The following is a 57,671-nucleotide window of genomic DNA, read 5'->3' as shown; positions in this document are numbered from 1 at the left end:
GCTCAAACCGCCGATCATTCTTATGATCGCTCCCAGGAGCAGCCCGTACACAATGATGCCCAACGCTCCCAACTCGTACCACAAATCGAATACGATATTGTGTGCGCTTGGGAGATCCATCTGCGCATAATATGTTGGACTCACGACTACCCCGACCGCGTTTCTCATCGTATTGGCGCCATGGCCGAGAAACGGCTGCTCCGCAATGTGGGGCGAGATCATCTGCCAAAGATCAAGGCGCGCGGCGAACGTTCCTGGATAGAAAGTCAGCAATCCCGTCGTTTTGAGGTAGGCGAACAGCGGCGAGACGACGAAGGGGGCGATCAGGGCAAGAGACAGGTAGACGGCGAAGAATCCGACCAAGGCGTGTTGGCGGTATTTCGCGGGCATGACAAACATCGCCGCCACGAAGACAATCGCCAGATTGACGCCGGTCGATTGACCGTAGAACAATGTCAGCACGGCAAAGAGAGCCGCGAGCCCCTTCCAGACCAGCCTCGGCTGGGTAAGAAATATGACGGCAAAAAAAGCTCCGTAGACCGTGATCTTGTGGAGGGTGAAAACATTTCCCACAAATCGTGGATCTTCGGTCAAAAACGCAAAATACAGTTCCCAACCCATCACCGACACCAGGCCGATCAGCATGCCGACCAATGAGACCCGCGCGAGCCGGTCGCGTTGAGCGCTCGGAAGCGCCAGAATGCACTCGAACAGCAGGATGGCGGCGACCGAGTAGCCAAAGACGTCCTTCGCCGCCATGAGAGAGCGGCTCGGGTTGACCGACCACAGGGCGCTCGACAGGACAAAGCCGGACAACAGGGCCAGAGTGACGGCAAGGCCTGTCGTTGCCCGGCCAAAGCGTGCACCCTTCGTCAAAAGGGCAAGAGCGCCCATGACACCCGCGACAAGTGCCAGGGCCGTCGGAGACATTTCGATGAAGACGAAAAGGGCGGGAGAGAGGGCGTAGAGGCCCAGCAACATCCTAAGGACTATTTCGTCACGACTGCTGGTCCATACCGGAAACCCGCCCAAAATGACGGTATGGCATTTCTGAAAAAAGGACATTCAACTACCGACTCAGGGAACGCCGATACAGGATAGGTCATCGACGGAGGCACCTCAACGTTCGATACGTCCTCCGGTTGCAATCCTGCCGCTGGCGATGAAATGCGGATTGGCGAAGTCCTCGTCATCGCCCTGGTTACGCTTGCCATAGGCCAAGGGCTTGCCGTCCAGCGTGCGTGTCGTGCCGCCGGCGGCACGCAGCACCGCGTCACCCGCCGCCGTGTCCCATTCCATGGTGCGGCCGAAGCGCGGATAGACATCCGCCTCGCCATTGGCGAGGAGGCAGAATTTCAGCGACGAACCGACCGAGACGATTTCGGCGGCACCAAGGTCGCGAATATAGGCTTCGGTTTCCGGGGTATTGTGCGAGCGGCTGGCAACCACGGCCAGCGGCGTCGCGGCCGTTCTCACGGAAATCGGCCGGCGAGAAACGATCTGATAGTCGCCATCGACTTCGAGGGCTTCCGCCCTGCCCGGCAGACCGGAAAAGAAGCGGCCGCTGCATGGCGCGAAGACGACGCCGACTTCCGGCACGCCATGGCGGACAAGCGCGATGTTGACGGTGAAGTCGGTGCGCCGGTTGACGAATTCCTTGGTGCCGTCAAGCGGATCAACGAGGAAGAAGGCCTCGCCAAGTTCGCCCGCCATGACACCGGCCGCCGCTTCCTCCTCGGCCACGCAGGGAATGTCGGGGAATTCCGCGCGCAGGCCGGCGAGAATGATCTTCTCGCTCTCGCGGTCCGCCTCGGTCACCGGCGAGGAATCCGATTTGCTGTCGACCGCGCAGCCGGCGTGAAACACACGCATGACCTCGCGCCCGGCGGCTAGCGCCAGCCGCTCGAAGATTTCAAGCATCGACGTGTCGTCAGATGCCGCCGCCATTGTCATATTGGTCTTCGGCAATGTCACGCTCGTTCAGCCAGTGTTCCAGGGCATCTACCATCTCTTCAGCCGACTTGCCGAGCGTCTTCAGATGGATCTCCGGTTTCTCCGGTGCCTCGTAAGGAGAATCGACACCGGTGAAATTCTTGATCTCGCCATTCAGCGCGCGGGCGTAGAGGCCCTTCGGATCACGCCTGGCGCATTCCTCGAACGGCGTGTCGACAAACACCTCGATGAACTCGCCATCTGCCATCAATTCCCTGGCCATGCGCCGCTCGGCGCTGAACGGCGAAATGAAGGAGACAATGACGATCAGCCCGGCGTCGGCCATCAGCCTGGCCACTTCGGCGACGCGGCGAATGTTCTCGACGCGATCGGCGTCGGTGAATCCGAGGTCGCGGTTGAGACCGTGACGGACATTGTCGCCATCGAGAATATAGGTATGGCGGCCAGTGGCGAACAGCTTCCTCTCGAACAGGTTGGCGATGGTCGACTTACCGGAGCCCGAAAGCCCGGTGAACCAGAACACGGCGGGCCGCTGGTTCTTCATGTCGGCGCGCACGCGCTTGCCGACATCGAGCGATTGCCAATGGATGTTTTCGGCGCGACGCAGCGAGTGCACGATCATGCCTGCGCCAACCGTGGCGTTGCTGATGCGATCGATCAGGATAAAGGCGCCAGTGGTACGGTTCTCGCCAAACGGATCGAAGGCGATCGGCGCCCGCGTCGAAATGTTGCAGATACCGACCTCATTCATCTCAAGCGACTTGGCCGCCTCATGGGCAAAGTCGTTGACGTTGATGCGGTATTTCAAGTCGGTGACGGTGGCGCTGGTCTGATCGGTCTCGGTGCGCAGGATGTAAGACCGGCCCGGCAGAAGCGCGTGCTCGTCGAACCAGACGATGTTGGCGGCGAACTGATCGGCGACCTGCGGCCGTGCGGCCGGCGAAACCAGCATGTTGCCCCTGGAAACCTCGACCTCGTCGTCAAGGACGAGCGTTATGGCCTGGCCGGCCACCGCCTGTTTGAGATCGCCGCCGTAGGCGACGATGCGTTTGACACGCGAGGACTTGCCCGATTTGGCGACGACGACCTCGTCGCCCTGCGCAATGGTACCGGACGCAATGGTGCCGGCAAAACCGCGAAAATCGAGATTGGGGCGGTTGACGTACTGAACCGGAAAGCGAAACGGCAACTCGGCCGTGGCTTCGTCGACCGAGACGGTTTCGAGATGCTCGATCAGCGTCGGGCCGGAATACCAATGCGTGTTTTGGGAGCGGGCGCTGACGTTATCGCCGTAGCGGGCCGACATCGGGATCGGCGCGATGGTCTGGAAACCGAGATCGCGCGAGAACTGTCCGTAGTCCTCGACAATCCCGTCGAAGACCGCCTGGTCGAAATCGACGAGATCGATCTTGTTGACCGCCAGCACGATGTGGCGGATGCCGAGCAGCGAGGCGATGATCGAATGGCGCCTTGTCTGGCGCAGCACCCCCTGCCGGGCATCGATCAGCACGATCGCCAGATCGGCGGTCGAGGCACCGGTCGCCATGTTGCGGGTGTATTGTTCGTGGCCGGGCGTGTCGGCGACGATGAACTTGCGCTTTGGCGTGGCGAAGAAGCGGTAGGCGACGTCGATGGTGATGCCCTGCTCGCGCTCAGCCTCTAGGCCGTCGACCAGCAGCGCGAAGTCGATGTCGTCGCCCGTCGTGCCGTGCTTGCGCGAATCGCGTTCGAGCGCGGCGAGCTGATCCTCGAAAATCTGCTTGGTGTCGGACAGCAGGCGTCCGATCAACGTCGACTTGCCATCATCCACCGAACCGCAGGTCAGGAAGCGCAGCAGCGATTTCTTCTCCTGCGCGGACAGATAATCGCGGACGCCGTCCGTGGGAGCGAGGCTTTTTGCCATGATGTGGCGCATGGTCAGAAATACCCCTCGCGCTTCTTCTTTTCCATCGAACCGGCTTCATCGCGGTCGATCAGGCGACCCTGCCGTTCGGATGTGCGTGCCGTCAGCATCTCGCCAACGATGGCTTCGAGCGTGTCGGCGTCGGATTCGATGGCGCCGGTCAGCGGATAGCAGCCAAGCGTGCGGAACCGCACCAACCGGTCCTCCACGACCTCGCCAGGCAGCAGCTTCATGCGATCATCGTCCTTGAGGATCAACATGCCATCGCGTTCGACAACCGGCCGCTGCTTGGCGAAATAGAGCGGTACGATCGGGATGTTTTCCTGCAGAATGTACTGCCAGATGTCGAGTTCGGTCCAGTTCGACAAGGGAAAGACGCGGATCGATTCTCCCTGCGCGATACGTGTGTTGAAAATCTTCCACATTTCGGGCCGCTGGTTCTTCGGATCCCATACATGTTGGGCATTGCGGAAAGAGAAGATGCGCTCCTTGGCGCGCGACTTCTCCTCGTCGCGACGGGCGCCGCCAAAGGCCGCATCGAAGCCGTATTTGTCGAGCGCCTGGCGCAACGCCACGGTCTTCATCACATGGGTATGGGTGTTCGAACCATGATCGAACGGATTGATGTTGTCGCGCACGCCGTCTTCGTTGACATGAACCAGAAGGTCGAAGCCCAACTTCTGCGCCATCTGATCGCGAAATGCGATCATCTCGCGGAATTTCCAGGTGGTGTCGACGTGAAGAAAGGGGAATGGCGGCTTGGCCGGATAGAACGCCTTCATCGCCAGATGCATCAGCACCGACGAATCCTTGCCGACGGAATAGAGCATGACCGGCTTGGCGAAGGCGGCCGCGACCTCGCGGAATATGTGAATGGATTCGGCTTCAAGCCGCTGCAGATGCGTAAGCGCTGATATCATGGACCGTGAGCGTTCTCTCATGCCTTGCAACAGAAGATCCTGCATCAAATCATCGAGCCTTTTGCGCCCGGTTCAAGCTTCGCTTCTGGACAAAGTGTTTCGTGCGGGCGTTCTAGCAGATCGTCGCGGCCCAGAACAATGCAAGACGAGCCCGGCAGCAGTCCGTTCGGGAATGAATTTTCCATGCTTGTGGCAAAACCCGGAAATTTCTGCTTGAAAGCCCTCCGGCCGGGAAAAGGCAGGGAAAATATTGCCTGTAAGGGACGCTGCAGCGACGCTGCAGGGGTCAGTTGGGCCCGACTGCGGGATTTCGGCGGCAATCGATCCTGGCGCACTATCGAAACAGCGACCCAGCCGCTATACGCTTTTCGAGAGCGGGCAAGTGCGTGATGAAGCATGGGGCAGTTTCGAGGCGAGCGCATTCGGTTTGACCAAACACGATGTGCCGCATAAAATTTCTCTGGATAGCAGGTCCGAAAATTGAACCGGCTTTCATCCATAAGGCAGCAATTCACGCCTTCGCGGATCAATATCTACTTCTCCATTCTCTGCTTCTTTTCCCCTCCGGTCCTGGGATCGGTGGTCAGCTTCGCGTTCAATGGTGGCGGCCTGTGGTCCGTCCTGTTGATTGCGTTGAAGAGAAGACGCTTCAATGTCGACCGGGCGATGATGGCGCTGACGATCGCGATCTATGCCTATTGCGCAAGCAATGTCCTGGCGTCCCTCGTCAACCACGCGATCGTCAAGGACGCGCGGCATCTTATCCCGCTGATCACCTTTCTGTTTTTTCCCATCTCCTATTCGACCTGGAGCATTTCGCAAAAGACAATGCTCGTCCGCATCATTGTGCTGGCCAGCATGGCGGCCTGTTTTGGCGCGTTGCTGCTGGCGGTCTACCAGCAGTATCGGCTTGGTATACGCGCCGAGGGCGGGGCCGGGAATGCTATCGTTTTCGCTGAGGTCCTCTGCCTTGCGGTGGTAACCTGCGTGGCCGCTGCACTATCCGGCATAGAGAGATACAGGATCGCCCTCATCTGCGCCGCACTCGGCGGAACGATCGCCATCGTCTACTCCGGTACGCGCATTGTCTGGCTGGCACTGCTGATTGCCGGTATCGCCGTTCTGCTGATCAACCAGCAGAGGCTGAGAGGTAGAAATGCCGTTCGCGTGCTTTTGCTGCTGGCCGCGATCGCCGTCACGATCGCGGTTTTCGGGTTCCAGACGATAGCGGGGCGTGTCGAATTTCTGCACTCCGACTGGGATGCGCTGGCGGCCCACGGTGACTACGCGACAGCTTTGGGATCGCGCGTCGCCCTTTGGGATATCGGGCTGAAGGCATTTCGTGAGATGCCATTTTTCGGACATGGAGTGGGTGCCACCCGGCTTCTGATCAAGCAGGGCTTTCAGGATCAGTTCGGGATGGATGAAGGTTTCAATCATTTCCACAACGGCTTCCTGACCGCCTTGGTGCAGGCCGGGATCCTGGGTGCGGTGACGCTGGCGGCGATCTTTGTGGTTGCCGCCAGAAATGCCGCCCGGGTCCTTCGCGACAGCACCGATCCGATCGAGCGGTTTGGCGCCACCATGATTGTCGCCGTCGTGATCACCTATCTGACCGCCGGAATGACGGGCATCCTGATCGGCCATGACATTCTGGACTCGGTCTTCATGGTCTTCCTGGTGTCGGGAACATATCTTGCCTGTGGGCGCCAAGCTGCGTTGGTGGAAATCCAGGCGATGTCACCTGCGAAAGGCCACGCCGCTCCAGCAGTGGAAGGCCTGGCATCTCCGCCAGTCGCCCAATAGCCGGTCCGGGCAAGACGATGAAAGTCCTGGTTACAGGCGCGACGGGCTTCATCGGCCGTCAGGTGGTCCATCGGCTTCGTGAGGCCGGTGTTGAGCTTCGCCTCGCCTCCCGCCAGCCGGAGAGACTAGATGCGGGGTCCGACGCCGTGCCGATGCCGGGGTTCGATGCACCGGCCGCGGCTTTCCTGGCGCTGACCAGGGACGTTACGGATATCGTCCATTGCGCGGGTCTGAACAATGACCAGGGCAATGCCACCGAAGCCGATTTTCTGGCAGCCAACGCGCAATTGAGCGCACGTTTGGCGCATGCCGCAGCCACGCAGGCAAGCGGACGGTTCATCCATCTTTCCTCGGTCCGGGCCGTGATCGGCGCGCGTGCCAGCGCAACGATCAACGAAGACACGGTCCCCGAACCGCAAGACGCCTACGGGCGCTCGAAGCGCGAAGCGGAAATCGCGGTGCTGGGCGCCTATGCCTCGCATGGCCGCACAGACGCCGCCATATTGCGGCTGCCTCCAGTCTACGGGATCGGCATGAAAGGAAACCTGGTGACGCTGATGCGGCTCGCCGATACGGCTCTGCCGATGCCGACAGGCGCATTGACGGCAAACCGCTCGCTGCTGTCATCGCAATCGGCGGCACGGGCGGTGTGGCATCTGCTTTGCCATTCGCAGCCGCTTCGTCAGATCTATACCGCCAGCGACGTGCCGCCGGTTTCCGTCGCTGCCATCATCGGTGCCTTTCGCCGCGGTTTCGGTAGGCCCACGCGCCTGATGACAGTGCCGGCCGGGCCGATGCGGGCGGCCGCCTTACTGCTTGGCAAGCGGGCGGTCTGGGACAGCCTGACCGCGACACAGATATGCGACCCTTCGCTGCTTGCCTCGGAAGGCTGGGCGCCGGAAACCAGCACTCTGGAGCGGCTGACCGAGATAGCGCGGCAGTTCAGCCGCGATAGAGCGTTCCAAACAGGATCCGAAGGTCGAGCCAGAACGACGCGGTCCTGAGATAGGTGGCATCGGTTTCGGCCAGAAGTTGCGGGTTCGACATGTCGATGCCCCTGATCTGGGCCAAGCCTGTCATCCCGGGCAGAGCCCGCAAAACCCCCAGCCGCCTGCGGCATTCGATCAGTTCCGTCTGGGTCGGCAGGCAGGGGCGCGGCCCAACCAGGCTCATTTCACCGCGCAGGACATTCCAGAGCTGCGGCAACTCGTCGAGCTTGAATTTCCGCAAGCCCTTTCCAACCGATGTCACGGCGCTCACCGGGGTTTCATGCGAGGGCAAGGATGGCGTGCCCTGGTACATCGTCCGCAACTTGTGGCAGCGAAAGAGCGCGCCTTCGCGGCCAACCCGCGTTTGGGAAAAAATCACCGGGCCAGGTGACGATGCACGGACGGCAAGAATGGCAAGCAACAGAATGGGAGAGGTTGCCACCAGCAGCACAGCCGCACCGGCGAGATCGAAGATTTTCTTGTCTGTCTTCATGAGTGGCCGATAGGGCTCCCTGCCAGGGCTTCACGCGGTAGCACGAGGTCGCCTTCCTGACCAAGCGCGCCACGCCGTCTCGATATTCAGATACGACGCAGCACGAAGGCGAGATAGAGCCCGAGCGTCCCGGCAAAAGTCTGTCGATAGACGCCGCTTTTGCGCAGCGCGCCAAGGCGTTGGAAAAGGCTGCCTTGCCGACCTTTCGCGAACAGGTCGAGGCATGCCAGCGCCTCCTTCGTAAGGAGATCGCGATTGACGGCAAGGCCGGCAAGATTGACATCGGTCCAGTCCGCGAACTGGCCCTTGAACAGGCGGCCGAGCCGCGAGATCCGCGCCTGCCACGATGCATTGGCGCCGACCAGGTTTGCCGCATGCTGGCGGTAGCGTACCAATGGCCGCGGATCGTAGCGGACGACGCCGCCGGCGCCGGTGACAACAAGATAGGCCCACCAGTCGTGGCTGACGAAACCGGTGCGGGCGGAGGCCCTGGCCAACAGATCGCGCGCGGCACGGTTGAGCAGGATGGTGTTGCCGCCGGCAATGCTCTGCACCAGCGCGTTGCGGAAGGTCGGCGGGCGGCCAAACAGCGGCGAATGGCCGACCAGGCTTCCGGTTTCGGTCATGGTCGCGGTTCGCGAGCAGAACATCAGCGGTTGCGCCGCGTCGAATGCTTGCATCCAGCCAAGGGCGCTTTCAAGCCTGTCGGGCTCCCAGACATCGTCCTGATCGCTGAAGGCGTAACAATCCGCATCGATGCGCGGGTCGAGGATCATCGACCGGAAATTGGCGGCAAAGCCTTGCCGCGGCCCCTCCACCAAATTTATCCGACCCTTTGCCCAGCGGGGCTTCCAGGCTTCGATGATGGCAGCCGTACCATCGACGGAGCCGTCGTCGGATACCCAGAGGTCGATCAGAGGATGGGACTGCGCGAGCAGCGACTGTATTTGCTCGTCGATGAAGGCGGCGCCGTCCTTCGTGGCCATCAGGACCGCAATGCGCAGATCTGTCTTATCCACCGATGTCAAACGCCTTGCGCGCGAGGTTTTCCGAGCCACGAAATACAGACTTTCCTGGAATTGCTTTAGCTCGCCTGCCCGGCCGTCTTCGGGACCGCGTCCTGCTGCGCGTTCGCCCTTGTCTTCGTCGCGCGGTCGAGATCGGCCAGGATGGTGAGCGAGGCCGCCTTGTCCTGGCTCTTCATGGATTGCTGCAGCGCCGCGAGTGCTGCCTGGACATCCGACCACCGGGCGACATCGGTGCTGAGGCCAAAGATCTTGGCAATGCTGAGCTCGACCAATTCCTCGTCTTCGCCGTGCAGGGTCTCGTGGAGTTTTTCGCCCGGCCGGATGCCCGTGAAGCGGATTGGGATGTCCGTATAGGGGCTTTTTCCCGCCATGCGGATCATCGTTTCGGCGACCTCGACGATCGGCACGGGCTTGCCCATGTCGAGCATGTAGACGGCGTAGTCCTGGTCGGCCGGCCGCGACGCGGCATCGGCCGCCGACATGATGACGAGGTCGACGGCCTCGGCGACAGTCATGAAATAGCGCGTCATGCGCCGGTCCGTTATGGTGACCGGCCCGCCGGCCTCGATCTGGGCCTGGAATATGGTCGCCACCGAGCCATTGCTGCCGAAGACGTTGCCGAAGCGCACGGCGATGAACTTGGTGGCGGCGCGGCGCCCGTCCGGTTCGCCGGCCGGCGTTCCATGCAAGGCGCTGACGATCTGTTCGGCGGCCCGCTTGGTCATGCCGAGCACGGAGGTCGGATCGACGGCCTTGTCGCTCGAGACCATGACGAATTGCGCCACGCCGCATCTGGCGGCGACCTCGGCGCAGACGAGCGTGCCGAAAACATTGGTCTGGATGGCCGATTCCCAGTTCTCCTCCAGCAACGGAACATGCTTCAACGCCGCGGCATGGAAGAGGATGTCGGGTTTGAACTCCGCGACGACGCGCGTCATCTGGCGCCTGTCCGCGACATCAACGATGCGGACCTTGAGGCGATCATGGTCCTTCTCGTCGACATACTGGCTCAACTGGAAGATGCCGAATTCGGAATTGTCGGCGACCAGCACGGCCTCGGCTCCAAGCTCCAACGACCGCTTGACCAGCGTTCGCCCGATGGAGCCGGCGCCTCCCGTGACCAGGACGCGCTTGCCGCCGACGAAGGCGCCGATGCGCTCGATGTCGGACGCCACCGTCGGGCGGCGCAGGATCGTCTCCATCTCGACGGCATCGAGAACGAGCTTTCCGTCCTGGCCCACCTGCGAAAGCCCCGCGAACTGCACGACCCCAATGTCGCCGTGACGCGCGACGCGGACCAGCTCGGAATATTCCTCGATCTCATGCTCGGCGCCGCTGCCGAAGATCAGCAGATCGAGGCTCTTGCTGCCGGTCGCATAATCCTCCAGGACATCGATCAGGCGCGGCCGGGTCGCCACCACCGGAACCCCTTGAATGCGCGTGCCCAGCGGCGCGCCACGCTCGGTCGCCATGATGCCGGCGATGGAATGCTCGGCGGGCTGCGCCGTGCGTGTGAAACGAATGATGAGGTCGGCCTCGCCCAGCCGCCCGACGAACAGGGCTTGCTTGGTCCGTGTCTTGTCGGCCTTGCCGTTCAAAATACCCCAGCTCGCGCCGTCACGCAGGAAGCGGTAGAACAGCCGGGGCGCCGAGATGATGGTGAAGGATACGAGCAGGAAGACGATGAACTGGCGCTCGTTGAGGCCCGCGACGGGCTGGAAGGAACGCACGACCAGCGAAACGGCGTAGAGCACGAATGTCAGGATCGCGCAGCTCTTCAGGATGTTGAAGAAATCGGGCGTCGAGGCGAAGCGCCAGACCGTGGTGTAGAGGCCGCAATATCTGAACAGAAGATGGCTGATGAGCACGATGCTTGCCCAGGTGACAAGCCCCTCCGTGGAGAGCGCCCCGAACGAAAGATCCGACCGCGACAGGACGAGGCTGAGCGCGACCGCGACCAGGACCATGACCACGTCCTGGACCATGATGAAGGCGCGCCGCATACCGGGCCTGAGTCCGAACACAGCTTCCAGGGAAGTATTCATTAGGCAGTACTAAACTCCGGGCTGTCGGCGAAACCACCAGCAAAGTGTGAACACGAGAATCATTCGTACACTTCCAAGTAGCATCTCCGGCCCCCGCCTGCTGTATCGCATACTGCGGGGGACGAGGCATAGCCAGATGTTTTTTTTGTGGAGAACGAGTGGTCAACGGAAAGCATGAAGCCCATTCGCGGAAAACTGCTGCGAGGCCGGCATTAGACATTGCTTACAAACGACCGCACGTCATCAGCATGTGTCCAGTTTTGCCGCAGTTGACTCTGCTTTAGACCTCGTTACGACGCAATGCGTTGCCATATGCCCATCGAAATGACTATTAGAGAGGGGCTTGGTGGTTCGCTATGGCCAGCGAAGGATAATGCGCCGAAACAACAGATTGCGACACTCCCAGCTATGATTGCGGCACTAAACGGCGCTTTTGACGACATCTCAAAAGCCATGAAATTACACCGGGTCTGGGTCGCGCTGGCCCATGAAGACATTGGCGACCAGCACAGACGCACGACACTCGGGCCGCTTTGGCTCTTGGTCAACTACGTTGCCTTTGTGGGAACGTTTGTTTTCGTGTTCCAGCCCGCAGGCAAGGATGCCGCTGGTTATGCCGCCTATGTCGCGATCGGCCTTCTGGTGTGGTTCTACCTGATGGAAGTAATGTCCATGAGCGTGGCGCTCTTTCAACGCGAGGAGAGCTTCATCGAAGGTACGACGCTGCCATTGTTTGTGTATGTCATGCGATTGGCTTTGCAGTCTATTATTAGGGCCGGCTATGCGATCGTAGGTTGCGTTGTCATTCTACTATTCAGCGGCTCCCATCTCGGCATGCCATGGCTGTGGTCCCTGGCAGGATTGTTCCTGATCTTGTTCGCCACTCCCCCTCTCATCACTGTCTTCGCGTTTCTTGGAGCCTTTTTCCCTGACAGCCAGTTCATCGTTGGCAACCTGCTGCGCGTCGGCATGTTCTTCACGCCTGTCTTCTGGATGAACAAGGGCCAAGACCCTGTCCAGAAATATGCCTACGAATGGAACCCCTTCACTTATTTCCTGGAGATCGTCCGTCTGCCGGTCATAAATGGAGAATTTCCAGCCCATGCTTTCGCCGTAACCATCATGGCATCCTTGGTTACCTGGGCGATAGCATTGCTGCTGCTCGGCCGATATCGCAAACAAGTCGTCTTCCTCATCTGAGTTTTTCCATGGTCTCTATCAAGCTGGATAATGTCAGCCTTGTTTACAAGCTGCACGACAAGCTGACCCTGTCCGCTCCGGATCGGCGCGTGGGTGGGCCTGGCGGTAGAATTGAGGGCTCGGGCCGAAAGCAGTTCGTGCAGGCGCTCGATGGCGTCAGTTTCGAACTCCGTGCCGGGGATCGGTTAGGCCTTGTCGGCCCGAACGGAGCCGGCAAAACCACGCTTCTCAAGGTGCTCTATGGAATCTACGAACCCTCCGGGGGAAGCATAGCGATCGAAGGCAAGGTCGACGCTCTCTTCAACATCAACATAGGCTTTCGACGGGAGGCCACCGGGCGCCGGAATATTGTGCTGCGCGGGTTAATCAGCGGATGGACGGAAGCCGAGATCGAAGAGAAGATGGAGGACATCATCGCCTTCAGTGAGCTCGGAGATTTCATCGATCTGCCGTTCAAGGCCTACAGCCAGGGCATGGCCGCGAGACTGGCCTTTTCAGCGGCGACCGCGCTTGACCCCGAGATTCTGTTGATGGATGAGTGGATTGGCGCTGGCGATGCCTCTTTCCAGGAGAAAGCCAAAAGGCGCATGGACGAACTGGCGGAAAAGGCCGGCATCATCGTGCTGGCCAGCCACAGCGAGGCACTCATACAAAGTGTGTGTACGAAGAAACTGACGCTCAAGAGCGGTCGGATAGAATCGCTGACGACGGAGCTGGTTAAGCGTGCTGGAAAGGCGGCCAAAGCCTAATCTTCCGCATACCGGGTAGTGAGATCGACATATGACGAAACAAGACTCTGTTCCGATGAATGATCTGAAGCGCCTGTACCAGCGCCATCAGGTTGAGCTGGAGCGTGAGGTGACCAGCACTTTACGTTCGGGATGGTGGCTCAACGGCATGATGGGCAGGAAGTTTGCAACAAACTTTGCAAGGTTCATAGGTGTTTCGGAATGCGTCCTCGTCGCCAACGGCACCGATGCGCTCGAACTTGCATTGGCCGCTGTTGCCAAGCGAAACGGCCAGCGCGGGCGCGAGGTTCTCGTAGTGGCAAATGCTGGCGGCTATGCCAGTTGCGCATGTTGGCACAACGACCTTATCCCGCACTACGTCGATATTGAGCCAGCCAGCCAGCTCATGGATCTTCAGTCAGCGCTCAAAGCAGCCAACGCATACACCGCTGCCATCGTCGTTACTCACCTCTATGGCGGCACTGTCGACGTTCGGGCCATTAGAGCCGGACTCGCCGATGCTGGTCTGTCGCACATTCCAATTGTCGAGGACTGCGCCCAAGCACACGGGGCAAGGATCGGCAGCGATGTGGTGGGGTCGCTGGGAGATATCTCCACGTTCAGCTTCTACCCAACCAAGAATCTCGGGGCCATGGGTGACGGCGGCGCCGTTCTCACTTCCGATGTGTGCGCCGCGGCGCACATACGGCAGTTGCAGCAATATGGCTGGAGTTCAAAATATCACGTCGGGGTGCCCAACGGCCGAAACTCTCGCATGGATGAAGTTCAGGCCGCGATATTGGACGTTTTGCTCGGCGACGTGGATAATCGCAACGAACAACGGCGCGCCATCCTCGACCGGTACAAGTCGGTCGCCGGGCGTCGATTGCAGTTCGTGGAAGGAGGAGTTGGCGCTGTCGCGCACCTCGCCGTCGCGCTGTGCGACGACCGGGATTCATTCCGAACATTCATGAAAGAGCGTGGCGTTGACACAGACATCCATTATCCTGTGCTGGATTGCGACCAGGTCGGTTGGGCCGAACTGCCCATGAAAGGGGTGGAAAACCTCACGGTTTCAAGAGCCAGCGTCAACCGTCTCTGTTCCGTCCCGTGCTATCCGGATATGACCGAAAGCGAAGTGGAAAGAGTATGCCTGGCCTTGAGTGAGTGGGAGGCAAGGTGACGACACGCTCGATCGTTTTTCCGATCTACAGGAATCAAGCGAACATACCTTCCCTTTTGCAGGCGGTCGCTAATTTCCATTCCAGATACCAGGGCGACATCGAGTTCGTCTTCGTTGTCGACGGATCGCCCGATGAGTCCGGCCCCCTGCTGGTAAGGGAGCTGAAGGGCTCGGGCTACGATTACAAGATCATCTTCCATAGCCGGAACTTTGGCTCGTTCACCGCCATACGGACCGGGCTTGAACATGCGTCAGGCGTCCAGGTCGCCGCCATGGCCGCGGATCTGCAGGAACCGCCGGAGTTGATCGTCGAATTCTTTTCCAAACTGCAAGAGGATGAGGCGGACGTGGTGTTTGGTCAGCGAACCGGGCGTAGTGATCCGCCCCTGACCAAATTTCTCTCCAGGGCTTTCTGGGGCGCCTACCGCAGGCTGGTCCTGCCCAGCATGCCGAGTGGCGGCGTCGATATCTTCGCCTGCAACCGACAGGTGCTGCAAGCGATCCTGTCGATCGAAGAGCCGAACAGCTCGCTCGTGGTGCAACTGTTCTGGGTCGGCTTCAGGCGGGACTTCGTGCCCTACCGCCGGCGCGAACGAGAGCACGGAACAAGCGCCTGGGGCATGGCACGGCGGTTCCGCTACATGATGGACAGCATTTTCTCGTTCTCCGATTTTCCGATCATGCTCACGCTATGGGTAGGGTTTGCAGGCTGTGTGCTAAGCCTTCTGTTTGCGGCCATTACCGTGATTGCTCGCCTGCTTGGCAATATCGACCCCGCCGGCTACACGACGCTGGTGCTGCTGATCACGGGCTTCGGCTCAGCCAGTCTCCTGGTTCAGGGCATTCTCGGCTGCTATCTCTGGCGGGCGGTTGAAAACACCAAGTCGCGCCCCCTCAGGATCATCAGCCGCATCGTTGACGGAGCCGCCAAATGACCGACAAGCCGTTTTTCGTTCACGAGCGTGGCATCTGCGAAAGCACCCGTGTCGGCGATGGAACACGCATCTGGGCCTTCGCCCACGTGCTCCCGGGTGCTGTGATCGGCTCCAACTGCAACATCTGCGATCAGGTCTTCATCGAGAATGACGTGATCGTCGGCGATGATGTGACCATCAAAAGCGGTGTCCAGTTGTGGGACGGAATACGCCTCGGCAATCGTGTGTTTGTCGGCCCGAATGCGACCTTCACCAACGATCGTTTCCCGCGCTCCAAGCAATATCCCGACACGTTCTTGCTGACGACGGCCGAAGACGGGGCGTCGATCGGCGCCAACGCGACGATCCTGCCGGGCATCGTTATCGGCCGCGATGCGATGATCGGTGCCGGCGCCGTGGTGACCAAGAACGTGCCCGCCAATGCCGTCGTGGTTGGAAATCCCGCAATCATTGTGGGCTACCAGACCGGTCCGCGAATCGTGCCGACGATGACGCAGACCTTCCCCGGTGCAGTCGGCGAGAAGATGTCGCTCGGAGTCGGTGGCAGCGAACTTTGGCGGCTGCCGCATTTCGGCGACTTGCGGGGCGAACTCGCTCCGCTGGAATTCGGCTCGAACCTGCCCTTCAAGCCGGTCCGCTCATTCATGGTCTACGGAGTGCCCTCCGACAAGGTCAGGGGCGAGCATGCGCATCGGGAATGCCACCAATTCCTCATCCCTGCTCATGGCCGCCTTTCCGTCGTCGTGGATGATGGCCATGACAGGAAAGAGGTTTCGCTCACCGAACCTTCGATCGGCCTCTACATCCCGCCCGGCGTCTGGGGAATTCAGTATAAATTTCAACCGGATACGGCATTGCTTGTCTTGGCTTCGCATCCTTATGATGCTGGTGACTACATTAGGGATTATGCGAATTTCCTAGAGACGGTTAGGCAGGATGGCCGCTGATCGCATTGGCGGAGATGCTGTCCGCTTCCTTGTCGCCGGGGGGCTCAACACCGCGCTGACCAGCCTTGTATATTTCGCCGGTCTCACCATGCTCCCTTCGAGTTTGTCTTATGGGATCGCATGGTTAGCGGGCCTCGTGTTTGTGATGGTGCTCTATCCCAATCGCGTCTTTCCCGGAGGGCGAACTGGCTTCGCGGCCCGACTGGCGATCGGCGGCTCGATCGCCATCGTGTTCGTGATTGGCTTGGCAACCCTCAAGGCGCTTGAGCGTGCCCTGCAAAGCACCGCAGCGGCATTCTTCGCCACCCTTGCAGTTACAACCATCCTCAATTTCTTGATTTCTCGATGGATACTCCGCCGATCATGCTGACGCGCCCAAACACCGTCCGACAGGCAATTACTCTTTTTGTGATTTTTGTCGCCATGTACTTCTCGGAACTGGCTTCCTTTTCGCTGTCGATTGACGAGGAACTGACCGCTTTCAGGACGGATCCGTCAATCTGGATCATTCAAGGGCGGTGGGGAGCCTATCTGATCGAAAGATTTCTTCTTCCCCACCCGGTGATGCCGTTCCTGACGCCGTCCGTCTTCGGCGCCGGTTGCGTGGCCGCCTATCTCCTCATAATGGACATCATCGACAAGCGCGAACTCTCCATCGCGGAGTATGCCTGCTTTGCCATCTTCTGCGGCTTCCCGACATGGTTCTTCATCGTCGAGTTTTATTCGAACATCGCCGCTGTCGGTATCGGGCTGTTCGCTAGTGCCCTCGCGCTTTGGCTTATCTGCAAAAACGATGTTTCGCCGCTCAGCCGACGCTTCCTCGGCGCAGTGACGGCCGGTGGTCTTGCGATCTCGATCTATCAGAGTTTCGCGCCGGCGATTCTCGTGTTGGGCATTGCGATTTCAATCCTTCAAGCACGGACTGACACCAGAAAGTCCTTTGTGAAAGACCTGTTTCGCGTCGCCATCCTGTTGGTTGGCGCGACCATGTTCTATGTCATCGGCAACGCCGTTTTCAGATCGTTCGTCTCCGGCAGCAACGCGTATTTCGATTCGCTTTCCCAGCCTGGTTTTCTGTTTCAACATCCGATTGTGGTTGTTGGACGGGTGCTCGAGTCGATAGGAGAAGTCTATGGCGTTCGCCATGGCACCTATGATAACGCGCTTTGGGCAATCCCACTCCTGCTGGTCTTGGGTGGCTGGACACTCTTAACGGAGTCGCCCTACGCAAGGCTACTGTTGACGACAGCAGCAGTCGCCGCACTAGTCGTTCCTTTCGGCCTTCATTTCCTCGCTGCCGGCAGCATGCCGGTCAGGAGCCTAGTCGGAGTGCCGATTGCGGTGTGGCTGCTCGCCTATGTCGCGGTGACAAGCGGAAATTCTAGAATCCGTTTCGCATCCGCGATCTTGCTGGCGGTGGCGCTTTTCCAGATCCAAGTCATCCAGAACTATCGTCAGGCGTCCAGCTATTTGGTGGACAAGCACGATACCCTCATAGCCGGGGCCATCTATGAGAGGCTGTCCAACACGCCTGGCTTCGACGCAAAACGCACTTACGTCTTAAGCATATTCGGCTCCCGCCCATTTGTGACCAATTATCCGAGACCGCCCGCCTCTACCGTCGGTTACTCCTTCTTCGAGTGGGACGGCGGCAATCCTTGGCGCATCGCCTCCTATATGAAGCTGCTCGGCTATTCCAATTTGACCGGCCCGACCCCGGATCAAATCGATAGCACAATAGCCCACCTTTCAACGATGCCCGTGTGGCCGGCACCCGGCAGTGTGGAAATCCAGGACAACATCGCATTGATAAGACTCGGCGAGACGCCGAGCTACGCCTATCAACAAGCCCTTGCAAGGATGGCCAATCACTGAGGAGACCCGGTCATCCTCTTGTGGACGGGATCCTTTTGTGCAGCCGGCTGCTCTTGCGTGCGCTTCCTATGTCCTCTAGTGACCGGCCTGATGAGGTTCTCGGGTGTGAAGATCGCAGGCGCAGAGAGACGCGAGACTGCAAAAAACGGGGACGGGATGAGGTCCGAGATCGAGAAGGCAAATGCTCTAGAGGATGCTCATTCGCGTATTGAGCTGCCTGGGCTCCTTGCGATGCGTTGCTACGCGGCATTGTCGATTGTCCTTGTTCATCTGATTGCACTGCCGCGACTGCAGATACCTAGCTATTTGTCGTTTATTCCGGCGCATTTCGGTAACGGAGTGCCGCTATTCTACATAGTCAGTGCTTTCGGCCTTTTTGTTGGGTACCGCGGGAAAATCGAGACACGACAGAAATTGCGAGAATTTTACCTGCGGCGATTCCTACGTATCGCGCCTCTATTCTATTTTATAATGGTTTTCTACATCCCGTTCTGCTGGACGATGTGGGGAACAACGATCCCGCTTTCCCAATTCGTCAGTTCAGCGCTCTTTGTCTTCAACTTTGTACCACGTCAAGCCAGTGGATTCGTCATGGCCTCATGGTCTATCGGCGTCGAAATGGCCTTCTACGCAATCCTGCCGCTGCTGGTATTTGCCATCACCGGGATTGCACGATCTCTGGTCTTTCTTGTCGTGGCAATTTTCCTGGCAGCCAATTGGGCGTTGGCGTTCCAAGGAACAGAGGGGTCCTTGGCGCTCTTTGGGCAACTCTCTATGATAGCCCACCTGTTCTACTTCGCGGCCGGTATAGCGGGTTACTATGTCTGGCTTAGACTTCGCGGCACCTCACCTTGGATTGGACGCATAGTCCTCTGGGGTGGCCTTCTGTCAATCGTTGGTCTGATCTACCTCGCGAACCCGCTCGCGGCACTTCTAGGGACGGTCCTTGGGCCAAGCGGCGGTTCCGGGGTCAAGGCTGCTTGGGCGGTGACGTTAGCGGGCGCGGTGGTCGGCGTTTCGCTTCACCCGCAAAAATCGTTCGTGAATCCTGTCGCGAAGATCCTCGGCAATGCCAGCTTCAGTATTTACCTCTGGCATCCGGTCGTCATCGTCGTCCTAGATCGCCTAGGTGCGTACCGGGCGCTCTACGCGTCCCTCGACGGGGTGTCTTTACCGTTCTTTTCCTCGGTCATTGCGACTCTTGCAGTATTGATACCTCTATCGTTCCTGAGCTATCGTTACATCGAGCGGCCCGGGATGGCCTTGGGGGGTCGCGTCAGCCGTCTTCGGCCAGCTTGACGGATTTTTTCCCGGCCAGTATTTTGTGGGGGCTTCGTTGAATATTGATTGGCTGGCTGCACTTAGCCTCGTGTTACACGGTCGACGGTTTCCCACTAACCTAGAAAGAGCAAAAAAATCCGCTGTTTTCAACAGCAGCCCACACCTTATTGATCAATCGATACTCAGTCCATTACAAGTGTCGGTTCTAATGCAGCCCGATTTCTTATGAAACCGCAATGAATTTTGACTTTCTCTTTATAGTGACTTACGGGCGATCAGGCTCAACCCTGCTTCAGGGCATGCTGAACGCCATTCCGGGCGTCCTCGTCCGAGGTGAAAATGCCGGGGCTCTTCACGGTCTCGTCCAGTCCTGGCAGGCTGCAAAGATTGCCCAGGATCTCTTTTCTCCCGACAGCGAGAAGTCTACCAGCTCCTGGTATGGCGCCGTCCACATGGACCTTGACTCGTACGGACGCGACCTTGCTGCCAGTTTCGTTCGGAATATCCTAAAACCGCCACCGCATGCTCGCGTCACGGGGTTTAAGGAGATCCGCTACCATTTGACCGCCGAAGAACTGGCATTCGAGCTGGAATTCATGCGGCGGTTCTTTCCGCGCTGTGCGTTCCTAATCAACACGCGCGATCTGGAGGCCACAATGGCCAGCAATAAAAAGGCCAGCCATGGAGTCACAGAAGCGGACTTGGCCACCGCAGATCAGTTGCTTCGTGAGACGGCAAGATCGTCGGCAGATGATGTTTTCCACGTTCACTATGACGATTACCGTGACGATCCTAGCCGCCTCAGACCGCTATTTGACTTCCTTGGCGCCCATTTTGACCAAGTCTCCGTACAAAATGTATTAGACACAAAGCACTCAGGCTAAGCTAAGCCGCATTCTCGATCCAGTTGGAATCTGGTGGCTGGCTCCGCAATCACTTCCCGCTCGCGATCCACTTGGCCAAATAGCCCAGATCAACCCGGCCGCTCCACCAGCGTCACGCAATCCAGTTCGTTCACCCCACCCCACGGAATGATATTGCTTTCGCGGATGGTAAGACCCGCATTTTTGGCGTAGGCCTCGAATAGTTTCTTGGTCATGTGATTTCGTGCCTGCGGATTCCGACCGTAATGCCGATCCATCGGCGCCGGGTAATTAGAATGGTGGAAGAGCCCCATCCCGCCTGGCCTCAGTATTCGTGCTGCGTCCTTGAGATAATTCTCAACTATATCCGGACTGAAATGCACCATGGAGTCATAGCAAAAGATAGCGGTCACGCTTTCTTGCTCTATTGGCTCAAAGGAGTACCCATCTCCCTTGACGTACCGGATAAACGGATATGCCCGAAGTCGATCTCGGCAGAAATCCAGGTTGCCATTGTGGACGTCCATCAATGTCAGACGATCTGTCATCTTGGCGACGCACTCAGCGTGCCGACCGTGTCCGCATGAGAGTTCGAGAACCGAAGTCAGGTCCATTTGGTTAAAAAGATGCCGGAAGCTCTTGTCTTCGTCCCAAAAGATAAATGTCCAACGCTCGGCATCGTCATAATATGAACTCTTGGCCCAGGGGGCGCCGACAATTGCGGCTGACTCGCCGAGCTTTTTGGTCGAATCCGAGTTTGTCACGTATGTGCTCCTAGCTCGGCCCGCGTTTCCGCAGAGTTCGAATGGCCTTCGAATCTTGGCCTGTCAGCTGTGGCCAAGCCAAACTGCTCATAGAGTCGCTGAGCATAAGCAGTCGCCGAATATCGCGCCGCCGCCCCCAGTTTGAAGCGGGCAATCGTTTCCGATTGCACGCGCGCGATCTCCTGCAACTGCCTTGCGTTGAAGCTCCCTATCGTCACGCTTGACTGATGCCGGCGATGCGAGTTGAGCGCGCGCGGATTGAACGCGATATCGCCCTTCTCCAGCAACCGCAGATACGCGACCCAGTCACCGGCATTTCTGTAGGAGGCGATTTCATCAAGGTTCTGGGCGAGAGCCTCGCGCATGGGTACCCTTCGAAACAAAACGCCACTGACGTTTGGAATAGTGTTCTTGAGATACAGCGCCTCGGCGATTTCCTGGCGGCCACCCACGACGTAGGGTCTCGTCCAGCGAGATCGGTCAATGTCGGACACGTAATCGAGATAGTGCTCGGACAAGACGCGACCGGTGCTATCCATCTGGCGCGACTGGCAGTAACTCATCACCACTCCGTCGCGTTCGAAGGCGGGCAGAAGCTCAGCCAGAAATCCGGGATCGGCAAGGTCGTCGGCTTCAGCGATCCACACATAATCGCCGCGTGCCATTTCGACTCCACGCATCCATTGACGGAAAACGGAGCCCGAATTTTCCACATTCAAGACCAGTCGGTTCGGAATGTCGCAGTGGCCCAGAAATTGCTCGATGACTTCGACACTTTCATCGGTCGAAGCATCGTCGAGCACGATCAGTTCATAGGGCCGCACCGTCTGATCCATGATCGAACTCAAGCGCGCGCGCAGATATTGGGCGTAATTGTAGTTCGGCACAATGACCGATACCTTCGGCAAAGGCCTCCCGGAGTAAGTCAGCAAGTCATGCAGGTAATGGCTGAAGCTGAATTCCTGGCGGACAATGTCACGGCCCACGCCCGCCAGATGCCGGGCGTGGTCCGGATCATCGAGCAGACCGCTGAGGGCCTTGGCCATGGCGCCAGTGTCGAATGGGGGCACAAGAACTCCGCAATCCCGCTTCAGCAGATCCTGAAAGCCACCGGCACCTTCGAAGGCAACGACCGGTATCGCGGCATCAAGCGCCTCAAGCACCACCGAGGGGAACGGATCTTCGCGCGAGGTCAGGGCGTAGATATCCGCCGCGAAATAGTATTCCTGCGGGTTCTCCACCAAGCCTACAAAGACGAAGCGATCCTCAAGCCCTGTCCCTCTCACGCGTTCCATCTGCTTGGCGTGAAAGACGCGGTCGACGTGGCCAACCCAGACAGCAACCACGTCTGGCTTGTCCCTCATCACCCGAAGGCAGACATCAACGAATAGATCGAGGCCCTTCCGATGATCGGCGTAGCCCGCACATAAGATGATGCTGGCGTTTGCCGGTATCTGCAATTTCGCGCGGACAGTTTCTCGGGTTCTTTGACGATCGCCCTCCTGATAAGGCATACGCAAATACAGGCCCTGCGGTCTGACTACCGATTGGCTGACAGGCCGGCCAACAAATTCCTCAAATCCCGCTTTCACAATCTCGGCCGGGAAAACGACCGTGTCGACGCTTTCGGCAATGGCTGTCGCGGGATCGGCAAGGCCGTAAGACGCCAATATCCCGGGTAGTTCATGAACGAGGCAAACAGTCCGGAACCCCGCACGCTTCAACAGCGGAACGAGGTTGCCGGATACCGTGGTGTTCACGATTGCCACTTCCGCGCGAGCATTCCTGATCGCGGACAGGCGATTGAACGCATCGGCATCGTCCGACCCAAGCAAGTTGATCCTGTGCACGGTTGCACTTTCGGCGAAGCGACCGAGCAGCGGTCCGTCCCCCAATACGATGAGATCGGGATCGAAACCGAGTTGCTTGAATCCCTTGGCCAAGTTGAGCGCCAGCAGTTGCGCGCCGTGCGGATGGGCGTCGTGGGATACGATCACTATGCGGGGTTTGCATTTCCCGCCCGCCGCCTCCAAAGCGTCGCGGGTCGCCTGCAGATAGGCATAGCCGTTTGCACTGTCGGGCTCCAGATGCGCGCCTTCCGCCCACTCGTTCCAGGCATTGACGAAGACCAGCCGCTCGGATGGCTCTTCAGTATGAGCCAGTGTGTCCGCGATGGCATTGTCGAGCCATTTGCGGTAGAGCGCGGGGGTGTTGTTGATGAATACGGTGCCGCCACGCTTGCGGCGCGCCGTGTTGTCCCAGCCAGGGCAAACCGAACGGAAGAGCTTGTATTTGCGAGGCGGATAGGTCTCGCTGCGCAGCGGGAAAACTGACCAGTCATAGACGGTTGTGGCAAAATCCTCGTGCAGCGGCGTGACGGAATGTGTGACGTTTGGCGGCGCGGAATTGTTGGGCGGAAATTCGACGGCGCCATCGAACCCGTAGCGCCCGGGGGCGACAGATTCGAAGGATTGGGTATAGGCGAGGAAGATCTCGCCGACCCCGTTCTCACGGCACCATGCCCGCCAGCGCCGGGCTGTCTCGGCTGCGGACGGAAGCAGGCTCGGGCGATACACAAGCAGCAGCGGCTTGCCGTCGATGCGGATGGCGCGGGAATCGCGAAGGTAAGGCGCAACTTCGGCGATGAAGGCGAGATCGTCCTCGGGCGAGTGATCCTGGGCGATGAGTATTTCCCGATCCATGCCGTCCCAGCGGCGCGACCAGTTCTCGTTGGCCCAGCAGAGGCAGAACGGCATATCGAGGCTCTTGTCCTCAAGCCAGTTCTTGAGCGGCGTTTCCAGGAGCCGCTTGCCGCCAAACCAATAGAAGTAGAAACAGAAGCCTTCCACGCCATAGAGCTTTGCCAATTCGATCTGGCGACGCTGCACGGCGGTATCGCGCAAGTCATAATAGCCGAACTCATCCGGCACGTGCGGCTGATGGTGGCCGACAAATTGCGGCTGGGCGGGCCTGACATTGGTCCATTCGGTGAAGCCTTGCCCCCACCATTCATCATTCTCGGGAATGGAATGGAACTGGGGCAGGTAGAAAGCGATGACGCGTATGGGCTTCCGAATTAAAGGAGGCGCTTCGAGCCGCGGCACATAAATGGGCTCGGGCGCAAGAATTGGGCCGGACCTGAACACAACCGCTTGCGCGGCTGTCGGGCTGTAGCCCGCCGCAACATCCGGCGCCGTCATGTTTCTCCAGGCGCGGTAGGCATTCGTAACACCAAACAGCGAAGGAAACCTCGAGAAGACCGCGCCCTTCAATTTCTGTTTCGCGTCGACAGACAGAGGCAGATTGCGCCAGCCGATATATGCACCGCGAGCCATCACGCCGCGCACCCCCACGGGCGCCTTGCCGATGGCGCGAGCACGATGAGCAAGCCCCCGCATTGGCCTCGTCAGCCGCCAGGACGTGCTGGCGTAAACGGCATCGAGAACACGATGCAACCGGACTTCCTCAAAGCGCGCATCGTCGCGATCGACTAGCAACCTGCTCGTCATCTCTTGTGCAGCCGCCAGTTCCTGTTGCAGGATTTGGATATCTTCGGCCCTTGCGATGGCCTGCGCCCTCGTCTGCGCGATCTCGTCGTCGCGGATTCTCAGTCTGTCGCGTATTTCGACCGTCTCGCTGGAAAGAGCCTCGATGCGCGCTTTCTGGTGCTCGAGAATTCCCTTGCCGGTTTCAATCTGTTCTTTCAAAGTCGTCTTCGACGACCATGGATTTCCGGACTGATCGGTCGCCTTGTTTTCGGTGCCATCGAGGGTGATCATGCTGCTGTCGGCGATCGCATCCGTGCCTTGAACATTGCGAGGCCCGAGGACATTCTCCCGTGCCGGTCGTTTTGTCACAATGCAGAGCGAGTTCAAGAACCCGATGGAATGAACCGACGCGAGAGTGTCCTCATCAAAGACAATCTGGAGTTCGGCCGCAAAATCAGCCAAAGCATCCACGCGGCGACTGTCCACCCCCCAATGCTCATGGTTGACCACATCAAGCAGACATTTGAAGAATGACATGGAAGAGAGAGGATCGTAGAGACCGCCCTCGAACTCCCGCCAATAGCTGCAATGCAAATCCTCCGCTATATAAATCCCGCCCTCGGAAAGGTGAGGGAAATAGCGAGCGAAGGAGCGTATAATGTCAGACGACGTGTGCGATCCGTCGTCTATAATAATATCAAATCGATCGGAAGTCGCAGTAATATTACCTTCTACATCATTCGTATTTGCGTCACCGACAATAACAGCGATTTTGTTGTCATCGAAGACCAGGTTGCCGCACGCCACGTTGATGTCGCAGCCTAGAACGAGTTCCGCGTTGGGAAAATATTTTCGCCAAATCTCGAGTGAACCACCATTCTGGACCCCAATTTCCAGAATTCGAACCGGCCTGTTTCGATATTGCGCGAAAATTCGGTCGTATGTTTCAAGATAGATCGACCATTTGTCCGAGACCTTGCCGCTATGGGCCTGGTATAGGTCGCGAAGTGAGCTGTCCCGAGCTTCAGCTCGCTTGGACTCTATCCCAGCTTTAGATCCGCCCTCACCAATAGCCTGCCGCTCAGGCAAAGGATGCTTGTTCATGCTGTCAGTGCCCGTTTCGTCTCGCCCATCACCAGCCGGCGCACCACCTCCTCCGCCGACTTCCGCCAGTCCGGCGCGGTCCATGCGAACACGTCCGCAAAGTTCGCGCTGGATAGCCGGGAGTTGGCGGGGCGGCGGGCCTTGGTTGGGTAGTCCATCGTCGTGATATCCCGTACCCGCGCCCAGGGGCCACCAGACTTCAGGCTTGTGTCGAGGATATGACGGGCAAAGCCGCTCCAGTTGGTCTCGCCCGTGCCGGCCAGGTGATAGGTGCCGAACGCGGCGAAGTCCTTGTCGGCGTGCAGCATGGCGGCCGTATGCAGGATCGCGTCGGCGATATCGAGCGCCGATGTGGGATTTCCCCATTGATCGGCCACCACCGAAATCTCGTCGCGGTCGGCGGCGAGCCTCAGCATGGTCTTCACGAAATTTTTTCCGAACGGGCTGTAGACCCAGGCTGTGCGCAGGATCAGGTGGCGCGGGTTGGCGACTGCTACCGCCTGCTCGCCGGCGAGCTTGGAGGCGCCGTAGACACCGAGCGGCGCCGTCGGGTCGGTTTCGACATAGGCGCCGGCCCTGGTTCCGTCGAAGACATAGTCGGTCGAAAGATGGATGACGGGAACGCCGAGCCGCGCGGCAGCCTCGGCCACCTTGCCGGCACCGACCGCGTTCACCGCGAAGGCCAGATCGGGCTCGTCCTCGGCCTGGTCGACGGCGGTATAGGCGGCGGCCGATACGACGATATCGGGCTTGGCAGCCGCGATGACGTCGATGACGGTGTCGGGTCTTGCCAGGTCGAGCTCCGGGCGACCGAGGGCGACGACCTCCGTGCCCGCGCGGCCGGCCTCCAGCAGGCTCGCCGCGACCTGGCCGTCGCGTCCGGTGACGAGGAGCCTCACGCGCCCACCTTGCGTGCTTCGCCCAGCCTTTCGCCGGCATAACGCTGTTCGCGGATCGGCCCCCACCACCATTTGTTGTCGAGGAACCAGTCCACGGTCCTGGCAAGGCCGCTGTCGAAATTCTCCCTCGGCGTCCAGCCGAGCTCGCGGCTTATCTTGGTGGCATCGATGGCATAGCGGCGGTCGTGACCGGGGCGGTCGGTGACGAAGGAGATCAACTCGCGATAGCGCCTGCCGCCGGCGCGCGGACGCCTGGTGTCGAGCAGGTCGCAGATCGTCTCGACGACGGCGAGGTTGGTGCGTTCCGAATTGCCGCCGACATTGTAGCTCTCGCCCGGATGGCCTTTCGTGGCGACCAGTTCCAGGGCACGCGCGTGATCCTCGACGAACAGCCAGTCGCGCACATTGGCGCCGGCGCCGTAGACCGGCAGCGGCTTTTCATCGAGGGCGTTGAGGATGACGAGCGGGATCAGCTTCTCGGGGAAATGATAGGGGCCGTAATTGTTGGAACAGTTGGAAAGCACGACCGGCAGGCCGTAGGTCTCGTGCCAGGCACGCACCAGATGGTCCGAGGCCGCCTTCGAGGCGGAATAGGGCGAGGACGGCGCGTAGGGCGTCTCCTCGACGAACATGCCGCCGTCGAAAGGCAGGTCGCCGAACACCTCGTCGGTCGAGACGTGATGGAAGCGGAAGCGGCCCTTTTTGTCGCCGGACAGGCCGCGCCAATATTCGAGCGCGGCATTGAGGATCTTGTAGGTGCCGACGATGTTGGTCTCGATGAAGGCGCCAGGTCCATCGATCGAGCGGTCGACATGGCTCTCGGCGGCGAGGTTCATGACGATGTCGATATCGTCGCGGCGCAGGAGATCGAGCACCGCCCTCTCGTCACAGATGTCGGCCTGGGCGAAGCTGTAATTGTGGACATTCTCGATCGGCCGCAGCGAGGCCAGGTTGCCCGCATAGGTCAGCTTGTCGAGATTGGTCACCCGGTAGGCCGGGTTGGCGCACAGATGCCGGCAAACCGCCGAACCGATGAAGCCGGCACCGCCCGTCACCAGAAAATTCATCGCGCCGTCCTTATGCACCACACGCTCCATCAGGCGAACACCTCGGCCGCCGCCAGCAGCGGCGCCTTGAGGTCCTTGTCGGAAAGCTGGAACCCGCCGGCCAGCGACGGCCATTCGATGCCGATGGCGGGATCGTCGAAACGGATCGAGCGGTCATGCTCGGGAGAATAGGTGTCGGTCACCTTGTACAGCACCTCGGTGTCGGGCACGAGCGTGACGAAGCCGTGCGCGAAACCCTTTGGCACCAGGATCTGATTGCCCTTTTCGGCCGACACTTCCAGCGCGACCCATTTTCCGAAGGTTTTCGAGGCGCGGCGGATATCGACCGCGATGTCGAAGATGCTGCCACGGATGACGCGCAGCAGCTTGTCCTGGGCGCGCGGCGCAACCTGGTAGTGAAGCCCGCGCAGGACGCCCGGGGCGGCGGAATAGGAGTGGTTGTCCTGCACGAAAGTCAGGTCGATGCCGGCCTGCGAAAAGTGCTCGGCATTGTAGGTCTCCATGAAGAAACCGCGTGCGTCGCCATGGCGTTTGGGAACGATTTCCAGCACCCCGTCGATGCCCAGGGATCTCACCTCCAGCATCTAGCCCTCCGAAAGATCGGCGACACGCCTGCGCAGATAGGCGGCGTATTCGTTCTTTCCCAGGCGGGTCGCGCGCTCCAGCACCATGTCCGCCGTCAGCCAACCCTGTTCGAAGGCGATCTCCTCCGGGCAGGCGACCTTGATGCCCTGGCGATGCTCGATCGTGCGCACGAAGGAAGAGGCTTCGTGCAGGCTGTCATGGGTGCCGGTGTCGAGCCAGGCATAGCCGCGGCCCAGCCGGTGAACATGGAGCTGGCCGCGCTCGAGATAGACATTGTTGACCGCCGTGATCTCGATCTCGCCACGCGCCGAAGGACGAATGGTCGGGGCGATGTCGACGACGTCGTTGTCGTAGAAATAGAGACCGGTGACGGCCCAGTTGGACTTCGGCTTCTGTGGCTTTTCCTCGATCGTCAGCGCGGTTCCGGTCGCCTTGTCGAAAGACACCACGCCATAGCGTTCGGGGTCCTCGACATGGTAGGCGAACACCGAAGCTCCCCTCTGGCGCGAAGCCGCGGCGCGGCAAAGCTGCGACAGCCCGTCGCCAAAATAGATGTTGTCGCCCAGGATCATCGACACGCTGTCCTTGCCGATGAAATCGCGGCCGATGATGAAGGCTTCCGCGAGGCCATTGGGCTGCGGCTGCTCGGCGTAAGACAGTGCCAGCCCGAAGTCCGATCCGTCGCCGAGTAAAGCACGGAAAGCCGGCAGATCACGAGGCGTCGAAATGATCAGAATCTCTCGTATTCCCGCGAGCATCAACACGCTCAGCGGATAATAGATCATCGGCTTGTCGTAGATGGGAAGAATTTGCTTAGAGACTGCTAATGTTAGCGGATAAAGACGCGTTCCACTGCCTCCAGCAAGGATAATTCCTTTCAAGAAGCTCTCCTCGACATGCCAAAGCCCCCCGGCCCTGAGTGCCTGTGCTTAGGTTTCATGCATTGGCTTGTCAATGCGGCACACGACAAACGTGTCGGCCATGTTGAATACCGTCCATCGACGGGCGCCTCCCGCTTCGGCCGGACCCGCCTGATCCCAATCTTGGCAAGGCCGAGGCCCCGATCACCGTAGGGCAGACATACCAACATTTAGGCCACAGCCATGATTACATGTGCCTGGATTTTGGCGGCAACTTCGCCACTGCCATGTCTGTCGGCAATGGCGGATGCCGCGTAGTCGGTTGCGGCGTCCAGTTTTCCAGCGTCCCTGGCCTCGATTTCGCTGCGAAGAACGGTGCCCTGACAATAAGCGACGGCCGGAAGGCGCGGCGAGGATGCGCGGCTTTGTTCGGCTGTCGTCTCGATCGCAACGTCGGAGAAACCCGCATCCTCCAGGTCGCGACGGATCAGCGCCTTATCGTGGTAGCCGTGCGGCGTGCGTGCCAGGAAGCGCGGCGGATCGTCGGGAAAAATCCGCGCCAGCGCATTGGTCACGTCATCGGCGAACACATTCTCCTCGATGCGATCCCATACGTTGAACAAGAACCGTCCTCCCGGCTTCAAGACCCGCCTGGCTTCGCGGTAGGCGGAGGTGCGGTTTGGAAAGAACATCGCACCGAACTGGCAACAGACGAGATCGAAGGCCGCATCCTCGAACGGGAGCGCCATCGCATCCGCCTGGCGCCATTCGATGCGGCTGTCAGGTGTCTGTCGTGAGGCGGCATAGTCGAGCATCGGCTGGTTCAGGTCGGTCACCATATAGCTTGCGCCAGGGGCCAATCTTGGCGCCAATGCGCGGGTGACGACCCCGGTGCCCGCGGCGATTTCCAGGACCGCGCCCGGCGACAGAGCCGCGGCTCGTTGCGCGATATCGACGGCGAACGGCTCGAAAATCAAAGGCACCATGTAGCGGTCGTAGTTTTCCGGGATCGAGCCCGCGAACAGCTTGTCCGTTTCCAACATGGCAATCCCCACCGTCTGATGACTTGGGAGACTAGCACATATTTTTGTTCCTGGTCTTTTTCGACCGGGAGCCGGCCTCTACGCGGCCAAGAGCGCGTTCATCACGCCCGCCCAAAATAATCCTGGTACCACTCGACGAACCGCCCTACCCCCTCGGTGACGGAGGTGCGGGGGCGGTAGCCGACCGCCGCTTGCAGCGCCGAAGTGTCGGCGAAGGTGTCGGGCACGTCGCCGGCCTGCAGCGGCAAGAGTTCGACCACGGCCTTGCGGCCAAGCGCGTTTTCCAGCGCCTCGACATAGGCGGTCAGCTTCACCGGGTTGTTGTTGCCGATGTTGAAGATGCGCCAGGGCGCACTGCTGGTCGCCGGATCCGGATGGCTGGAATCCCAGGCCGGGTTGGCCGCGGCGGGACTGTCGCTGGCGCGAATCACGCCCTCGGCGATGTCCTCGACATAGGTGAAGTCGCGCGTGTGGTTGCCGTTGTTGAACAGCTTGATCGGCTCGCCGGCCAGGATGCTCCTGGTAAACAGGAACAGAGCCATGTCAGGTCGCCCCCAGGGACCGTACACGGTGAAGAAACGCAGCCCCGTGGTCGGCAGGCCGAATAGATGGCTGTAGCTGTGCGCCATCAGTTCGTTGGCGCGCTTGGTGGCGGCGTAGAACTGCAAGGGATGGTCGGCCGGGCGATGCTCGGAAAACGGCATGTCGGTGTTGGCGCCATAGACACTGGAGGTGCTGGCATAGGTCAGGTGCCCGACGCGGCTGCCACGGCAGGCCTCGAGCATGTTGGTGAAAGCAACGATGTTGCTCTCGACATAAGCGCGCGGATTTTCCAGGCTGTAGCGGACGCCTGCCTGGGCGGAGAGATGGATCACCCGGTCGAAGGCGTGGTCGGCAAAGCAGCCATCGACCACGCCACGGTCGGCAAGATTGCCATGGATGAAATGATAGCCGGCATTGGTGCCGCGGCTCGCCTCGGCCAGCAGCCGCAGCCGCGCCTGCTTGATGTCGGGGTCGTAGTAGTCGTTGATGCTGTCGATGCCGACAACCTCGTCACCACGCTCCAGGAGCCGCCTGGCGACATGATAGCCTATGAAGCCGGCGGCGCCGGTGACCAGAACCTTCATCAGAAACGCCCGTCCGTGACATGCCTGGGGAACAGGCCCGAGCTCATCGCAGGCCAAGCTCCGGCCCGGAGTGATCCGGGCCGGATGCTCTCAAATCAGGAGCGCTTCAGCAATGACCAGACGGCCGGCACGAGGCTGGCCGCGAGAGCGACCTTGATCAGGTCGCCGACGATGAACGGCACGACGCCGAACTGCCAGGATTTTTCCGGGCCGATGAGCAGCGCCAGCCAGGCAAAACCCATCGCCATCATCACCACTTCGGCAACCAGCATGGCGTTGAAAAGCTTGATCGGATGACGGTCCCAGCCGCGGTCGGCGGCCCAGCCGACAATCGCCGCCATGACCACGAAGCCGGCGAGATAGCCGCCGGTCGAGCCGAGCATGTAGGCGATGCCGACGCCCTTTTCCGGCGTGCCCTGGAAGACCGGGAAGCCCATCGCGCCTTCCGCCATGTAGAGCAGCAGGGTGGCGACGCCGAGCCGCATGCCGAAGGCGGCGGCGATCAGAAAGACGGCGAGCGTCTGCATCGAGATATCGACAGGCCCGAGCACTACCTTGGTCTTGGCCGAAAGGGTCAACAGCAGTGTGCCGGCGATCGCCAGCAAAAACTGCGTCGCCAGTCGCGCAGCACCTTCCTGCGGCAAGGCCAGAAAAACAAGCGGGCGCGTCGTCGTTGCGGTTGTCATGGTCTTCCCCAATTCAATCTTGCCGCGAACCAGAAATCGCGGTCTTGCATTTTCCTATATTGGCTTGCGTGCTATGCGGCAATCGGTTTTGCCGTTCTTGGAACAATGCGCCGACATGGCTCTCAAATTCGATACCAGCTTCGACCCCGCTTATGGCCAGGGCGTAAGCGTGGCCCCCGACGTGCAACGCGTCACAGCCCGGAATCCCAGCCCCTTCACTTTTCATGGCACCAACAGCTATGTCGTGGGACGCGACACGCTGGCGGTGATCGATCCCGGACCGGATGACGGGTCGCATCTCCGGACCTTGCTCGACGTGATCGCCGGACGGCCGGTCAGCCACATCTTCGTCAGCCACACGCATCGCGACCATTCTCCGCTGGCGGCCCGGTTGAAGGAGCACACCGGCGCCCAGGTGCTGGCGGAAGGACCGCACCGGCCGGCAAGGCCCTTGCATATCGGCGAAACCAATGCGCTCGACGCCAGCGCCGACACCGCTTTCGTTCCCGACATCGCGTTGCTGGACAGTGAACTGGTCAGCGGCGACGGCTGGGCGATCCGGACGGTCCTGACGCCCGGCCACACCGCCAATCACGCGGCATTCGCGCTGGAAGGAACCGGCATCCTGTTTTCAGCCGATCATGTCATGGGTTGGGCAACCTCCATCGTCGCGCCGCCGGACGGGGCAATGGCCGATTACATGGCATCGCTGGACCGGCTGATCGAGCGCGCCGATCGCCTGCTGCTGCCTGGCCATGGTGGACCGGTAGCGGCGCCGCGCGCTTTCATGCGCGGGCTGAAGACCCATCGCAAGATGCGCGAACGAGCCATACTGGAGCGGATCAGAGCCGGCGACAGGACCATTCCCGACATGGTCAAGGCGATCTACAGGGATACCGATCCCCGGCTGCATGGCGCCGCCGGCCTGTCGGTGCTTGCCCATCTGGAGGACCTGGTGGCGCGCGGCGTGGTGGCGACGGACGCCGCCCCCGCCATCGACGGCATCTTCACGCCGGGCCGATAGGCCTGCCCACCACCCACGCGTTGATCCTGCCATTGTCGCGAGCGTGAATTCGCCCGGACATGGCTACTCGGCCGGCGCCGCGCCGACCTGGCCGGCGACTTCCTGATCCAGTTCCGCCAGGAAATCGGTGATGCGCGCGGCATTGTCGCCAAGGTCGTGGCGGCCGTAGCGCGAGGCCGACCGCATGTCGACGATGACCGTGTCGCCGTCATCCCTCACGCGAATGGCGACGTCCGCAGGAAGGCCAAGAACGAAGCTCGGGGCGACGGCGGTGATGGTCACCTCTGTCTGTCCGGCGAGTTCGGGATAAGGCTCCGAAAGGTCCCAGCCTCGCCGGTCGAGCACGGTTTCAACGGCATTGACGACGGTCTCGAATGGCAGGTCGTAGCTGCGCGCGGTGACCAATGGATAGCTGTCGGTCTGCAACGTCTGCTCACCCGGCGTCGGCGGGGACAGCACGTTCATGTCCTTGGTCCGGTCACCGACATCGAGCGCGGGCGGTTCGTCGAAATCGGTCGAGATGTCCCGCAGCGGCGGATAGATCGTCGCCCAGTAGGCGGCAACGCCGTAGGGGGTGAGCACCAGCAGCGCCAGCAAGACGCCGACGCTGAGATCACGGCCACCACGGTCACCAAAATTCCACAGCCTCGCAAAGGCCAGGCCGGCAAACAGCAGCGCCAACGCAGCCAGCAGGGCGACAATGCCCAGCACCCACAGGAGCACCGGCGTTTGGACGAGGCCGAAGCGATGGCCGACAAAGTTCGTCAGCAAAAGAACCATCGAAAAGGCGGCCGTGCGCCGCGACCAGCCGGCAGCCTTCGACGTTTGCCGTTCGGGAATGCTAACCATTATTCTCTGCGCTGCCCCAACCCGGATGGAGGTCTAGTGCCTTTTTGCGGCGGCTTGAAGCCGAAACACGCAACATCCCCCTCAATCCGTCGGCAAGCGATAGTCCCTGAACTGCTGACGCAAGGTGGTCTTCTGGATCTTGCCGGTGGCGGTGTGCGGTATCTCGCCGACGAAGGCGACGTCGTCCGGCATCCACCATTTGGCCACCTTGCCATCCATGAAATCCAGAATCTCGGCCTTGGTCGGTTCCTTGCCCGGCTTGGCGACGATGACCAGCAAGGGCCGCTCACCCCATTTCGAATGTTGGACGCCGATGGCCGCCGCTTCCGCTACATCGGGATGGCCGACGGCCAGATTCTCCAAGTCGATGGTCGAAATCCATTCGCCGCCGGACTTGATGACGTCCTTGGCGCGATCGGTGATCTGCATGTAGCCGCCGGCATCGATATGAGCGACGTCTCCGGTATCGAACCAGCCATCCTCATCGAACTGCTCCGCGCCCGCACCGCCATAATAGGCGCGGGCCACGGCCGGGCCGCGTACCTTGAGCCGGCCAAACGTCTTGCCGTCCCAGGGCTGCGCGTTGTTCTCGTCATCGGTCACCTTCATTTCGACGCCGAAGGGCGGGTAACCCTGCTTGCTCTGGACGTCGAGCCGGGCGTCGCCGTCAAGGCTGGCATAGTCCGGCTTCAAGGTGCATAGCGTGCCGAGTGGCGACATTTCGGTCATGCCCCAGGCGTGGATGACCTGGACACCGTAATTGTCCTGGAATTTCGTCATCAGTGCGCGCGGGCAGGACGAACCGCCGATAACGACCTTGTTCAGATAGGGAAGCGTCTTGCCGGTCTCTTCCAGATATTGCAGCAGCATCATCCAAACGGTCGGCACGGCGGCGCTGAAGGTCACCTTCTCCTGATCGAGCAACTCATAGATCGAGGCGCCGTCCATCTTGCAGCCAGGCATGACCAGCTTGGCGCCGGTCATCGGACCGCTCTGGCCAAGGCCCCAGGCATTGGCATGGAACATCGGCACCACCGGCAGGATCGTGTCGCGCGCCGACAGGCCCATGGCGTCGGGCATGGCCGCGATCATGGCGTGCAACACGTTCGAGCGATGGCTGTAGAGGACGCCCTTCGGGTCGCCCGTCGTGCCGGACGTATAGCACATGCCGGCCGCGGTGCCTTCATGAAAGGTCTTCCAGGCGAAGTCGCCATCGACCTCGTCAAGCCAGTCCTCGTAGGCAACGACACCGGGCAGGGTCGTTTGCGGCATGTGCGCCTTGTCGGTGAGCACGATCACCTTCTTCAGCGATTGGACGGCACCCGCGATCTTCTCCAGCAACGGGATGAAGGTAAGGTCGACGAAGACGGCCTTGTCCTCGGCGTGGTTCATGATCCAGACGATCTGTTCGGGAAACAGGCGCGGGTTGAGGGTGTGGTAGACAGCACCGATGCCCATGATGCCATACCAGGCCTCGATGTGGCGGGCGGTGTTCCAGGCCAGCGTCGCGATGCGGTCGCCCAAGGCAAAGCCGTCGCGCTCCAAGCGCTGGGCGACCTTGAGGGAACGACGATGGATGTCGGCGTAGGTGGTGCGCACGATCGGCCCCTCGATCGAACGCGACACGATTTCGCGCACACCATGTTGCCTTTCGGCATTGTCGATCAGCTTGTGGCACAGCAGCGGCCATTCCTGCATCAGTCCCAGCATGCCGTTCCCTCCCTGACGCTTTTTGCCCCGAGCTTTTCGCCTCGCGCTTTTGACCGCATTGTGAAGCGAACCGGCGAATTGTCCAGCCACCCACCGGCGCGGCTGACGAAAGTCGGAGTTCGGCCTGTATTTGGCAAATGATTGAATCCGGACGCTTTTTGATTTTGCCTGGCTGGCCTGCTGCCATTCGAATGGCATGGGCTTCAAATACATTACGCCGGCGCAAACTCTCGTGATCGGACCAACCGCAAAAAGTGCCATAATCCGGCCATCGTCGGCGTTAATCTTCGTTAACGGGCAAAGGGGTGCGATTGGCGACTGAAAGAGGTTCGCATGGACGCGCTCGACGATAAGGTTCTCGAGAGTACTCTTGCCGAAAGCCTGGCCGATCTGGTGCCGGACGAAAAGACTGTTTCCGAAGACGAGTTCGTCGAAGTTGTCGGCGGCGCGCTCGAAGCGGTCGGCGGCACGCTGCTGTTCAAGATGTGCGTCCAGAACGAAGGGGAAGGCCAGCATGTCGCGGCGGCATCCGTCGGCGATGGCGGCAATCGCCAGTTCCTGCTGCTCACCTTGCCAACCGGCGGCGGGGCGCTGAAAGTCGAGACCATTTCGAGAAGCAGCAACCCGGTGGCGGGCATCGCGGCCGCCTATGCAGGGCTGATGGACGCCTTCAAAACCGCCGCCTGATTTCCGCGGCAACGCGAAGGCTAGTCTTGCGCCACGGGCCTTGTTCTATCCGGCCGCCCACCACACTTAAGGTCGGGGCAAGGAGAACCAGCATGGACAAGATCGCCAACCCGGCACCCGGCTTCCAACGCAATCCCGACAAGGTCATCACGATAGAGCCGTATTCCGGCACCGTCACGGTCCGCGCCGGCGATACGGTCATCGCGTCGTCCACGAAGGCGAAGGTGCTGACGGAGGCCCCCTACCCCGCAGCCTTCTACGTTCCGTTCGCCGACATCGATTTCGACAAGCTCAGCCGGACGGACCACTCGACCCACTGCCCCTACAAGGGTGACGCCAGCTATTGGAGCGTGCTGCCGGCGGGCGAAGCGGGCAAGGACGCGATGTGGGCCTACCGGCAACCGTTCGACGAGATGGCCGACATCCGCGACCACGGCGCGTTCTACGCCAGCAAGGTCACCATCGAAGCCAAGCCGGACTGAACGCTTCGGCCCGACGCATCTACGGGTGCATTGAGATTCAGGTCAGGCCCAGTCGTTAGAGCGGTTCGGCGATTCCATCAAACACTGAACAGCCCTACTCGGTGGTACCGTGATCGCCCGTCCCATCGGCATCGTCGAGCCGCACGAAGGTTATGCCCTTGTCCTTGAGCGCCAGCAGGCCCTGCACAACGCCCTCGCCCGCGGCATGGGTCGGCTGGTTGATATGAGAGATGATGACGTCGCCATCCTTGGCCGCGGCGATACGCCTGGCCGTCTCCTTGGCGCCGAGCAGCGAGCCGCCGTCGCCATTGATCGAGAAGCCGGCAATCTTGAAGCCGAGCTTGCGGATCATCGCGATGGCCGAGGGGCTGTATTCGGCGGTTGCGCCGCGGAACCATTTCGGCGCCGGTTCGCCGGTCGTGGCCAGAGCCGCGGCCCCTGACTCGACCTCGGCAAGCACAGCCTCCGGGCTGCCGGCGCTGCTTATGCCATAGATTTTCCGTGGCGTGTCGACCGCCGGAACATGGCGACCGCCGTGATTTTCCAGTTCGAACAGGTCGGGATGCGCCCGCATGATCGCGACGGCATCGGCGTTGCGCTTCAGCCAGATGCCGGTGACGAAAATGGTGGCCGGTATCTTGTTCTCCACCAGCGCCGAGAGAATGCGCGTGTCGGTCTTGCCGCCGCAGGCATCGAGCGTGAGCGCAACGCGGCCGGTTCCGCTTGCAGCCGGCTTGATGTGCAGCGTGGGTTCGACCAGCGGCGCGGCATGGGCGCTGGATATCAGCGCCACCGACACGGCGATCATGCAGACATGTTTTTGCAGCAGATGCATCAAACCAAATTCCCGACCCGCGACTTCAAGCCGCTATCCCAAAACCCGCATGAAGGCGAAAATCGGACGAGGGATAGCAGAAAAACGCATGACGCGGCAATTTGACCTTCCGCTTGGTGAACGCGTCATTCGGCGACAGTCCGGCCGGTCCATTGCCCTCGGACAGCGCGTTCCTTTTCCAGCTCGGTGCGTGCGAGGATCTCGAGCGCCGCATCGACGACCGGCTTCACCTCAAGACGCCAGACGCAGCACGCCTTGCTGGGATCGGTTCGGCGACACAAATCCCTGGCCACGCAATCGCACGGCATTGGCGGCCGGAGCACGATGCTGGGCACGCCGACAGGTCCCCAGCGTGCCGGATGCGTCAGGCCGAAAAGGCCGACAACCGGGGTGCCCGCGGCAGCGGCCATGTGCATAGGGCCGCTTTCGTTGCCGAGAAACAGCCGGGCCTGTTCCAGGACCGCCAGCAGGCTCTCGAGCGACAGCGCTCCGACCAGATCGACCACCGGCGCCGCCGTCCCGGTAACGATCCGTGCGGCGGTTTCACGTTCGTCAGGCCCTCCCACCAGGACGACACCCAGTCCGGTTTCGGCCGCAATCTCGTCAATCGCCTGGGCAAACCGTTCGGGCTGCCATTGCCGGCCCTTGAAACTCGCGCCCGCATGGACGGCGACGAAGGCGTTCGAGTGGATATGGTGCCCGTCCAGAAGCGCCAAGGCTTTCGCCGCCTCGGACGGCAACGGCTGGATGCTCGGTACCGTCACGCGCAGATCGATGCCGAGCGCTTCAAGCGGGGAGAGGTAGCGATAGACAAAATGCTGGCCGCCAAACCCAAATGGTCTGGCAAACACATTGGCGGGCTGCCTTTCCAACAGCTTCAGCGGCCTCTCGGGAGGATTGTAGCCGATACGTGTCCTGGCGTTGACGAAGCCGCTGACCACCCGAGAGGTCTTGGAATCGGTCAAATCGATCGTCAGGTCGAAATGGAAGCGGCGCAGCGCCCGCACCACGGCATAGAGCTCTTTTCCACGCTCCAGCGGGTTGCCTCGAATGCGGGTCCGCCTGAACGCAACCACCTCGGAAGCGATGCCATGCGCAACCACGAAGCTCTCGAAGTGGGCTTCGCAGAGGAACACGATCCTGGCACCGGGAAATTCGAGCTGCAGGTTTCCGGCGAGCGTCGAGGCGAGGACGATATCGCCTATGAACTTCGTTTGAATAATCAGGATCGAGCGGAACGGAGCGGGTGACATCTAAAACGTCTGTTTCCGTAGACAATTGGCGGTCATCCGCAAATTGATCGCAAACAATGTCGAGATTACGCTCATGTCGCCAGTACGTCCGCGTGAGTTTCATACAAACCGCAAGCTTCGTACCGGTCTATCCACGTCCTACCTTTGCCGCCTGCACAGCGGCCTGCGCCGCAGCCAGCCTGGCGATCGGCACGCGATAGGGTGAGCAGGAGACGTAGTCGAGCCCGACCTCCTCGCAGAAGCGGATCGACGAAGGATCACCGCCATGCTCGCCGCAGATGCCAAGCTTGATGCTGGGCCGCGTCGCCCTGCCCTTTTGCGCCGCCATGCGCACCAGTTCACCGACACCGTCAATGTCGAGAGAGACGAACGGATCCTGCTCGATGATGCCCTTCTGGCGGTAGGTTTCCAGGAAGGAGGCCGCATCGTCGCGCGAGATGCCGAAGGTTGTCTGGGTGAGGTCGTTGGTACCGAAGGAGAAGAACTCGGCCGTCTCGGCGATGACATGGGCGCGGATCGCCGCGCGGGGGAGCTCAATCATGGTTCCGGTGAGGTAATCGATCTTGACGCCGCTCTCGTCCATGACGCTCTTGGCGACCGCATCGATGCGCGCCTTCACATAATCGAGTTCCTTCACCAGGCCGACCAGCGGCACCATGATCTCGGGCACCACCAGTGCGCCGGCTTTCTTGCCGGCCTCGACGGCCGCCTCGAAAATGGCGCGCGCCTGCATTTCGGCGATCTCGGGGTAAGACACGGCCAACCGGCAGCCGCGATGGCCGAGCATCGGGTTGAATTCGTGCAGCGCCTCGGTGCGCTGCCTGAGCTTGTCGGGCGACACATTCATCACGGCCGCGACTTCGGCGATTTCGGCCTCGGTCTTGGGCAGGAATTCGTGCAGCGGCGGATCGAGCAGGCGGATCGTCACCGGCAGGCCGGCCATGATCTCGAACAGTTCCAGGAAATCCGAGCGCTGCATGGGCAGAAGCTTGGCCAACGCGGCGCGCCGGTCCTTCTCGGTGTCGGCCAGGATCATCTCGCGCATGGCGACGATGCGGGCGCCGTCGAAGAACATGTGCTCGGTGCGGCATAGCCCGATGCCTTCGGCGCCGAAGGAGCGCGCCATGCGGGCGTCGAGCGGCGTTTCGGCGTTGGTGCGCACCTTCATGCGGCGCACCGCGTCCGCCCACTCCATGATGGCGGCGAAATCGCCTGACAGTTCCGGCTGCAGCATCGCCACGGCGCCCTTGAGCACCTGGCCGTTGCCGCCGTCGATGGTGATGATGTCACCCTTGCGGAAGGTCTGTCCCATCGAGATCAGCGTCCCGGCCCTGTAATCGACACGCAGCGAGCCGGCGCCGGACACACAGGGCTTGCCCATGCCGCGCGCGACCACCGCGGCGTGGCTGGTCATGCCGCCGCGCGTGGTCAGGATGCCTTCGGCCGCATGCATGCCGTGGATATCTTCCGGACTGGTCTCTATGCGCACCAGGATCGCCTTGCGCCCTTGCGCCTTCAGGTCCTCGGCATCGCCGGAGGAAAAGACGATCTCGCCGGTGGCGGCCCCGGGAGACGCCGGCAGGCCGACACCGATCACGTCGCGCGCGGCTTCTGGGTCGATGGTCGGGTGCAGCAACTGGTCGAGCGAAGCCGGATCGATGCGCGCGACCGCCTCTTCCTTGGTGATCAGCCTGTCCCTGGCCATCTCGACGGCGATCCTGAGCGCCGCTTTGGCGGTCCGCTTGCCGGACCTTGTCTGCAGCATCCACAATTTGCCGCGCTCGATGGTGAATTCGAGGTCCTGCATGTCGCGGTAGTGCTTTTCCAGGCTGTCGGAGATGGTGACGAAGGACCGGAAGGCGTCCGGCATCAGCTTCTGCAGTGACGGCTTGTCGGAGCCCGCCGCGATGCGCGCCGCCTCGGTGATGTTCTGCGGTGTGCGGATGCCGGCAACGACATCCTCGCCCTGCGCGTTGACCAGGAACTCGCCATAGAGCTGCTTTTCACCGGTCGACGGGTTGCGGGTGAAGGCAACGCCGGTGGCCGAGGTCTCACCCATATTGCCGAACACCATGGCCTGGACATTGACCGCCGTGCCCCAGCTTTCGGGAATATCGTGCAGGCGCCGGTAGGTGATGGCGCGGTTATTCATCCAGCTCGAAAACACCGCGCCGATCGCGCCCCAGAGCTGCTCGTGCGGATCCTGCGGGAACGGCTTGCCCAGCTCTTCCTCGACCTTGGCTTTGTAGAGCGCGATGACGCCTTGCCATTCGATGGCCGTCAGCTCGGTGTCGAGCTCATGGCCGAGGCTGGCTTTCTGGTCTTCCAGAATTTCCTCGAATACCTCGTGATCGAGGCCCATGACGACATCGGAATACATCTGGATGAAACGGCGGTAGCTGTCATAGGCAAATCGCGCATCGCCGGAATCGGAGGCCAGCGCCTCGACCGTCTCGTCGTTCAATCCGAGATTGAGCACGGTGTCCATCATGCCGGGCATCGACGCCCGGGCGCCGGAACGCACCGAAACCAGGAGCAGCTTGGACGGGTCGCCGAACCGGCGGCCGGTCAGCCGGCCGATATGGTCGAGCGCGACGGCGACGTCGGCTTCCAATCCTGCCGGATAGGTCCGGCCATTGGCATAGTAGGCATTGCAGACCTCGGTGGTGATCGTGAAGCCCGGCGGCACCGGCAGGCCCAGGCTGCACATCTCGGCCAGATTGGCGCCCTTGCCGCCCAGCAGATTCTTGTCGCCGGCACGGCCTTCCGCCGCACCATCGCCAAAGGTGAAAACCCATTTGGTCATGCTTTGCTCTCCGGTTGCAGGAGATTGGAAAGATTGGCGAAACGGAAGCTCACCCGTGTCCGACTTGGAGCGATATGATGCTGCAGTGCGAAAGGCAAGCGCCCGGGCAAGCCGCCGGGTCGCTACAATCGATTAAGAAAAAGCGATCCCCCGGGATGCGTCAAAAAGACTTGCCACCTCACGGCTCGAAGCCTCTAGAACATAACGGGAACAAAGAGGTGCCTCGTGAAACAGCCTGGAAAACTGGACTATCTGGAAATGCCGGCGACCGGCGGCACGCTGGACCGGATGAAAGGCTTCTATAGGGCCGCCTTTGGCTGGTCGTTCACCGACTATGGACCAACCTATTCGGCCTTTGCCGAGGGGCTGGACGGAGGTTTTCAGGCCGATGCAGAAGAAGCGCCGGCCAAGCCGCTGCCCGTGCTTTACAGTGAGAATCTGGAAGAAACCCTTGGCGCGGTCGAAAGCGGCGGCGGAACGATCGTCAAGCCGATATTCGCATTCCCGGGCGGTCGACGCTTCCACTTTGTCGACCCAGCCGGCAACGAGTTGGCCGTGTGGTCCGTATAGTCCGTTTGTGGATCATCTGGCGGCAATCGCACTGCTGGTCAGCCGAGTGCCTTCGCGGTCGCTCATAAGCATTGTGCTTTTCGGCTGCTCTGCTAATAACGCGCCCGCACAGCGACTCTGACGGCTATTGGGGCGTCGCCAAGTGGTAAGGCATCGGTTTTTGGTACCGACATTCCCAGGTTCGAATCCTGGCGCCCCAGCCAAACTGGACTCCCCGTCGGCAACGCTGTTTGCTGTGCGCTAGTTGCTGCTCCGGACGCGACCGTTTCCGCAAGTAGATCAAAGGGTTGCCTGAATACGGCGTGACCCTCGCCTTTGTCCCATTGGCAGTTCGACAGCACGAGATTCAAGAGTCGCTTTTTCTCGTGCACAGGCTGTTTCACAGACAGTCGGCAGGCATTGCGCGCCAGTTCCAACAGCCGGATGCCGTCCTCCATGTATGATTCTTCGGCGCTACCATGGCGCTCTATCTCGGGAAACAGCCGCGTCTGTTCGGTTCGCCATGTGCTGACATCCGGTCATAGAATGCGTTGTCGATGCGGCCATCGAGCTTGTCGAGAAACATGGCGTGCAGCCGATCCTCGAGCCGCTTGTACTCGACCTGGCATCGATGGATTGCCTGTTCATGCTCGCGGCGCTCGTCGGCACGGCTGGCCATGAGGGCTGCCTTGACCCATTCCAGTATCTCTTCGTCGAAATGCAACCGGTCAAGCAGGTTGGCGAATTCCTGATCGAGCACTTCCTCGCGGACATATTTCCGGCGGCAATCACCGTACCCGCCCCGGCCTTTGTTGGTATGCCCCGTGCAGTGATAGTAGACGTATTTGCCCTTCTTGATCTCAGCGACAAACATGATCGCAGCGCCCAAGCCCCCGGCGAGCGCCAACGGCTTGCCAATCACAGCGCAGGCAAAGGCCGGCCGAAACGGCAACCAACAGCACGAGCGGTGCTGCGAGCACGAGCGTCGCCACGCCGGCCATATGGCAGCGCTGCCGGGCGCAAGCGGCAGCGCCCTGAGGAAGGGCGCGAAGGCGCGTTGAAGGCAGAGCTCGGACACCGCGTTGCCGGCGAGCACTCCGAGCACCGCCAAGGCAAGTGGCAGGCCGACAGTCCATAGAAGTTGGTCGTGGCGGAGTTTCGGCGCCGCAGTATCCAAGGCGATCACGATATCGGCGACCGCATAGGCCAGAAGACCACTGCCGCCGAACGCAATCCAGGCAAGATCGCAGCGCCGCATCGCACGCAGGCCGGCGACCAGCTCGCGCCAGAGCAATATCAGGACAAGCCCGTCGTGCCGCATTGGACCGTCATCATGTTTCCGATGTTGAAATAAGTCACGGCAATTGTGCCGCGAGTGCGGCGACCGCTCATCCGCCGCCGGCCGGCTTCGCATTGACGTTCTTCATGGCGGCAAGCAGATAATCCTGCACCGTTGCCTGAAGATTGGTCGTGGCGGCGCGCACCGCGGCCATCGCCCGCCTGACCGCCGCCTCGTCGAAGGGGCGCGCCTGCTCGGCCGCCGTCAGGTCGGCGCGCGCCGCGCGCAGCTGCCGCAGCGCTTCGAACGTGCGGGCGCGGTTGTCGCGCATGACCGTGCGGAATTCCTTGCGCACCTCTGGCGAGTAGGCGCCCGCGACCTCCGCCAGCAACCCGCGCGCAACGGCAGCTTGGCGCAGGCCATGCGCGGCATAGCCGATGAAGAAGAAGTTGAGGGCAAGCGACAGCGCGAGCACAACCAGCACGGCCGCCCAGGTCCATGAGCGCTTGGTCATAGCTGGTCCCCCTCGCCCGGGTCGGCCGCGATCGCCGACCCTCCATCATCTGCAAGCCTGGCGCCCGCAGCGAGCGCCAGAAGTTCGGAATCCTGGGGCTGGTCCTGAAGGCGCGCCACCTGGTAGCCGGCGACCGTCGCGGCGACGAGGACAGCGGCGGTGCAAGCGGCGAGGCCCGCCGGCGCAACAAGGAAGCGCAGGAGCAGGGACGGCCGCGCCGCGCCACGCTGGATCCGTGCCATCACCTCGCGCGCCAGAGCATCATCGTCGCTCTCGACCAGCGCGGCCTGCCGCACGAGCCTGTCGAGTGCCGCGTCGGCGCCGGCATCGCCGTCAAGCGCCATGAACGCCAGAGCCGGTCCCCTCAAGGGTGCCGGCCAGGCATCGATATCGTCGCCGAAGCGGCGCCGGTTCTTCTCGAATTCCTCGCGTGTCATGAGGACTTCCTTTCGCGGCCCTGGGCCGCATCTGCCAAATGATCCCTGAGCGTGCGACGCCCGCGCACGAGCAGTTGCTCGACCGAACCCGCGCTGGTGCCCATCACCTCGGCTATTCCGCCGATGTCAAGCTCGCCCACGGCCCTCAGAAGCAGCGCCATCCGCTGGCGCTCCGGCAAGCGAGACAGGCCATCGCGCACGATCGCCAGTTCCTGCCTGGCGGCCGTCGCGGTCTCGGCATTTACTTCCGGCGCGGCGGGCTCCTCGCCGATGTCGTCCAGCCCGAAGAAGTTGCGCAGCGCGCGGCGCCGGCGCTGGTCGATGCAGCGGTTGGCCGTGATCCGGTAGAGCCACGTCGAGGCGCGTCCTCTGCCGGGATCGAAGCGCGCGGCCTGCTTCCAGACGGTCACGAACACCTCCTGCACCACATCCTCGGCATCGGCGGCATGGCCGAGATAGCGCGTGGCGAACGTCCGCAGCCCACGGCCATGGCGGGCCATGAGCTCGGACAAAGCCGCCTGCCCCCCCGCGGCGATGTGGGCCAGAAGCTCGTCATCGCCGCGGGACGCTTCACCCGGCACGGCGGCCGGCACCGGTTGACGAAGCATCGACGGCGAGGACGAAAACCGCGACGATCCGGCTCGGCAGAAGGGCGAATTCCGACGTCAAGTCCCTCACCAGATGTCAGCGGCGCCAGCGGCGAAAGCCGCGGACCGTATTGCCGTTCGGGCCCGTGAAGCTGCCGACCGAACGGCCGCGAAACGGCCCGGCCGCGGAATAGCGCTGGCCCGAAACGGTCTTGCCGTTCGGCCCCGTGACAGAATAGCTCCTGGAGCAGCGGTCAACAACGCCGGCCTTGCAGGTGGAACCGGACGTGTAAGTGCCGCCGTTCGGTCCGGTTCGCGTCGTCGAGCCGGTATAGATGTTGCCGTCCCGGCTGACACTGCGGCTCAACTCGCCGCCATGCGCGGTCTTGCGTGTCCAGTCTTCCGCCGAGGCAGGGGAAGCGGCCGACCAGACCACCGCTGCGCCGAGGCTTAGCAGTGCAAGTTTGGCTTTGGAAATCATGTCACGTTTTTCCTTCCAGGTCGTGCGTCGGTTCAGTTGGCGTGAGCGGAGACGATGTTGCGAATGGTCGCGATCTCGTCGGCGGAGAGCCTGCCGTCGCCGTTGCGGTCGGCGAGATCGAAGAGCGGCGTGCTCGCCTGAAACTCGTCCTCGGTGACCTTGCCGTCACCATTCCTGTCCATGCGCCGCAAACGATTGCCGAGGCGGGCCTCGGCCGCCTCGGCGCGGTCCTCGATGGCTTGCCGGGCAGTTTCGATCTCCTTCTCGTCGATGATTCCGTCGCCGTTGCGGTCGAGCCTTTTGAACATACGTTCGCGGGCGGCGAGGATCTCGTCCTTCGAGATCGCCCCGTCGCCATTGGTGTCGAGGCGCTGGAGGATGCGTTGGCCGGGGATGTCCTGCGCCGCGGCGGCGCAGATCGGCGTGAGGCCTAGAAGCAGGCACGCAAAGATCGCTGAGCGTTTCATGGGTTGTTCCTTTCGATTGTGACGTCGCGGGGTGAGCGACTGTCGGTCAATACGCAGCCCGGCTCGCGCTCCTACGCCGGCGGCCGGATTTTTTCGTTGGCCCACTTAGCGTCATTGTCCCGAGCATCGAACTCGCGAAAAAAAACGCAGGCGGCGCGTAGGAGTCATCGAATGCCTGCGTAGGAGACGCTGCAAGGACGGTCCGCGGCGGGCCGTCGATTACAGCGGAGACCCAGATGACCAAGATCGTGACCGCCCTTGCGGGACTGCTTCTGTGCGGCTGCAGCGCGTTCGCTGCCGACCAGGGCGCCAGGGAGGCGTTCCGACGCATCGACACCAATGGCGACCGAAAGCTCGAGTTCAGCGAAATCCAGGCAGCGCGGGCGCGGATGTTCGACCGGTTGGACTTCAATCACAATGGCGTGCTCGAGCCTGGCGAGGTGCGGGCGGCAATCGAAGAGATCAAGTCGAAGCGCGATGTGCAGGCTGCACGGTTCACCGGCCTGCAGGCCGAAGCAAGCCGCATGGACCGCAACGGCGACGGAAAGATCTCGCGCGACGAATTTACGGCTGCCGTCCCCGACAGGCTGCTGCAGGCGGACACCGACGGCGACAAAGCACTGTCGATCACCGAGTTGCGGGCGCTGCGGCGCCAGTGACCACACCAGACCAGAGGAGACAATCGATGAACAGAACGATCAGTGCTTTGTGCGGCGTGATGCTCAGCGCTACGGCCCTTGCCTCGCCGGCCGAGGCCATGCCGCTTGCGGCTCCGGCAGCGCCGACGTCCGTGACGAGCCAGGCAACGCCGATCTGGTACCGGCGCGGCTTCTACGTCGTCGGCGGCGCCTATTACTACAATGGTTACCGGGGCTATTGGCGGGTGCGGCCCGGCTACCGCTACTACAATGGCTACTGGTTCCCGGCCGCCGCCTTCGCGGCCGGCGTGGGGGCCGCCACGGTCGCGCCACCCCCGCCCCCCGCGGCGCGCCTGGCGGCCGCCCATGTGCGCTGGTGCTACGATCGCTACCGCTCCTACCGCGCCTGGGATAACAGCTACCAGCCCTATGACGGCCCTCGGCAGCAATGCCGGTCGCCCTATAATTGAAACTCGGCGCTGCCGTCATCGACGCCGGAAGGAGGCTCGCCCATGCAGAACCGCTCCATGCCTGCCAATACGGTCATACCGGTGCTTGCCTACCCAGACGTGGAAGCGGCGAGTCGTTGGCTCTGCGAAGCCTTCGGATTCGAATTGCGGCTGACGATCGGCAATCATCGCGCCCAACTCGGCTTCCGTGACGGCGCCGTCGTGGTCACAACCCTGAAGAGCGGCGGATCCGTGCCGCCGCCCGAGGAATTCTCGGTCATGGTGCGTGTCGAGGATGTCGATGCGCACCATCGCCGCGCGATGCGCCGTGGCGCCATGGCGCTGACCGCGCCGACGAGCTACCCCTATGGCGAACGGCAATATTCCTGCCGCGATCTCGCCGGTCACGCCTGGACCTTCTCGCAAACGATCGCCGATGTCGCGCCCGAGGAATGGGGCGGCAGAGCCGAGCGTCACGTCGAAACGGATTCAGACGACATGGTTTAAGCGTTGTTTTGACGTATGCTGCTGCCTGCATGGGCGCAAAGCTGTCGTTGGGAATGCTTAAGCGCTCGTGCTGACGCGCGCTATCAGCAAGGCACACGTGCCAGAGGTCGACGCCTCTTACCCGAAGGTCGAATCTACTGACCCACCTTGTCCATAAGCAACTGCAACTCGGGCTGCGGCGCGATCCAGAAAGTTCGAAAAGCTTCCAAGAACCCCAGCCAGGCGCAGACTTTCATTGAGACTAAGCACGCACCGAATCGGCCCTGCTCAAAACGCCGCGCCAGGCGCGAGATGTTGGCATTCGGGATGGGCCGGACCAGCCCCTACTGCACCCGAATTGATGAGGTTGCCCTTATTGCCTCCACGAGAGCAACCTTATTTGCATACATTCCATATCTTGTTGCGGTGCTTCAAGTTTCGACACCGGCACTTGATCCCGCCAACATCTCAAATGTGTGCTATTTTTGCTACATTTTTTGGCCGTCTGCCCAAAATCTATCATTTAGTCACAGCTTAATAATGAAACGTCCACGTTAATTTGTAAGATAGCGGACAAAGCCAGGCGCCGAGCCGGCAGGGGCGCTCTTGAAAAGCGCGGGGAAACGCGGGTGGGAAAATGAAGACGACAGGTCTGTCAACCAAGGCCATGGGCGTTGGTCTCTTGATGGCGGCTACCATGCTGAGCTGGGGCACGCATGCGCTGACGCTCAAGGAGGCCATGGCGGTTGCGGTTGAATCCAACCCGGAGATCGGCCAGGCCATCGAAAACCGCGAGGCAATCGAGTTCGAGCTGCGGCAGGCAAAGGGGCTGTATCTCCCAAGCGTCGACCTGGAGGCATCTACCGGCGCTCGCCGCCTGGACAACTCCACCCGCCGCGCGCTCTCCATCGAGCACGACGCGCTTTATCCCGCGGAGACCGATCTGACGGTTTCGCAAACGCTCTATGATAGCGGCGCAAGGCGAGCCGAACTCAACCGTCAGGCCTCACGAGTCGATGGCGCCTCGTTCCGCGTGCTGGAGCGATCCGAGTTCATCGGACTTTCGGTTGTCCAGGATTACCTGGAATACATGCTTCAGGGCTCGATCGTGGCCGAGGCAAAGAAGAATCTGGGCTTTCATCAAGCGATTCTCCACGACATCAGGGAAGGCATAGCAGGCGGCGGGTTGAACGAAGCCGATCGGCAGCAGGCTGAGGAGCGGTTGTTCGCGGCCAAGGCCCGCATGCAGGAAGCCTCAGAAGAACTCGAGGCCTCGAGGATACGCTTCTTCAAGACCGTCGGGAAACCGCTGACGAATGCTTCGAGGCCAGGCGATGTTTCCTCCGCGCTGCCAAGGTCCCTGGACGACGCGCTGGGCATTGCGCGGGAAAACAATCCGCGCGTCCACATGGCCAATAGCGATATTGCCGCCGCCGCCTCGCAGGTTGACGCCGCTCGGGCGAAATACGGCCCTTCGATCGTCGCCGAAGGCACTGCCCGGGCCGGATACGACATTGACGGCGACAATGGAGACACGTCCGACTTGCAGGCACGGCTGGTGCTGCGTTGGAACCTGTACCGGGGCGGCATCGACAAGGCGAATGAGCAGGAGCAAATCCGCCGCGCCAGCGAGCAGCGGCTTGGGCTGCATCAGGTTCTGCGGGAGATCGAAGAGGCCGTTCGAACGTCGTGGGATCGCCGCTTCCGGCAAGCCGACCTGGCAAAGACCCTGAAGCTGCAAGCCGCCGCCAACGAGAAGCTGGTTGCCTCTTATCGCGAGCAGTTCAAGGTCGGACAGCGCTCGCTGCTCGATGTGCTGGATGCGCAGAATACACGGTTCAACACAGCGACGCTGGCGGACACCGCGTCCTATGCATCCCTCTTTGCCCAATACCGGCTCCTGGCGGCGACCGGGCAGTTGCTGAAAACGATGGACATCCATCCGCCAAAGCAGGCCACGGCCTACGCCAAGGATGAATTTGCCGTTCCGGCGACCGCGGATACCGAAACCTATGCCCGGACCCCGTCGGAACAGACGAACGATATACCCTTCGACATCCTTGCCCCGGTCAGGAAGAAATGAGCCGGTGTAACGAGGGTTGAGGGTCCTGGCGGGCGGGTCGTGAATCAGCAGCCAAACATTCTGTCGCCCAAGGAGGCATTCAAGGCCTGCTTTTCGGCGGTCGCCGCCTATCTCGGCAGGCCGAGCGCGGAGACCGTGCTGTTTGCCGGGGTGCCGATTTCGGACACGCGCATCGAGGTCGCCGAGATCAGGCATCTTGCCGAACGCATCGGTCTCGAGACCCGCGAATTCAACCATCGCGACTTCTTGCGCGGCCGCGTCGATCTTCCGGCAATTCTCTTCCGTGTCAGTCAGTTGCCGATCGCCCTGCTGGCGGAAATCGACGGCGACGGGTATCTCACGGCGCCGCAGGAAGACGGGCGCACGACTGTCGGCAAATCCGAACTGGCCGCAAGTTACATCAGTGGCGGCGTATCCTTCTCGATCACCTATGCCAACGCCACCGAAGGCATGAAGGTCGGGTCGGCGCAGCAGATCGAACGACGCCATTGGCTGACGGGAACGATGGGCGCTTTCTGGCGCACCTATTCGAAGGTCGTGCTGTCGGCGATCTTCATCAACCTGCTGGCCATCGCCTCGCCAATCTTCACCATGAACGTCTATGACCGCATATTGCCGAACAAGGCGATATCGACGCTCTGGGTGCTGGCGATCGGTATCGGCGCCGTCATTCTCTTCGACCTGCTGCTGAAGACGGCCCGGGCCTCGCTCATCGACTATGCCGGGCGCAAGGCGGACCTGCGGATATCGTATCTGCTGTTCGAGAAGGTGCTGAATTCATCCTTGTCCGCGCGCCCGGGCTCGACAGGCGAATATGCCAACCGTGTCACTCAATATGAGTTCGTCAGGGAGTTCTTCACCTCCAACACCATCAGCGTCTTCATCGACACGGCCTTCGTCTTCATCTTCCTGCTGGTCATCTACGCGATCGGCGGCTGGTTGGTCGTCATACCGGCCTTGGCATTCGTGGCGTCGGTAATCGTCGGCCTCGTCACGCAACGTCGCATCGGCAAGCGGGTCGCCGCCTCGATGAACGAAGCATCCCAGCGCCAGGCCTTGCTGGTCGAGTCCATCTCCACGCTGGAAACAATCAAGTCCCTGCGCGCCGAAGCCTATTTGCTGAGGAAGTGGGGCGAGCATTCGAAGAATGCGGCCAACACCTCCGAGAAGATCAAGCAGCTCTCGGCGGCGGCCGGCAACATCACCCAGGCCATCCAGCAGCTTGTGACGGTCGCCCTGGTCGTGGCCGGAGCCTATGCCTTTTCGGAAGGGCACGTTTCGACAGGAGCCATCATCGGAACGGTGATGCTGGCGAGCCGGGCCGTGGCTCCGCTCGGTCAGATCGCGATCACCTTGTCGAGATTTCGCCAGGCCATGCTCTCCTTGAGAATGGTAAATTCCATCATGTCCCAGCCGGAGGACCGGCCGGACACGGTGGGCTTTGTCAATCGCCCGATCCGCAATGGAGCGATGACGTTCAAGAATGTCGGCTTCGTCTATCCCGGATCGGAAAACGAGGTTCTGTCCGGCCTGAACTTCTCGGTGAAGCCGGGGGAGCGTATTGGCATCATCGGCCGCATCGGGTCAGGCAAGACGACGATGGGACGCCTGATCGGAAGGCTTTTCCTGCCGAGTTCCGGCGAGCTGCTGCTGGATGGCATCGACATCCGCCAGTATCACCCTTCGGAGGTGCGCGCCGCAGTGGGCATCGTTGCGCAAGCTGGCGATCTGTTTTCGGGCACGGTGAAGGAGAACCTGCTCATGGCATCTCCCGAGGCGACCGACGAACAGATCATCGAAGCCGCAAAAGCCGCAGGCGTCGACGAGTTCGTCTCTCGCCATCCGCGTGGGTACGACATGAATGTCGGCGAGCGAGGCACCAATCTTTCCGGCGGGCAGAGACAGACGGTGGCGATTGCCCGGCTGCTTTTGACCAAGCCGAAGATCGTCTTCCTGGATGAACCGTCCGGCTCGATGGATCTGGCTTCGGAACGACAGCTGATCAAACAACTCAAGACAGCATTTGACCGCGACACGACGCTGATCGTCTCGACGCATCGCTTCAGCATGCTCGAATTGGCTGATCGCCTTATTGTTGTCGAGCAAGGAAAGATCGTTGCCGATGGACCAAAAGAACAAGTCATTCAGGCGCTGCAGAGAACGAATTCCTGAATGAACAAATTATATCGGGCTGAAACCGATATGATAACGAGGCGTAGGAAATGCTTGCCAGGGAAGACCGCCCGCCGCTTTTTGCGACGGCGTCCATATTCATCATAGCGGCGCTCTTCATCGCCTTTGTCGCTTGGTCATCATTCGCCGAGGTCGACGAGATCGCGCGTGGCGATGGCAAGGTCATACCGGCCTCCAAGACCCAGGTCATCCAAGCCAGCGAGCCGGGCGTCGTTCAGGAAATCGCTGTCAAGGTGGGGCAGGTCGTCAGGAAGAACGACCTCATCATTCGTCTCGACAATACTTTGAACACGTCCAGCCTCGGCGAACAGCAAGCCAAGGCGCGGGCCCTGCAAACACGCATCGCCAGGCTCAAATACGAACAGAGCGGCAGCATCACCGGATCGTTTCCGTGTCCGCAGGACATTCAGTCGGTGGCGCCGGAAATCTGCGACAACGAGCAAAATCTCCTCGTTGCCCGGCGCGAAAACTTCGACAACAAGCTGTCGGTGCTCAAGTCGCGCCTCGACCAGCGCGAAAAAGAACTCGACGAGGCGAACGCCAATGTCGACCGCCTGACAAAAAACCTGGCTGTGAGCGACCAGCAGGCGAAGCTGGTCGAGGCGATGGTCAAGAAAGGTCTGATGGCAAGGACCGAGCAACTCAAGGTCGAGCAGGAGCAAACCGAACTCAACGGCCAATTGAACCTGGCCGGCGAGACGATAAAGAAGGCCAAGTCGGCGATCACCGAGGCGCAGCTCCAGGTCGAGGAACTCGGTCTGCAGTTGAAGCAGGAAGCGCTCGATGACCTGACGCAGGCCTTGGCCGATCTTTCGGTGGTGGACGAAACCATTCGCGGCGCGACCGACAAAGTCGCGCGAACGGACATCCGTTCTCCGGTGGACGGTATCGTCAACACGATGGAACTGAACACCGTCGGCGCCTTCGTCCAGCCCGGTACTGTCGTAGCCGGCATCGTCCCCACTTCCGAGACATTGCTGGTCGAAGCGCGTGTTTCGCCCCGCGATGTCGCCTTTATCCGCCCCGATCAGGATGCCTTGATAAAAGTCACGGCTTACGATTTCTCGATCTTTGGCGGCATCGAAGGCAAGGTTTCCAACATAACCGCTGACAGCCTGGTCGATCAGAAGACGGGCGAGCCCTATTATCAGGTGCGCGTTTCAACCGACAAATCGACGCTGGAGCGAGACGGAAAGGCATATTCGATCATCCCCGGCATGATCTGTTCCGTGGATATCAAGACCGGGCGCAAGACGATCCTGAGCTACCTGCTGAAGCCGATCAACAAAGCACGTCAGGAGGCAATGAGTGAGCGCTAGCGCCATCTCTTCCCCGCCCCCGAAGGACCGTCTGCTTCTGCCGCTCCCGACAGACGATTTCGAGCTCGAGTTCCGCGTCGTGGCGCGCGGCGGCACAAGGCGCGGCATCCGTCTGGAACGGGCTTTCTGGCTTTCGCTGAAACAGATGGCCGAGAGCCGCAAATGCACCATCGGCATGCTGGTCGACGAGATCGCCGAAAGTCACGCGGAGAAAGGAAACCTGACCTCGGCAATTCGGGTGGCCTGCATACGCGCGTTGGGACACGAAAACCTGAATTTGCACAGGCTTGCGTCGATCAGGACGGTAAACGCCATTCTGCTTGCCTGTCCGTCGCCGGCTTTCGCCTTGGCATCGACGAAGAAGATCGTGACGTTCAATGCGCCGTTCCAGCAACTGATCAAACGGCAGTTGCCGACGGCGTTCGACGGAGACACGCGGCAGGACCTGAAGCTGGCGCTGGATCTCAACGTGGCGGATATATTCGCGCGCCTCGACACCAACGGCGACGTTGCCGTTGCGAGCGGATTTGTGATCGGCGCCGGCGAGCGCCGTTACCGGGGCCAGCTGAACGTGGTGCGGGCGCCGGCGCTGGACCTGGAATTGCTGATGGCTTTTGTCTTCAACGGTTAGAGCAACTCCAGGAGAAGTGCGTAGCGGTTTTCCCGGGAAAGGCGCGTAGCGCTTTCCCTAGGAATTGCTCTGGGCATTCGGCCAGGACAAAAAGCGACCGCGCGTTGTCTTTACTTAACTTCCATCTGCGCGCCTTCGCCAGGCGCGACGGTTTCGAAACCGCCCTTGACGTCGGCCACCTGCGCGGCCCCCGGTTTGGACCCATGGATCCATGCCCGGTCGGTGCTGAACGAGTACAGGGGCTGATAGTCCGGAAGCGCGCTGTCCTTGAGCACCATATTGTCGAGACTGTCGAGAATGTAAGCGCCGCTTGCGGTGCTCACCGCAAGCACGGCGTGGAAGAAACCTCGCTTGCGGTCCTGGAGAACGACGAGCGACATACTGCGTGCCGGAATGCCGGCCCTCAGCAACGCCGTCATCTTGAGGATTGCGAAGTCCTCGCAGTCACCGGCGCGATTGGCGAGGATTTCCGAAGGCTTCGCCCAGTAGTCGAGCTTGCCGTAGACGACACTGTCCTTCCTGTAGGCGATCAGGTGGTTGATGCCGCTGTTGATGAACGACAGTTTCTCGACGACCCCCTTGCCTTGGGCAGCCGAGACCATGGCCACGAAGGCCGGGCTCTCGTGATCACAGGGACTGCCCGCGGTGCAATCGACTATGGCCTGGTAGACCGGTGCCCAGCGCGCCGAAACCGGAAAATTGCGCATGGACAGCGCAACCGATCCGAACACCCCCGGGATAATCGACGCAGTCTGAATCGGGTCGACACCCCTGGCTTCCTGCGCCATCGCGGCGGCGGACCCGTCTTGCGCCGGAACGGGGCTGTAGCCGTTCAGGACGAGGCTGATCCGGTAGGGGGCGGCCGGCTGCCAGGGCCGGTACCTTTGCAGCGAAATGCCACCGAGACCAGACGGCGCCTGGACCGTCGCAAGCAGTGCTGTTTCGGGCAGGAAATCCCTGACGGCTGGCCCGGCAAGGGCCGGCTGCGCCGAGCCGGCTATCCCCAGTGCCAGCAGAAGCAACTTGAGTTCGCGCTTCCCCGGAGCATTCTTTTGTTTTTTCATGACGCCCACCTTTGACCGTGGACGCTACCAATCTTGTCTCAAATTACTGGAAATGAAGGTGGATAACTTTCCCGCAAAGTGATTTTGCTATTTTGTGTAAAATTTTACACATATTTATACTTATATTTACCAAGTTTTTCGCGTTACTCGCGACAAGGCGCCGTGCATTCCAGGCATGATATAACAGATTATATGTTCACAGTTTACCAAGCGTAAAAAAAGTCGTCGAACGCATATCCAAATATATAGAATGGATTGACGGACCGTTGCAAAGTCAAGCCGCCACCTGTCTCTTTCCGGGAAATGCCGGAGGGGTTTAAGCTATGGCGACCAGTATTGAATTGGACAACGTTTCGAACTCGTGGGACGAGCATTCCGTCTCCAACGATCACCACGACCTGACGGCCCCGATCCAGTTGGTGGCCCAGGCCGCGCCGGCCGAGCAAGCGGCCGCTCCGGCTCAAACAGCACCGGCCGCGGCCGAGCCTGTGCCGGTCGATGTCGGCGGCGGCGCGCCCGCGGCTGCTCCGCCAGCGGCAAATGCCCCGCACGAATACGTCGCGGACGCAAGCAACGTCGTAAAGCTTCCCGCCAATGTCTCGATCGACAACATCAAGGTCGACGGTCACAACCTCGTGCTCGAGCAGGCGGACGGCTCGGTCATCGTCATCAAGGACGGTGCCCTGAATGTGCCGACCTTCATCATCGGCGAAGTCGAAGTGCCGCGCGTGGCCTTGATCGCAGCGCTGGAAGCGAGCCATGTCGATGTCGCCTTCGGCACGGATGGTTCCATCTCGGCGGGTCCGGGAGGTTCGACCTCGAGCGCCGGCGGCAATTTCGAACAGCCTGCCGGCGGAATCGGCGACGGCTTCGGCCTTTCGGCGCTCCTGCCGCCGACGGACCTGCAATTTGGGCAGCCGGATCATCGCGAGCTGTTTGCGGGATTGGCACCGAACCACACGCCGTCGATCCTCGACCTGACGCCTGCGGTCGACGGCGGCGACACCATTGTCTCTGAGAAGGGCCTGCCGGCAACTTCGGGGTCGGAAGGCTCGGGCGAGGCGCAGGATCCCGCTCCCAACACGGACCAGTCCGAGATCAATACCGGCACTTTCACGATCTCCTCCCCCGATGGTATCGGATCGCTGACCATCGCCGGCCAGGTAATTTCGGGCGCCGCCCTTGCCAACAGCGCGTCGACGCCGATCGACATCACGACGGCTCTCGGCAACACGCTGACGATCAACGGCTACGACGCCAGCACCGGCCAGGTGAGCTACACTTACACGCTAGTCCACAGCCAGGCGCATCCCGGCGCAGGCACCGATTCGATCTACGACAATATTACCTTGACGGTCACAGACACCGACGGCGACACTTCGGCTCCCGGCACGCTGTCGGTCCAGATCGTGGACGACGTGCCGACGGCGAACGCTGACGGCAACAGCGTCGCGGCGGGCAGCCATGCGGAGATCTCGGGCAACGTGATGACCGGGGCTGGCGAGACCGATCCGTCCACGAGCGCGGATGTGAAGGGCGCGGACGGCGCCAGCGTGACCTCGGCATTTGGCACGGGCGCGGCGCAGGACGTGACGTCCGCTGTTACCGGCACCACGATCGCGGGCCAGTACGGCACGCTGACGCTCTATTCGGACGGCCACTATACCTATGACCGCACGGCGAACACACCGGGCGGCGTGAACGATGTATTCCACTACACGCTGACGGACGGTGATGGCGACCAGTCGAGCACCACGCTGACGATCAATATCGGCAATGAGCCTCCGAAGTTGGGCGATATCCCAGCCGCGGGTGCTGATGGTGCGATCGTATACGAGGCGGGACTGGCGAGCGGTACGCTGCATGACGGCTCGAACGCGGTGAGCGGCACGATCGGCTTCACCTCGCAGGATGGGGTGAACTCGGTGTCGTTGGGCGGCCATGCGCTGTCGAGTGATTCGGGTAATCCGACGACGTTCGCGGACCCCACCACGGGCGGCACTGTGAGCGCCTGGTACGAGTACACCGGCGCGACCGGCGCCGGTACGATCCATTACAGCTACACACTGACTGCAGACTACCCCAGCGCTACGGGTGGCGATGGAGCCAATACCGAAGCGGCACCCAGCTTCGCGGTCGTTGTGACCGACTTGGATAACCAGCCTGCCTCCAGCAACCTGGTGATCAATGTCATCGACGACGTGCCGACGGCGAAGGCCGACACCGACACGGCGCAGTCCGGCGAGACGGTGACAGGCAATGTCGAGACCGGCACGAGTACTCACGGGACCGGCGCGGCTGACACGGCGGGTGCGGACGGGATCGCATCGATCGCATGGACGGGTTCGGTAACGAACAGTGGTGTGACGACGGTAACGGGCGCTCACGGCGTGCTGACGGTCTTCGCCAATGGCGACTACAGCTATCAGGCCACCCCGAATACGCCGACGGGCAATGACGTCTTCAACTACACGATCACCGACGGCGACGGCGACACCTCGGCGGCGACGCTGACGATCGACGTGACCGGCAGCCAGCCGCGTGTGGTGGCGGAGGTTGCAGCGGTGAACGAGGCGGGCATCGACACGACGCCGCCGGTCGGCGACCTCGGCCCCGGGAATGTGGACGGCTCACATGCGGGCGACGGCTCGGAGACCAAGTCGGGCACGTTGACATTCTCGGATCCAGACGGAGCGACGGTGACCGGCGTTGCATCAGGCAATACCGGCAGCGACGTTAGCGGCAATGTCGGCACGAACATCAATGGCACGTACGGCATCCTGCACGTAAACGCGGATGGCAGCTACACCTATACGCTGACGTCGCCGGAGGCGAATGTTCCGGCCGGCAACGACGGCGCCAACATGCAGCCCGGGCAGGACGTGTTCACGTTCACGGTGACCGACGGCCTTGGCAACACGTCCACGTCGACCATCTCAATCAATATCCTGGACGATGTTCCTTCGATTACGCTTAGCGGTCCGGCAGCGCCGACGCTGAGCGTCGACGAGAGCTTCATTCCGGTGATCGGCTCGGTCGGCGGCGGCGTCGGCAACGTCTCGTCCGGCAACTTCGC

The 57,671-nt window shown here is 61.1% G+C and carries 52 protein-coding genes and 1 tRNA gene (1 of these 53 running past the window's edge); 24 read left to right on the top strand and 29 right to left on the bottom strand.

Translation table 11 applies throughout. The features are described 5' to 3' along the window. The 5 genes in view from FJW08_RS18525 to FJW08_RS18505 are tightly spaced (at most 54 nt apart) and all read right to left on the bottom strand, a layout consistent with a single transcriptional unit that may run on beyond the window. On the bottom strand, window positions 1–1,065 hold the 5' portion of the coding sequence (locus FJW08_RS18525; RefSeq protein WP_140763027.1) for an O-antigen ligase family protein. Its footprint begins 198 nt before the window's first position; only the first 1,065 of its 1,263 coding nucleotides appear in the window; its start codon is at window positions 1,063–1,065; the stop codon falls past the left edge of the window. A gap of 54 nt (window positions 1,066–1,119) precedes the next feature. Then, complete coding sequence (gene cysQ, locus FJW08_RS18520) at window positions 1,120–1,920, bottom strand: 3'(2'),5'-bisphosphate nucleotidase CysQ (protein ID WP_181182973.1); 801 nt, start codon at window positions 1,918–1,920, stop codon at window positions 1,120–1,122. A gap of 10 nt (window positions 1,921–1,930) precedes the next feature. Beyond that, the gene (gene cysN / locus FJW08_RS18515; protein ID WP_181178758.1) at window positions 1,931–3,868 is read right to left on the bottom strand and encodes a sulfate adenylyltransferase subunit CysN; all 1,938 of its coding nucleotides are present in this window, start codon (window positions 3,866–3,868) and stop codon (window positions 1,931–1,933) included. Window positions 3,869–3,870: 2 nt separating this feature from the next. Further along, a complete protein-coding gene (cysD, locus tag FJW08_RS18510) occupies window positions 3,871–4,776 on the bottom strand; it encodes a sulfate adenylyltransferase subunit CysD (protein ID WP_140763037.1) in 906 nt (301 codons plus the stop codon). A 44-nt stretch (window positions 4,777–4,820) separates the two neighbouring features. Continuing rightward, window positions 4,821–5,174, bottom strand: coding sequence for a hypothetical protein (locus tag FJW08_RS18505; protein WP_140811793.1), 354 nt, complete (start codon window positions 5,172–5,174; stop codon window positions 4,821–4,823). Between the two features lie 82 nt (window positions 5,175–5,256). On the opposite strand from FJW08_RS18505, the gene FJW08_RS18500 reads away from it, so the two are divergent. Together FJW08_RS18500 and FJW08_RS18495 are read left to right on the top strand one after the other, a co-directional pair. Next, window positions 5,257–6,582: an O-antigen ligase gene (locus tag FJW08_RS18500; protein WP_140811792.1), complete on the top strand. Its 1,326-nt coding sequence runs from the start codon at window positions 5,257–5,259 to the stop codon at window positions 6,580–6,582. A gap of 17 nt (window positions 6,583–6,599) precedes the next feature. After that, window positions 6,600–7,586, top strand: a complete 987-nt coding sequence (locus tag FJW08_RS18495; protein WP_246682418.1) for an NAD-dependent epimerase/dehydratase family protein — start codon at window positions 6,600–6,602, stop codon at window positions 7,584–7,586. Here the strand turns inward: FJW08_RS18495 and FJW08_RS18490 are convergent. The 3 genes from FJW08_RS18490 to FJW08_RS18480 form a co-directional block, all read right to left on the bottom strand. Further along, window positions 7,525–8,064 carry a sugar transferase gene (locus FJW08_RS18490; protein ID WP_140811791.1) on the bottom strand — a complete coding sequence of 180 codons (540 nt, stop codon included), beginning with the start codon at window positions 8,062–8,064 and terminating at the stop codon, window positions 7,525–7,527. The genes FJW08_RS18495 and FJW08_RS18490 overlap by 62 nt on opposite strands. Window positions 8,065–8,150: 86 nt before the next feature. After that, window positions 8,151–9,083, bottom strand: a complete 933-nt coding sequence (locus tag FJW08_RS18485; protein ID WP_140811790.1) for a glycosyltransferase family 2 protein — start codon at window positions 9,081–9,083, stop codon at window positions 8,151–8,153. Window positions 9,084–9,148: 65 nt separating this feature from the next. Continuing rightward, on the bottom strand, window positions 9,149–11,137 hold the full coding sequence (locus tag FJW08_RS18480; protein ID WP_181182964.1) for a nucleoside-diphosphate sugar epimerase/dehydratase: 1,989 nt from the start codon (window positions 11,135–11,137) through the stop codon (window positions 9,149–9,151). A gap of 312 nt (window positions 11,138–11,449) precedes the next feature. On the opposite strand from FJW08_RS18480, the gene FJW08_RS18475 reads away from it, so the two are divergent. The 9 genes from FJW08_RS18475 (at window position 11,450) to FJW08_RS18435 (ending at window position 20,170) form a co-directional block, all read left to right on the top strand. Further along, a complete protein-coding gene (locus FJW08_RS18475) occupies window positions 11,450–12,337 on the top strand; it encodes an ABC transporter permease (RefSeq protein ID WP_246682417.1) in 888 nt (295 codons plus the stop codon). Window positions 12,338–12,345: 8 nt separating this feature from the next. Further along, a complete protein-coding gene (locus FJW08_RS18470; RefSeq protein ID WP_140811789.1) occupies window positions 12,346–13,086 on the top strand; it encodes an ABC transporter ATP-binding protein in 741 nt (246 codons plus the stop codon). Between the two features lie 31 nt (window positions 13,087–13,117). After that, window positions 13,118–14,248: a DegT/DnrJ/EryC1/StrS family aminotransferase gene (locus FJW08_RS18465; protein ID WP_140811788.1), complete on the top strand. Its 1,131-nt coding sequence runs from the start codon at window positions 13,118–13,120 to the stop codon at window positions 14,246–14,248. Then, window positions 14,245–15,183: a glycosyltransferase family 2 protein gene (locus FJW08_RS18460; RefSeq protein WP_140811787.1), complete on the top strand. Its 939-nt coding sequence runs from the start codon at window positions 14,245–14,247 to the stop codon at window positions 15,181–15,183. Before FJW08_RS18465 ends, FJW08_RS18460 begins: the two co-directional genes overlap by 4 nt. Further along, a complete protein-coding gene (locus tag FJW08_RS33275; RefSeq protein WP_140811786.1) occupies window positions 15,180–16,130 on the top strand; it encodes a WxcM-like domain-containing protein in 951 nt (316 codons plus the stop codon). The genes FJW08_RS18460 and FJW08_RS33275 overlap by 4 nt, the downstream gene beginning before the upstream one ends. Then, on the top strand, window positions 16,120–16,500 hold the full coding sequence (locus FJW08_RS18450; protein WP_140811785.1) for a GtrA family protein: 381 nt from the start codon (window positions 16,120–16,122) through the stop codon (window positions 16,498–16,500). The genes FJW08_RS33275 and FJW08_RS18450 overlap by 11 nt, the downstream gene beginning before the upstream one ends. Next, on the top strand, window positions 16,494–18,005 hold the full coding sequence (locus FJW08_RS18445) for a glucosyltransferase domain-containing protein (protein ID WP_181182963.1): 1,512 nt from the start codon (window positions 16,494–16,496) through the stop codon (window positions 18,003–18,005). The genes FJW08_RS18450 and FJW08_RS18445 overlap by 7 nt, the downstream gene beginning before the upstream one ends. Before the next feature lie 156 nt (window positions 18,006–18,161). Further along, entirely contained in the window at window positions 18,162–19,304 is a 1,143-nt protein-coding gene (locus tag FJW08_RS18440) for an acyltransferase (protein ID WP_181182962.1), read from the top strand. A gap of 218 nt (window positions 19,305–19,522) precedes the next feature. Beyond that, window positions 19,523–20,170, top strand: a complete 648-nt coding sequence (locus FJW08_RS18435; RefSeq protein ID WP_140811782.1) for a sulfotransferase — start codon at window positions 19,523–19,525, stop codon at window positions 20,168–20,170. 89 nt (window positions 20,171–20,259) lie between these two features. Here FJW08_RS18435 and FJW08_RS18430 read toward each other — a convergent pair whose 3' ends face one another. The 9 genes from FJW08_RS18430 to FJW08_RS18390 all read right to left on the bottom strand — a co-directional run bounded on the left by FJW08_RS18430 (window position 20,260) and on the right by FJW08_RS18390 (window position 31,772). Beyond that, window positions 20,260–20,913: a class I SAM-dependent methyltransferase gene (locus FJW08_RS18430; RefSeq protein WP_140811781.1), complete on the bottom strand. Its 654-nt coding sequence runs from the start codon at window positions 20,911–20,913 to the stop codon at window positions 20,260–20,262. Continuing rightward, window positions 20,910–25,589, bottom strand: coding sequence for a glycoside hydrolase family 99-like domain-containing protein (locus FJW08_RS18425; protein ID WP_140811780.1), 4,680 nt, complete (start codon window positions 25,587–25,589; stop codon window positions 20,910–20,912). The genes FJW08_RS18430 and FJW08_RS18425 overlap by 4 nt, the downstream gene beginning before the upstream one ends. Next, window positions 25,502–26,404 (bottom strand): dTDP-4-dehydrorhamnose reductase, encoded by a 903-nt coding sequence (gene rfbD / locus FJW08_RS18420; RefSeq protein ID WP_140811779.1) that lies wholly within the window; start codon window positions 26,402–26,404, stop codon window positions 25,502–25,504. Before rfbD ends, FJW08_RS18425 begins: the two co-directional genes overlap by 88 nt. Continuing rightward, window positions 26,401–27,471: a dTDP-glucose 4,6-dehydratase gene (gene rfbB / locus FJW08_RS18415; protein ID WP_140811843.1), complete on the bottom strand. Its 1,071-nt coding sequence runs from the start codon at window positions 27,469–27,471 to the stop codon at window positions 26,401–26,403. Before rfbB ends, rfbD begins: the two co-directional genes overlap by 4 nt. Window positions 27,472–27,500: 29 nt before the next feature. After that, window positions 27,501–28,055, bottom strand: a complete 555-nt coding sequence (gene rfbC / locus FJW08_RS18410) for a dTDP-4-dehydrorhamnose 3,5-epimerase (RefSeq protein ID WP_140811778.1) — start codon at window positions 28,053–28,055, stop codon at window positions 27,501–27,503. Beyond that, entirely contained in the window at window positions 28,056–28,937 is an 882-nt protein-coding gene (rfbA, locus tag FJW08_RS18405; protein WP_140760979.1) for a glucose-1-phosphate thymidylyltransferase RfbA, read from the bottom strand. Window positions 28,938–29,146: 209 nt separating this feature from the next. Then, complete coding sequence (locus tag FJW08_RS18400; protein ID WP_140811777.1) at window positions 29,147–29,959, bottom strand: class I SAM-dependent methyltransferase; 813 nt, start codon at window positions 29,957–29,959, stop codon at window positions 29,147–29,149. 101 nt (window positions 29,960–30,060) lie between these two features. Beyond that, complete coding sequence (locus tag FJW08_RS18395; protein WP_140811776.1) at window positions 30,061–31,086, bottom strand: NAD-dependent epimerase; 1,026 nt, start codon at window positions 31,084–31,086, stop codon at window positions 30,061–30,063. A gap of 95 nt (window positions 31,087–31,181) precedes the next feature. Next, window positions 31,182–31,772, bottom strand: coding sequence for a biotin transporter BioY (locus FJW08_RS18390; protein ID WP_140811775.1), 591 nt, complete (start codon window positions 31,770–31,772; stop codon window positions 31,182–31,184). A 115-nt stretch (window positions 31,773–31,887) separates the two neighbouring features. Between FJW08_RS18390 and FJW08_RS18385 the strand changes: the two genes are divergently transcribed. Continuing rightward, window positions 31,888–32,796, top strand: coding sequence for an MBL fold metallo-hydrolase (locus tag FJW08_RS18385; protein ID WP_140811774.1), 909 nt, complete (start codon window positions 31,888–31,890; stop codon window positions 32,794–32,796). 63 nt (window positions 32,797–32,859) lie between these two features. Here the strand turns inward: FJW08_RS18385 and FJW08_RS18380 are convergent, their stop codons facing one another. Together FJW08_RS18380 and FJW08_RS18375 are read right to left on the bottom strand one after the other, a co-directional pair. Next, window positions 32,860–33,645, bottom strand: coding sequence for a DUF1499 domain-containing protein (locus FJW08_RS18380; RefSeq protein WP_140811773.1), 786 nt, complete (start codon window positions 33,643–33,645; stop codon window positions 32,860–32,862). An 81-nt stretch (window positions 33,646–33,726) separates the two neighbouring features. Beyond that, window positions 33,727–35,355: a fatty-acid--CoA ligase gene (locus tag FJW08_RS18375; RefSeq protein WP_140811772.1), complete on the bottom strand. Its 1,629-nt coding sequence runs from the start codon at window positions 35,353–35,355 to the stop codon at window positions 33,727–33,729. 333 nt (window positions 35,356–35,688) lie between these two features. Between FJW08_RS18375 and FJW08_RS18370 the strand changes: the two genes are divergently transcribed. Both FJW08_RS18370 and FJW08_RS18365 read left to right on the top strand, forming a co-directional pair. Further along, window positions 35,689–36,042 (top strand): hypothetical protein, encoded by a 354-nt coding sequence (locus FJW08_RS18370; protein WP_140510466.1) that lies wholly within the window; start codon window positions 35,689–35,691, stop codon window positions 36,040–36,042. A gap of 92 nt (window positions 36,043–36,134) precedes the next feature. Further along, window positions 36,135–36,524, top strand: coding sequence for a DUF427 domain-containing protein (locus tag FJW08_RS18365; protein ID WP_140760994.1), 390 nt, complete (start codon window positions 36,135–36,137; stop codon window positions 36,522–36,524). A 94-nt stretch (window positions 36,525–36,618) separates the two neighbouring features. Here the strand turns inward: FJW08_RS18365 and FJW08_RS18360 are convergent, their stop codons facing one another. The 3 genes from FJW08_RS18360 to ppdK form a co-directional block, all read right to left on the bottom strand. Continuing rightward, window positions 36,619–37,359 carry a polysaccharide deacetylase family protein gene (locus FJW08_RS18360; protein WP_140811771.1) on the bottom strand — a complete coding sequence of 247 codons (741 nt, stop codon included), beginning with the start codon at window positions 37,357–37,359 and terminating at the stop codon, window positions 36,619–36,621. 125 nt (window positions 37,360–37,484) lie between these two features. Beyond that, window positions 37,485–38,612, bottom strand: coding sequence for a glycosyltransferase family 9 protein (locus FJW08_RS18355; RefSeq protein WP_140811770.1), 1,128 nt, complete (start codon window positions 38,610–38,612; stop codon window positions 37,485–37,487). Between the two features lie 127 nt (window positions 38,613–38,739). Then, on the bottom strand, window positions 38,740–41,418 hold the full coding sequence (gene ppdK / locus FJW08_RS18350; RefSeq protein WP_140811769.1) for a pyruvate, phosphate dikinase: 2,679 nt from the start codon (window positions 41,416–41,418) through the stop codon (window positions 38,740–38,742). Between the two features lie 225 nt (window positions 41,419–41,643). Between ppdK and FJW08_RS18345 the strand changes: the two genes are divergently transcribed. Next, window positions 41,644–41,988, top strand: a complete 345-nt coding sequence (locus FJW08_RS18345; RefSeq protein ID WP_140811768.1) for a VOC family protein — start codon at window positions 41,644–41,646, stop codon at window positions 41,986–41,988. A gap of 128 nt (window positions 41,989–42,116) precedes the next feature. Next, window positions 42,117–42,191: transfer RNA gene (locus tag FJW08_RS18340), tRNA-Gln, on the top strand. A 263-nt stretch (window positions 42,192–42,454) separates the two neighbouring features. On the opposite strand, the gene FJW08_RS18335 is transcribed toward FJW08_RS18340, so the two are convergent. The 6 genes from FJW08_RS18335 to FJW08_RS18310 all read right to left on the bottom strand — a co-directional run bounded on the left by FJW08_RS18335 (window position 42,455) and on the right by FJW08_RS18310 (window position 45,732). Next, window positions 42,455–43,288 carry a zinc ribbon domain-containing protein gene (locus FJW08_RS18335; protein ID WP_246682414.1) on the bottom strand — a complete coding sequence of 278 codons (834 nt, stop codon included), beginning with the start codon at window positions 43,286–43,288 and terminating at the stop codon, window positions 42,455–42,457. Window positions 43,289–43,355: 67 nt separating this feature from the next. Continuing rightward, the gene (locus FJW08_RS18330) at window positions 43,356–43,760 is read right to left on the bottom strand and encodes a periplasmic heavy metal sensor (protein WP_140811767.1); all 405 of its coding nucleotides are present in this window, start codon (window positions 43,758–43,760) and stop codon (window positions 43,356–43,358) included. Then, window positions 43,757–44,197, bottom strand: coding sequence for a hypothetical protein (locus FJW08_RS18325; protein ID WP_140811766.1), 441 nt, complete (start codon window positions 44,195–44,197; stop codon window positions 43,757–43,759). Before FJW08_RS18325 ends, FJW08_RS18330 begins: the two co-directional genes overlap by 4 nt. Further along, window positions 44,194–44,805: a sigma-70 family RNA polymerase sigma factor gene (locus FJW08_RS18320; RefSeq protein WP_140811765.1), complete on the bottom strand. Its 612-nt coding sequence runs from the start codon at window positions 44,803–44,805 to the stop codon at window positions 44,194–44,196. The genes FJW08_RS18325 and FJW08_RS18320 overlap by 4 nt, the downstream gene beginning before the upstream one ends. 76 nt (window positions 44,806–44,881) lie before the next feature. Further along, window positions 44,882–45,265, bottom strand: a complete 384-nt coding sequence (locus FJW08_RS18315) for a hypothetical protein (RefSeq protein ID WP_140811764.1) — start codon at window positions 45,263–45,265, stop codon at window positions 44,882–44,884. A gap of 32 nt (window positions 45,266–45,297) precedes the next feature. Beyond that, on the bottom strand, window positions 45,298–45,732 hold the full coding sequence (locus FJW08_RS18310; RefSeq protein WP_140811763.1) for an EF-hand domain-containing protein: 435 nt from the start codon (window positions 45,730–45,732) through the stop codon (window positions 45,298–45,300). A 236-nt stretch (window positions 45,733–45,968) separates the two neighbouring features. On the opposite strand from FJW08_RS18310, the gene FJW08_RS18305 reads away from it, so the two are divergent. From FJW08_RS18305 to FJW08_RS18275, 7 genes are all read left to right on the top strand, one after another. Further along, complete coding sequence (locus FJW08_RS18305; protein WP_140811762.1) at window positions 45,969–46,391, top strand: EF-hand domain-containing protein; 423 nt, start codon at window positions 45,969–45,971, stop codon at window positions 46,389–46,391. Window positions 46,392–46,417: 26 nt separating this feature from the next. Next, window positions 46,418–46,840 (top strand): BA14K family protein, encoded by a 423-nt coding sequence (locus FJW08_RS18300; protein WP_140811761.1) that lies wholly within the window; start codon window positions 46,418–46,420, stop codon window positions 46,838–46,840. A 42-nt stretch (window positions 46,841–46,882) separates the two neighbouring features. Beyond that, the gene (locus tag FJW08_RS18295; protein WP_140811760.1) at window positions 46,883–47,326 is read left to right on the top strand and encodes a VOC family protein; all 444 of its coding nucleotides are present in this window, start codon (window positions 46,883–46,885) and stop codon (window positions 47,324–47,326) included. Window positions 47,327–47,942: 616 nt separating this feature from the next. After that, a complete protein-coding gene (locus tag FJW08_RS18290) occupies window positions 47,943–49,388 on the top strand; it encodes a TolC family protein (protein ID WP_140761026.1) in 1,446 nt (481 codons plus the stop codon). 39 nt (window positions 49,389–49,427) lie between these two features. After that, entirely contained in the window at window positions 49,428–51,560 is a 2,133-nt protein-coding gene (locus FJW08_RS18285) for a type I secretion system permease/ATPase (RefSeq protein WP_140761034.1), read from the top strand. Window positions 51,561–51,610: 50 nt separating this feature from the next. Further along, window positions 51,611–52,900, top strand: a complete 1,290-nt coding sequence (locus tag FJW08_RS18280) for an HlyD family type I secretion periplasmic adaptor subunit (protein ID WP_140811759.1) — start codon at window positions 51,611–51,613, stop codon at window positions 52,898–52,900. Next, window positions 52,890–53,531 (top strand): ribbon-helix-helix domain-containing protein, encoded by a 642-nt coding sequence (locus FJW08_RS18275; protein ID WP_140811758.1) that lies wholly within the window; start codon window positions 52,890–52,892, stop codon window positions 53,529–53,531. The genes FJW08_RS18280 and FJW08_RS18275 overlap by 11 nt, the downstream gene beginning before the upstream one ends. A gap of 110 nt (window positions 53,532–53,641) precedes the next feature. Here the strand turns inward: FJW08_RS18275 and FJW08_RS18270 are convergent, their stop codons facing one another. Beyond that, window positions 53,642–54,595, bottom strand: coding sequence for a transglutaminase-like cysteine peptidase (locus tag FJW08_RS18270; protein WP_140811757.1), 954 nt, complete (start codon window positions 54,593–54,595; stop codon window positions 53,642–53,644). A 323-nt stretch (window positions 54,596–54,918) separates the two neighbouring features. On the opposite strand from FJW08_RS18270, the gene FJW08_RS18265 reads away from it, so the two are divergent. Beyond that, window positions 54,919–57,671, top strand: a 2,753-nt coding sequence (locus FJW08_RS18265; RefSeq protein WP_210241198.1) for a VCBS domain-containing protein, incomplete at its 3' end; no start/stop codon positions are given.

The sequence above is a fragment of the Mesorhizobium sp. B3-2-1 genome (genome assembly GCF_006439515.1).
Classification (GTDB): domain Bacteria; phylum Pseudomonadota; class Alphaproteobacteria; order Rhizobiales; family Rhizobiaceae; genus Mesorhizobium.
The sequence above is the reverse complement of the archived record's forward strand: the minus strand, read 5'-3'. Positions and strand labels throughout refer to the sequence as shown.

Bases quoted from the DNA above. Each gene is read 5' to 3' on its own strand.
- rfbB (WP_140811843.1), bottom strand. From the start codon at position 27,471: ATGAATTTTCTGGTGACGGGCGGTGCCGGCTTCATCGGTTCGGCGGTT.
- FJW08_RS18360 (WP_140811771.1), bottom strand. From the start codon at position 37,359: ATGCATCTGCTGCAAAAACATGTCTGCATGATCGCCGTGTCGGTGGCG.
- cysD (WP_140763037.1), bottom strand. From the start codon at position 4,776: ATGATATCAGCGCTTACGCATCTGCAGCGGCTTGAAGCCGAATCCATT.
- FJW08_RS18400 (WP_140811777.1), bottom strand. From the start codon at position 29,959: ATGTTGGAAACGGACAAGCTGTTCGCGGGCTCGATCCCGGAAAACTAC.
- FJW08_RS18470 (WP_140811789.1), top strand. From the start codon at position 12,346: ATGGTCTCTATCAAGCTGGATAATGTCAGCCTTGTTTACAAGCTGCAC.
- FJW08_RS18290 (WP_140761026.1), top strand. From the start codon at position 47,943: ATGAAGACGACAGGTCTGTCAACCAAGGCCATGGGCGTTGGTCTCTTG.
- FJW08_RS18380 (WP_140811773.1), bottom strand. From the start codon at position 33,645: ATGGTTAGCATTCCCGAACGGCAAACGTCGAAGGCTGCCGGCTGGTCG.
- FJW08_RS18325 (WP_140811766.1), bottom strand. From the start codon at position 44,197: ATGACACGCGAGGAATTCGAGAAGAACCGGCGCCGCTTCGGCGACGAT.
- FJW08_RS18475 (WP_246682417.1), top strand. From the start codon at position 11,450: ATGCCCATCGAAATGACTATTAGAGAGGGGCTTGGTGGTTCGCTATGG.
- FJW08_RS33275 (WP_140811786.1), top strand. From the start codon at position 15,180: ATGACCGACAAGCCGTTTTTCGTTCACGAGCGTGGCATCTGCGAAAGC.
- FJW08_RS18370 (WP_140510466.1), top strand. From the start codon at position 35,689: ATGGACGCGCTCGACGATAAGGTTCTCGAGAGTACTCTTGCCGAAAGC.
- FJW08_RS18310 (WP_140811763.1), bottom strand. From the start codon at position 45,732: ATGAAACGCTCAGCGATCTTTGCGTGCCTGCTTCTAGGCCTCACGCCG.
- FJW08_RS18445 (WP_181182963.1), top strand. From the start codon at position 16,494: ATGCTGACGCGCCCAAACACCGTCCGACAGGCAATTACTCTTTTTGTG.
- FJW08_RS18375 (WP_140811772.1), bottom strand. From the start codon at position 35,355: ATGCTGGGACTGATGCAGGAATGGCCGCTGCTGTGCCACAAGCTGATC.
- FJW08_RS18450 (WP_140811785.1), top strand. From the start codon at position 16,120: ATGGCCGCTGATCGCATTGGCGGAGATGCTGTCCGCTTCCTTGTCGCC.
- FJW08_RS18355 (WP_140811770.1), bottom strand. From the start codon at position 38,612: ATGTCACCCGCTCCGTTCCGCTCGATCCTGATTATTCAAACGAAGTTC.
- cysQ (WP_181182973.1), bottom strand. From the start codon at position 1,920: ATGCTTGAAATCTTCGAGCGGCTGGCGCTAGCCGCCGGGCGCGAGGTC.
- FJW08_RS18270 (WP_140811757.1), bottom strand. From the start codon at position 54,595: ATGAAAAAACAAAAGAATGCTCCGGGGAAGCGCGAACTCAAGTTGCTT.
- FJW08_RS18440 (WP_181182962.1), top strand. From the start codon at position 18,162: ATGAGGTCCGAGATCGAGAAGGCAAATGCTCTAGAGGATGCTCATTCG.
- FJW08_RS18305 (WP_140811762.1), top strand. From the start codon at position 45,969: ATGACCAAGATCGTGACCGCCCTTGCGGGACTGCTTCTGTGCGGCTGC.
- FJW08_RS18385 (WP_140811774.1), top strand. From the start codon at position 31,888: ATGGCTCTCAAATTCGATACCAGCTTCGACCCCGCTTATGGCCAGGGC.
- FJW08_RS18395 (WP_140811776.1), bottom strand. From the start codon at position 31,086: ATGAAGGTTCTGGTCACCGGCGCCGCCGGCTTCATAGGCTATCATGTC.
- cysN (WP_181178758.1), bottom strand. From the start codon at position 3,868: ATGCGCCACATCATGGCAAAAAGCCTCGCTCCCACGGACGGCGTCCGC.
- FJW08_RS18425 (WP_140811780.1), bottom strand. From the start codon at position 25,589: ATGGACCGCGCCGGACTGGCGGAAGTCGGCGGAGGAGGTGGTGCGCCG.
- FJW08_RS18505 (WP_140811793.1), bottom strand. From the start codon at position 5,174: ATGCTTCATCACGCACTTGCCCGCTCTCGAAAAGCGTATAGCGGCTGG.
- FJW08_RS18300 (WP_140811761.1), top strand. From the start codon at position 46,418: ATGAACAGAACGATCAGTGCTTTGTGCGGCGTGATGCTCAGCGCTACG.
- FJW08_RS18495 (WP_246682418.1), top strand. From the start codon at position 6,600: ATGAAAGTCCTGGTTACAGGCGCGACGGGCTTCATCGGCCGTCAGGTG.
- FJW08_RS18320 (WP_140811765.1), bottom strand. From the start codon at position 44,805: ATGCTTCGTCAACCGGTGCCGGCCGCCGTGCCGGGTGAAGCGTCCCGC.
- ppdK (WP_140811769.1), bottom strand. From the start codon at position 41,418: ATGACCAAATGGGTTTTCACCTTTGGCGATGGTGCGGCGGAAGGCCGT.
- rfbC (WP_140811778.1), bottom strand. From the start codon at position 28,055: ATGCTGGAGGTGAGATCCCTGGGCATCGACGGGGTGCTGGAAATCGTT.
- FJW08_RS18490 (WP_140811791.1), bottom strand. From the start codon at position 8,064: ATGAAGACAGACAAGAAAATCTTCGATCTCGCCGGTGCGGCTGTGCTG.
- FJW08_RS18315 (WP_140811764.1), bottom strand. From the start codon at position 45,265: ATGATTTCCAAAGCCAAACTTGCACTGCTAAGCCTCGGCGCAGCGGTG.
- FJW08_RS18480 (WP_181182964.1), bottom strand. From the start codon at position 11,137: ATGAATACTTCCCTGGAAGCTGTGTTCGGACTCAGGCCCGGTATGCGG.
- FJW08_RS18280 (WP_140811759.1), top strand. From the start codon at position 51,611: ATGCTTGCCAGGGAAGACCGCCCGCCGCTTTTTGCGACGGCGTCCATA.
- FJW08_RS18330 (WP_140811767.1), bottom strand. From the start codon at position 43,760: ATGACCAAGCGCTCATGGACCTGGGCGGCCGTGCTGGTTGTGCTCGCG.
- FJW08_RS18435 (WP_140811782.1), top strand. From the start codon at position 19,523: ATGAATTTTGACTTTCTCTTTATAGTGACTTACGGGCGATCAGGCTCA.
- FJW08_RS18295 (WP_140811760.1), top strand. From the start codon at position 46,883: ATGCAGAACCGCTCCATGCCTGCCAATACGGTCATACCGGTGCTTGCC.
- FJW08_RS18365 (WP_140760994.1), top strand. From the start codon at position 36,135: ATGGACAAGATCGCCAACCCGGCACCCGGCTTCCAACGCAATCCCGAC.
- FJW08_RS18335 (WP_246682414.1), bottom strand. From the start codon at position 43,288: ATGCGGCACGACGGGCTTGTCCTGATATTGCTCTGGCGCGAGCTGGTC.
- FJW08_RS18465 (WP_140811788.1), top strand. From the start codon at position 13,118: ATGACGAAACAAGACTCTGTTCCGATGAATGATCTGAAGCGCCTGTAC.
- FJW08_RS18390 (WP_140811775.1), bottom strand. From the start codon at position 31,772: ATGACAACCGCAACGACGACGCGCCCGCTTGTTTTTCTGGCCTTGCCG.